A 56,182-nucleotide genomic window follows, 5' to 3' on the forward strand; every position below is an offset into this window, starting at 1 on the left:
ACGGGGAGCTACATGGAGCCGTGGCAGCCGACATTGGCATGCACGACGACTGCCGAGGGAACACTCATCGAGCAGTTGCCCCCTTCCGCTGAGGGTACAGGTTGCGAAGGAGTGCAGTATTGCTTCTGCCCGTCGCCGATGAAGGCTGACTGGCAGGAAGTCCCCAATCCTGATTCAGGCGATCATCGATACGCCTTCGCGTGCGAGTGCCCGGACGGCACGCATCCCGGCGCCATGATGCCGAGCGGGATCTCGTCATGTCTGTGTGACAACACGAACCAGCCCGCCAACCTGGGCTTTGCGCCGTTCGGCATGTGTCCGCCGCCGGCGTGCCCCACCGGACAGGTTCGCATCGGCGGCATCGGCGACTGCATCACGCCATGCGCCGATCCGAGCCAAGGCATGGCGTTCGATGGGAGCTGCTGCAATCCGGCCCAGATGACCTCCTGCGGGCAATGCTGCCCGCTGGACACCATCCCCGACCCGAAGAGCGGCACCTGCGTTCCGCGACCTGAGCCCCCGAAATGAGTCGACAGAGCATCATGGAATATTGTCGTCATACCTCGTTGGCTATCGCCGCCCGTGCGATGCGGCGCATCGTCATCGTGTCGAGCTTGGCACTCGCGCTCGTCAGCACGGCATCGGCTCAGGCCCCCCGGAGCATCTACGCGCCGGGCCAGGCGGTCGTCACCGGTTTCTCCGGCGGTCTGCGTCCGTTCGAGATCGAGCCCGGCCAGGACCCCGATCTGAACTCCTTCATTAATCCAGACGGACCGTCGCTGCGCGTCGTTGATCTCAGCCGCATGGGCGGGCCGCCGGAAGCACAGGTGGTCGGCGCTCCGAAACCGTTCACGGTGAGCGCGAAGTGGATCGGACAGGTGTTCGGTGTTGCGCTGGACGACCAGTCGCCCCCCAACATCTATGTCGCGGCGACATCGGCCTATGGGCTGCCCATCGTCGCACCCGGATCGGATGGCAAGCCGCAGCACATCAGATCCGGGAGGACCGGTGCAGTCTTCATGCCGGCACAATGGGGCCCCGGAGGAGGCCCTGGGTCGATCTGGAAGATCAACGGCCTTACCGGCGAGGTGAAGCTATTTGCGAACGTCCTCACTGAGGGAAAGGCGAACTCGGGCGCAGCGCTCGGCGCGCTCGCGTATGATTCTGCCACGAAGTCGCTGTTCGTCGCCGACCGCGAGACCGGCCTGATCCATCGCCTCGACCCGAACGGCGCGGATCTCGGCGTCTACGATCACGGCACCGCCGGCACGGCCGCCGTCGGGCTTGCGCCGATGCCCGCTGCTGGCGGGGCCGGCATTAATCTCGCGAGCCCACAGTTTGATAGCGCCCGCCCCGAGACCTGGGGCTATGCCGCGACGGCACGGCGCGTGTTCGGTCTCGCGATACGCGATCGTCGTCTCTATTACGCTGTCGCCGACGGACTGCGCATCTGGTCGGTCGGCCTCAAGCCGGATGGTTCGTTCGGCTCGGACATCAGGATCGAGGTCGCAGTGCCACCCGCGGCCGGCCCGACCGAAATCTCGCGCATCACCTTCGATGATGCAGGGCGGATGTATCTTGCCGAGCGGCCGGCGCCGACTGGCGCGCAGGATTTCGAGGCGCTGTCGGCGCCATCGATCGGTCGCGCGCTGCGCTATACCATGATCGGCGTCACCGAGGCCCAACAGCCGATCTGGCAGGCCGTGCCGGACGAATATGCGGTGGGCTTCCCCGAGACCTTCCGCAACGACAATGGCGGCGTCGCCATCGGCTACAGCTACGATGAGCGCGGCAACATCAATCCCCGCTCCTGCGGCGGCTTCGTCTGGATCACCGGAGAACAGTTGCGCTACACGACCGACCCCAAGCTCTCCGCAGAGCTTGGTCATACAGACATGCTCGCAATCGACGGCCTGCAGGGAAATCCAGCTTGGCGCATCCGTCGTGGCGATGCGCCGCCGCGGATGAGCTATTTCATCGATTATGCCGATGCGCCGCCCGATCTGTCGGCCCGGGGGCATCTGGGAGACATTGCTATCCTGCGGATCTGCGCGGAGCAGCCGGCGGAGCTGCTCCCGGGCCCGCTCCCGGCCGGCGTGCCGCTGCCACCGCCGAGTTTCCGCGCCTGTCAGACGCATGTGTGCGGTCCCCCGGGTTTCCCGGTCTGTCCGATCAATCAGGTGTGGAGCAAGGGCGCTTGCGCGTCGAACTGCGCGCCGCCTGAAATCCTCCTGGGCGGCAGGTGCTGTTCACCTGCCGACCTCGGACCCGGCGGTGCCTGTTCGAGCGGCTCGATTCCATCGACTGACATTGCCAAACCGATGTGCGGGGTCACCCAGACGGCGATCGGCCCCAAGCAGGAGTGTTGCAACAACGATCACATCTATTCCGGTCCGGGTGGCGTTCAGGCTTGCTGCCTGAGCGCTCTCGTGAATGGCGTTTGCGAGCCCTCCATTCCGAAAATCCCAAACGGAAAGTGCCCGGATTGCTGTTCGCCCGGCTATGTGAAGATCGCGGGCAAATGCTGCCTGAAAAGCCAGGCGACTTCGAAAGGGGTTTGCTGTCCGATCGGACAGACGCCGAGCGCCGACGGGACACAGTGCCAGCCAACGTTCAAGATTCCCAAGATCTCGCTTTGCTGTGCCGCAGGCTACGTCCCGACCGCGGCGGGCAAGTGCTGCGCGACCGCAAACCTGACGACGAGCGGCGAGTGCTGTCCGGCCGCCGTCAATCCGAAGGATCGCTCGCGATGTGTTGCGCCAGCCCAGAAGAAGTCCGTTCCGCAAGAGCCCTGCGCCGCGGGCAAAGTTCGCGACGACGAGGGCGTTTGCGTGGCGCGAAAACCCTCGCCTGTGCCTGTCGTGCCCGGGCCGTCACCGCGACGTCCCTCGATACCCAAGGTTCCAGACAAGCGCGCGCCGTCTAACACAGGCCCGATCACCTGCCCGCCCGGCATGGTTCCCGGGCCACTCGGCAAGCGCTGCTGGCCGGCCGCACGTGGTCGCATTGCGCCGCTTGCGCCTCGCTGGACTGCACCACCGCCGCTCGAGAGAGGTCGCTAGGAGCTTTGTGTGGTGCCGATGATGATGCAGTGCTCGCTTGTCGTGGTGAAGAACACGAGTGGAAGGAACTGAGGGATGATTGGAGTAACTGACATGCCGAAGCTCTCGCGCATTCGTATTCGTGCCATCACAGCAGTCACGCTCGTTGCCGCGGCGATCGCCGTACCCAGGACAGCCCAGGCTGAGTGGCAGCGCGCGGACATCGACCAGGCGATCCAGCAATATCTCGCCGCGCACCCGGAAGCCCTGGGGCCGGCAATCGAGAAATACCTGGCTGATCACCCGGAGGCGGTGCGCACTGCCCTGATGGCGCTGATTGCCAAGCGCAACGCTGTCGCCCAGACCGCGCCCGCGGCTGCGGCGGCCAGCGTCAAGCAGGCGATCAGTGACAACGCCAAGGCGCTGTACAACGCGCCGTTGCAGACGACACTCGGCGCCGCTGACGGCACCAGGACGGTGGTCGAATTTTACGACTTCAACTGCGGCTATTGCCGCAAGGCGCTCGGCGACACCCTTGCGCTGATCGCCGACGAACCGAACGTGCGCATCGTGCTCAAAGAGCTTCCGATTCTCGGGCCGGACTCCGTCGAAGCCGCGAAGGTCGCGATCGCGCTGCAGATGCATCATCCCAGTGCCGGGGAATCCCTGGAGTTTCATCGCCGCCTGCTGGCGAAGAAGGGAAGGGTCGATCGTGCCGCGGCGCTTGAGGTGGCCGCAGATCTCGGCTTCAACGCAGGCGAGATCGAGAAGGATGCGGCGAGCGTCGAGGTGAACGAGGCCCTGCAGCAGAACACGCGCCTTGCCTCGGCGCTCGGCATCAATGGCACGCCGGGTTATGTCGTCGGCGACAGCATAGTCCCCGGGGCGGTCGGGGCCGCAGGGCTGAAGGCACACCTCTCGGCTGTGAAGGAACCATAGCGCGCGAGCGACCGAGGCTTGGCACCAGCTCCGCCAAGTGCGTTCCGGTGACGTCCCCGCACAGGAACAGACGCACCTGACGCAATGCGTCGGTCATGGTGGCGACGCTGGTTGCGACATGGATGCGGCGGGCAACTGCTGGCGGTTGCCAGTGCCGCATCTGCGCATGGCCGAATTGACATTGCTCAATAGTCGCGTGAGCTATTCGAGCTACCTGATGTCATGGATGATTTTGCGCCAGGCACTCTCGAGCGTCGTCGCGCCTTGATCGCGCTCGTGAAGGATCTCGTCCACGAGCTTCATCCTCAGCGCGGCCGGTTCATGGAGGTCGAGCCTTCGAGTCGCATCGAGCGAGACCTCGGGATCGACAGCCTCGCGCGCACTGAATTGATCCTGCGCATCGAGCGGGCTTTCCACGTTCGCCTTCCGGCGCAGGCGGTCGGCGAGGCAGAAACCGTCGAGGATCTGGTCCGCGCGCTCGAACGGGCCGGCCCGACGCTGGACCGCCCGGTCTCAGTCGGGCGCCCGGTTTCGGCGCTTCCGGCCGTACCGGCCGCAAGCGAGGCGCGCACCTTGATCGAGGTGCTGGACTGGCACGCCACGCGACACGCCGACCGGCTGCATTTGACAGTATTGCAGGACGAGGCGACGACGCTCGGGACGCTCACCTATGGAGAACTTGCGGCGAAAGCCCGGCAGGTGGCCCGCGGTCTGATCGCGCGAGACATCACGGCAGGAGACCGGATTGGATTGATGCTCCCCACCAGCATCGATTTTTTCGTCGCCTTCTTCGGCATTCTCTACGCCGGCGCGATACCGGTCCCGATCTACCCGCCGATGCGCCTGTCGCAGGTTGAGGACCATCTACGGCGCCAGACCAGGATTTTGCGCAATGCCGGCACCCGGATGCTGATCACCATGCCGGAAGGACGGCGATTAGCCGGCCTGCTTCGCAGTCTGGTGCAAAGCCTGGTCAGCGTCGCCAGTGTCGCCGACATCGAAGCCTCCGCGGCGCCGGCGCCGCTACCCCATTTGAAGGATGCGAGTGCAACGGCCCTGATCCAGTATACGTCAGGCAGCACCGGTGACCCGAAAGGCGTGGTGCTCAGCCATGCGAAGCTGCTCGCCAACATCAGAGCGATGGGCACGGTGATGGAAGCCGGTTCCGCCGACGTCTTCGTCAGCTGGCTGCCGCTGTATCACGACATGGGGCTGATCGGCGCGTGGCTCGGCTGCATGCATTATGCAGCACCGCTCTACGTGATGTCGCCGTTGAGTTTTCTGATCCGACCGCAGAGCTGGCTGTGGGCGATGCATCGGTATCACGCAACGTTTTCAGCATCGCCCAATTTCGGTTTCGAGCTATGCCTTGCCAAGATCAGCGATGATGATCTCGAGGGACTCGATCTGGGCTCGCTGCGCATGGTCGCCAACGGCGCCGAACCGGTCAGCGTCCAGACTCTGCGCCAGTTTGCCGAGCGGTTCGGCCGTCACGGCTTTCCCGCAAAGGCGATGGCGCCGGTCTATGGCCTGGCCGAAAACTCCGTCGGCCTGGCTTTTCCGCCGCTCGGCCGCGGGCCGGTCATCGATCGCATCAATCGCGACGAACTGAGTATTCACGGCATCGCGAAGCCGGCACCGCCTGGCGATACAGCGGTCCTGGAGATTCCGGCGTGCGGCCAGCCGCTTCCCGGCCATGAAATCCGCGTGGTTGACGCGACCGGCCGCGAGCTGGGCGAACGGCGGGAAGGACGGATCGAGTTTCGCGGCCCATCGGCGACAAGCGGCTATTTCCGCAACGAGACGAAGACGCGCGAACTGTTCCATGGAGATTGGCTCGACACCGGCGACCGCGGCTACATGGTTGGGGGCGACATCTTCGTGACGGGACGAGTCAAGGACATCATCATACGAGCCGGCAGGCATCTCTATCCCCAAGAGATCGAGCAAGCAGTTGCCAATATCCCGGGCGTGCACAAAGGCGGCGTCGCGGTGTTCGGCGTACCCGATCGCGTCTCGGGGACGGAGCGCGTCGTCGTGCTGGTCGAAACCCGTGAGTCCGACCAACCTCGCCGCCTCGAGTTGCAGGCGCGCGCCCAGGAGGTTGTGACGGACGTCGCAGGCACGCCACCCGACGAGATCGTGTTGGCGCCGCCCCGCACAGTGCCGAAGACATCGAGCGGAAAGATTCGCCGCAGTGCGGCCCGGGAGCTATACCAAAGAGGCGATATCGATACGCACCAGGGCACACTTGGTTTGCAGTTGTTGCGTCTTGCCCTTGCCAGCGCGGCGACTCGGGCCGGTCGGCTTGGCCGACTGCTCTACGAGGACATCTATGCAGCATGGTGGTGGATCATGCTCGGCGGCGCCTTCGCTGCGGGATATCTTGCCGTGCTCATCCTTCCGACGCCGAGATCGCGCTGGTCGGCGCTCAGGCAGATCGGTCGCATTGCGCTCGCAGGGATGGGCGTTCCGCTTGCGATCAAGGGCCTGGAGAAAATCCCTGCGCAAGGGGCGGTACTCGTATTCAACCATTCCAGCTATATGGACGCCTTTGCTCTGGCTGCGACACTCCCCGGGGAGCCAGCGATCGTCGCAAAGCGTGAATTGGCCGAGCAGCTTGTCGCAGGACCAATCCTGCGCCGGCTCGATATTCCCTTCGTCGAACGTTACGACGTCTCGGGCAGCCTGACGGATGCCGCGCGACTGGGTGCGCTAGCCCGCGACCGGCGGCTTCTCGTCTTCTTTCCAGAAGGAACGTTCACCCGCAGGGCCGGGTTGTCCGGCTTCTATCTCGGCGCCTTCAAGACCGCGGCAGAAGCCGATCTTCCCGTTCTGCCGGGCATCATCGCCGGCACACGGACAATGTTGCGCAGCGATCAGTGGTTCCCGCGCTACAGCGCAGTCAGCATCGAGATCGGCGATCCGATCCAGCCCGGCGGCATCGATTTTCAATCCATCATTCGGCTGCGCGACCAAGTGCGACAATGGATGCTCGCTCGTTGCGGCGAGCCGGATCTGGAAGAACTCGTCAAGCCCGAGCCGATGTCCCCCGCAGCCTGAAGGAGAGAGCCATGAAGCTCGTTTCCAGCGCCTTTGCCGACGGAGCGGTCATTCCGCGGCACTTTACCTGTGACGGAGACAACGTTTCGCCTCCTCTACAGTGGTTCGGTGCGCCAGCGGGAACGCGGAGCTTCGTGCTGCTCTGCGACGATCCCGACGCGCCCGCCGGCACTTGGCACCACTGGGCGGCCTACGACATTCCGTTCACGAAGACGGAGCTTGCCGAGGATGCCACGAATGCGATCATCAAGGAAGCGGTCAACGATTTCCACAAGACCGGTTATGGCGGGCCCTGCCCTCCACATGGCCATGGGCCGCATCGTTATCATTTTCGGCTGCTCGCGCTTTCGACCGACCATGTCAGGGCCAAGGCAAACGCGTCCTGCCGGGATGTCGAGCGCGAGGCACGCAAATTTTCGCTCGCGGAAGCGGTTCTTGTCGGCCGCTATGAGAGATAGCGCTGCCAACCTGAGCGCACAGAAACATGACCCATTGTCAATCTGCGGCAAAGCGCGCGTGTCGGGCATCGGCAAGAAGCTCGCGAGACGCGCCCCCATTGATATGACTATGGTGGCGTGATCGCGGCCCTCGAACTGGATCTCCGGCTCGCTCGCCTGGTGTCATCGACAATGACCGTCAGCTCATATGCGCCTCCAAACGCGGGCACCGCACCTGCGTCGTCACTGCAAACCCAACAGGACTCCAATTGCGGCTGGATGAAACTTCGGGGACAGGTCACACGGTGCCAAACCGGCAGACCGCGGGGCTCATTGTTGACGCAGATCAACGAGCGTCCGCGCGCTCGGACCAAATTTTAGCTGGTACAGCGACGCGTCGGGCGCGTTCGCAATGAACCGGAGCCAATCATGACCACCACGGACGCGGCGAACTCCCGCGGCGGGAGTGAAGCTCAGACCGAGCAGCGGCAATGGGAACGAATCCGCAAGCGCCCGCAAGACTACGTCGGCGCAAACCTGATCGATTATGATCAGGCCAGGCGGACCTTCTCATGGGCCGATGCGCGAGCCTTGCTCGACGGGCTTCCCGGCGGCGGTCTCAACATCGCCCATGAGGCCATCGACCGCCATATGAAGGCCGGTCGCGGCGACAAGCTTGCGCTGCGCTGGATCGGCCGCGACGACAGCACTCGCGATTTCACCTATGCCGCGCTCGGCGCCCAGGTGAACCGCTTCGCCAACACCCTGGCCCGGCACGAGATAAGGAAGGGCGACCGGGTCTTCTCGCTGCTCGGGCGGGTGCCGGAACTCTACATCGCAGCCCTCGGCACGCTGAAGAATGGCGGCGTGTTTTCACCCTTGTTCTCGGCGTTCGGACCCGAGCCCATCAAGGCACGCATGACGATCGGCGGAGCCAAGGCGCTCATCACCACCGAAGCCTTCTATCGCCGCAAGATCGAGCCCTGGCGCAGGGAGCTCGCCAGCCTGGAAAGAGTGTTCCTGACTGAATGCTCGGCCACTTTGCCGCCCGATACGATCGACCTTGCTGCGGCGCTTGCGGAGGCCTCTGAAGCCTTCGAGACGGTGCGGACCCTCCCTGAGGATATGGCGCTGCTCCATTTCACCAGCGGCACGACCGGCACGCCCAAGGGAGCGGTGCATGTGCACGAGGCGGTCATCGCCCACAATGTGACCGGCAAGCTCGTGCTCGACTTTCATCCCGACGATATTTTCTGGTGCACCGCAGACCCGGGATGGGTCACCGGGACTTCTTACGGAATCATTTCGCCACTGACCAATGGCGTGACCATGGTCATCGACCAGGCCGAGTTCGACACCGAGCGCTGGTACCGCATTCTGCAGGATCAGAAAATCACGATCTGGTACACCGCGCCGACCGCAATCCGCATGTTGATGAAGGCCGGCGCCGAATTTGCCAAGAAGTTCGACCTGTCGACGCTGCGCCTGCTCGCCAGCGTCGGCGAGCCGCTCAATCCGGAAGCCGTGATGTGGGGTATGGAGGCTTTCGGTAAGCCGTTCCACGACAATTGGTGGCAGACCGAGACCGGCGGCATCATGATCACGAATTTTCTGTCGATGGACGTGAAGCCGGGGTCGATGGGCCGACCACTACCCGGCATCGAGGCCGGCATCGTCGAACGATTGGAAGGCGGCGGGCTGCGCGAGATTGCCAAGCCGATGGCCATGGGCGAATTGGCCTTGCATCCGGGCTGGCCGTCGATGATGCGGGGCTATCTGAACGAGGAGGCGCGCTACAAGAAGTGCTTTGCAGGCGGCTGGTATCTCACCGGTGACCTCGCGATGCGCGACAGCGATGGCTATTACTGGTTCGTCGGCCGCGCCGACGACGTCATCAAGAGCTCCGGCCATCTGATCGGACCTTTCGAGGTGGAGAGCACCCTGATGGAGCACAAGGCCGTTGCGGAAGCCGGCGTGATTGGCATCCCGGAGCCCACTGCCGGCGAGGTGGTCAAGGCCTATGTGGCGCTCAACCCGGGCTTTGCGCCGAGCGACGCGCTGCGAAAGGAGCTCCTCGGCCACGCGCGGCAGCGGCTCGGACCGGCGGTCGCGCCAAAGGACATCGCGTTCCGCCAGAACCTGCCGAAGACTCGCAGCGGCAAGATCATGCGGCGCCTCCTCAAGGCCCGCGAACTCGGTCTGCCCGAAGGCGACCTCTCCACTCTCGAAAGCGAGGAACGATGACGGTTGCAGCCACAAAGCCGCATTTGTCGCGCGAGCACATGCTGGGTCTGCTCAAGCACATGATCCGCATCCGCCGCTTCGAGGAGAAATGTGCCGAATTGTACACTCAGGAGAAGATCCGCGGCTTCATGCATCTCTACGACGGCGAGGAAGCGGTCGCTGTCGGAGTGATAACCGCGCTGGAAAAACGCGATCGGATCGTGGCGACATATCGCGAGCACGGGCAGGCCCTGGTGCGCGGCGTGCCGATGACAACCGTGATGGCCGAGATGTACGGCAAGCAGGAAGGCTGCAGCCGCGGACGTGGCGGCTCGATGCACTTGTTCAACGCCGCGACCAATTTCTATGGCGGCAATGCCATTGTCGGTGGCGGCCTGCCGTTGGCGATCGGCCTTGCGCTCGCCTCCCATATGCAGGGCGATGATCTCGTCACGGCATGCTTCTTCGGAGACGGCGCGGTGGCCGAAGGCGAATTCCACGAAAGCCTGAATCTGGCGGAGCTTTGGCAGTTGCCGGTGTTGTTCGTGTGCGAAAACAATCTCTACGCCATGGGAACCGCGCTCGCCCTTTCGGAATCCGAAACTGACATCCAGCGCAAGGCGGCATGCTACCGCATCACTTCGGAAGCCGTCGATGGCATGGATGTGGTGGCGGTCGAGGCGGCGGCCCGCCGCGCGGTCCAGGCGGTGCGCAAAACGCGCATGCCCTATTTTCTTGAATGCCGCACCTATCGGCTGCGCGCGCATTCAATGTTCGATCCCCAGCTCTACCGCGACAAGGCCGAGGTCGAGTCGTGGCGTCCACGGGAGCCGATTGTGCGTTTCCAGGGATGGCTCGAGGCCAATCACATGGTCCATCCGGACGAGGTGTCCCGCATGACGGCCGAGATCGATGCCGAAATCGCTGAAGCAGTCGTTTTTGCTGAGGCCGGGACATGGGAGCCGACCGAGCAACTGAGCCGCTTTGTTTATGCAGACAGAGCGGTCCCCACCGGGATGTGAGGTTTCATGCAGCAGGTGGCACCCAGGACCAATGCAATCGAGATGACCTATCGCGAGGCGGTGCGTGCAGCGCTTCGGGACGCGCTCAGCCGCGACAACCGCGTCTTTCTGATGGGTGAGGACGTCGGTCGCTATGGCGGCTGCTACGCGGTGAGTCACGGACTGCTCGCCGAATTCGGGCCGCAGCGGATTCGCGATACGCCGCTCTCGGAGTCAGGCTTTACCGGCGCCGGCATTGGCGCAGCAATGGCTGGCATGCGGCCGATCGTCGAGCTGATGACGGTCAATTTCAGCCTGCTCGCGCTCGATCAGATCCTCAACAATGCAGCGACAGTGCGCCACATGTCGGGCAATCAGTTCGGCGTGCCGCTTGTGATCCGCATGGCCACCGGTGCCGGCCGCCAGCTGGCAGCCCAACATTCCCACAGCCTTGAAGGCTGGTACGCACATATTCCCGGCATCAAGGTGCTCGCGCCGGCAACCTTGGAAGATGCCCGCGGCATGCTGTGGACCGCCCTACAGGAACCCGACCCGGTGCTGATCTTCGAGAACGTCATGCTCTACAACATGTCGGGCAAGCTCGCGTCCGGTGCCGGAGCCGTCAATATCGACAAGGCTGCCGTGCGCCGCCAGGGCCGCGATATTTCTCTCATCACCTATGGCGGGTCGCTCTGGAAGACGCTCGAGGCTGCGACCGCGCTCGCAACCGATGGCATCGATGCCGAGGTGATCGATCTGCGCAGTCTGCGGCCGCTCGACGACGCCACGATCATGACTTCGGTGGCCAAGACCCGGCGTGCCGTCATCGTCGACGAAGGCTGGCGTTCCGGGAGCCTGGCGGCAGAGATCGGCATGCGCATCGTCGAACAAGCCTTCTGGTCGCTCGACGCGCCGATCGGGCGGGTTTGCAGCGAGGAGGTGCCGATCCCCTACCCTCACCACCTCGAAAACGCGGCACTGCCACAGACAGCGAAGATCGTGACCGCCGCGAAAACGGCGCTCGGCCGGACGTGAGGCGGGCCGTGGCCGAATTCCTCATGCCCTCTCTCGGCGCCGATATGGAAGCCGGCACGCTGGTGGAATGGCTGGTGAAGCCGGGAGACCGGGTCAAACGCGGCGATATTGTTGCGGTGGTCGAGACACAGAAGGGCGCGATCGAGATCGAAACCTTCCTGGCCGGCGAAATCGAAAAATTCCTCGTCAATCTTCACAGCAAGGTGCCAGTCGGAACGCCGCTAGCATTGATCCGTACCGACGGTGAAGAAGGAGCCGCCGTCACAGCGCCGGTGCCACCGCCGTTACCTCTGCCAACCGCGTATCCCCCGATTGCGGTGCCCTCCCAACCACCGCCCACGCCGATCGGCGCGCCAATGCCGCCACCGCTTGCGGCTGCTGTCGTGGGACGGCTTCCCGCTTCGCCTGCCGCACGACGGCTCGCCGCAGAACGCGGCGTCGATCTCTCCACCATCACCGGCAGCGGACCGGGCGGAGCAATCGTCTACGTCGACGTGGAGCGACAGTCCGGCGCAACCCCGCCACCAACCGAAAAGAGGCGCGCGGGCGGGCTTGATCTCGCGGCGATGCGGACAGCCATCGCGGCCGCAATGGCCCGGTCGAAGCGGGAGATCCCACACTATTATCTTGAACATCAGATCGACGTCACGCCATGCGAACACTGGCTGGCCGACCAAAACGTGGCGCTTCCGCCCGACAGCCGCCTTTTGATCGGCGCGCTTGCGCTGAAGGCGGTCGCGCTGGCGATTCGTCGCTTTCCAGCCTTCAACGGCTTCTACCGCGACAACAAATTCGAGCCGTCAAAGGCGGTGCATGTCGGGGTTGCCATTGCGATCCGCGGCGGCGGCTTGGCGGCGCCGGCTCTGCATGACGCGGACCGACTGCCGCTCCACGACTTGATGAGCAGCTTACGCGACCTGGTGCAACGAACGCGCTCGGGGCGGATTCGCAGTTCGGAACTGTCAGATCCGACGATCACAGTATCCAGCCTAGGCGAGCGCGGAGTCGAAGCTCTCTATGCCATCATCTATCCACCCCAGGTCGCGATCGTTGGCTTTGGTAAGGTCGTTACGCGTCCCTGGATCATCGATGGCGTGATCGGCCCCCGTTCCGTGGTGACCATGACGCTGGCAGGTGATCATCGCGTGACCGATGGACACGCCGGCGCCTTGTTTCTGGCCGAGATCGGCAGACTTTTGCAGGAGCCTGAAAAGCTATGACCGAGATCGAGATTCGCAAAATCACGCAGGGTGAGCTCAGCGAAATCGTCAAACAGGAGCTTAACAACATCGCGCCAGAAGTCGATCTGGCAAACATTGATCCAGCAGCTGATTTGCGCGAGACCGTCGATATTGACTCGATAGACTTCCTGAACCTCGTGACCGCCCTGCATCACCGGACGGGCATCGATATTCCGGAGATCGACTATCCCAAACTCGTTACTCTCTCCGGAATGATCGCCTATCTCAGAGCCAAACTGGAATCGGCCAAGGAGTAAGTTGGTTGCGCCCGCGGGAATTGCGAGTTCTGAGCCTTGCCCGGCAACTTCAATCGCCGGCCGCTTTAATCAGGATGCAACGGGCGGCGGCGCGCGCCCCCCGGTCGGAGCGATGCTGGGCTCTGTCGCAAATTCTTCACAGACCATGCTACCAGCGTTCGAGCTGCTCCAACCGCGAGAAAAGCGGACATTGGTGCTGGGCAACCAGACTAAGGACGAGAAGTCCTGTTTCTGCTAGGCAGTCGGCACGCGATAGCGTGCCCACAGCAACGCGATTGCACAAGATCCGAGTCTCGCCAGTGATTTGTCGGCCCGGCTCGTCAGAATGATGGGAACGCGAGCACCGATCACAACGCCCGCAACGTCCGCGCCGGCGAGATATTCGAGTTGCTTTGCCAGCATGTTACCCGCCTCGATGTCGGGCACAACAAAGATATCGGCCCGTCCGGCAACCGGAGAGACGATGCCTTTGCTCGTCGCCGCCTCCCTGGAAACGGCATTATCGAAGGCGAGTGGCCCGTCGATGACGGCTCCAGTGATCTGACCGCGATCCGCCATCTTGCAGAGTGCCGCCGCATCGATCGTGGAGCGAATCTTCTCGGTAACAGTTTCGATTGCCGAGAGAATTGCGACGTGAGGCGACGGATTGCCAAGCGCATGCGCAAGGTCAACTGCGTTTTGCACAATATCCCTTTTGTCGGAGAGATTTGGATAGATGTTGATGGCTGCGTCGGTCACGAAAAGCGGCCGCGGATAGAGCGGGGTGTCGATGACAAATATGTGGCTCATCCTGCGCTCGGTCCGCAGCTTCTCCTCAGCCAGGATCGGCATCATGAATTCATCTGTATGCAGGCTGCCCTTCATCAGCGCTTCCACCCTGCGGTCGCGGGCGAGGGCGGCCGCCTGTACAGCGGCCGCATGGCTGTGCTCAGCCGGAACGAGTTCGTAAGGGGTCAAATCGAGCTTGGCCTGCTCGGCCGCCGCCCGTATCTTCGCCTCGGGCCCGACCATCACGGGCAGAATCAAGCCCGCTCGCGCTGCTTCGATGGCACCGCTGAGAGACAGGGCATCAACTGGATGGACGACGGCTGTGCGGAGGGGCTGCAGGCCTTCCGCTTGCTCAATGATCCTCTGATAGTGACGGCCCTTCGCTTCGGGGCGGACAGACGCGCCTCCTTGCTGGACTGTGATGGTTCCGCTGTCCATAGGATTCATCCGACATGACTCCGCTCGGAGATGCTTGTCATATCCAGCCCCATGGACAGACGGGTGCCATGAGGTAAATCAAGGTCTGACGACCAGGCAGGCGGCTTGAGAGAAACGTCAATCCAGCCGCGGAGGTTGCGAGGCTGGAGCGGATCGGCGATATCCAGCATTGCTTCAAACTGCCTTTCTGCGCAGGGCTGGTCATGACACGTCGCGTGCCTGCATCGTTGTTACTTGGCAGCGAATCGCAGAAGCTTGTCAGCCTTGCGCCCAGCGTCGTGATCGTTGTGCCGTCACGGACTGGCTGTTCACGTTCGGCTGAGGCAGGTCGCATGTGGCCGGAGACGAAAACGATCCATCTCGTCTCCAATCGGCGAACGGCGCTACGATCCCTTGCGCTCGTTTTCGGTCCCGATACCGGGCGCCGACTTCTCCGAGCCAGCCCCGAGATAATGTTCGAACCAGCGAGCAGCATGCTCAATAACCGCCTCCAGCGCTCCCGGCTCGGGAAACAGGTGGCTGGCACCCGGAATGATTTCCAAGGCCTTCAAACCCTGCAGCCGTGCCAACGCCTCCTTGTTGAGTTCGATCACGCCGACGTCCGCTCCTCCCACAACAAGGAGGGTGGGGGCCCGAACTTCATCAAGGAAGTCACCAGCAAGGTCCGGCCGGCCGCCCCGCGATACGACAGCCCTCACGCGGCGGGGAAATTTCGCGGCCGCAACGAGTGCAGCCGCAGCTCCAGTGCTGGCCCCAAACAGGCCCAAGGGAAGCCTTGCGAGAGACGGCTGTGCATCCAGCCAGCTGACAACGCCAGCGAGCCGGTCCGCTAGCAGCGAGATATCGAAGACGTTGGCCCGATCATCCTCTTCATCGTCGGTGAGAAGATCGAATAGAAGCGTCGCCATACCCCGGGTGTTCAATGCGTCTGCGACCGCCCGGTTTCGCGGACTCAACCGACTTGAACCACTCCCATGTACGAAGGCGACAATTGCATAGGCATCTCCCGGAACATGCAACACTCCTGCAAGACCAATCGGCGGGATCCGGATGTCGTGGGTGTCACTTCTTACCTGTGCCATCGATAAAGCGGCTCCTCGGTAGAGGCCGCAACCTTGTCCTCTCGATAGGCTTCGTTTCTTGACACAGATCAATGAGTGTCCGGTTCTCCGGTGACGATCTTACAATCACCAATTGTCACGGAGAGCGGAAAATGGCGCTCTTCGAGCGAGATTGGGTGTGATCTACGCGAAAGCTTCTATAGCGCGCGTCGGGTCGCTTGACTGGCTTTTCCGCGAATATAAGCAGACGAAGGCGTATCTTGAGAAGGTCTCGAAGCGGTCGTGGCCAAGCTATGAGCACAGCATGCAAGCCGTCTGCGATCTGCGAAACAAAAAAGGTGAGCGCATCGGATCGCTGCCGATCAAGAGTATCACCCCGCGCGCCGCGAATAGCGCGGGCGAAAGTGTCCTCTTTCGGCGCGGCGAAAAATTCGTCGGCCTATGCCGCAAGGCATGGCGCGTAGTTCACCGACTATACCCGGCCGAATTCGCCGTCGAGTGTGAACGTGAGGGGCAGACCAATTTCCTTCCGCATCCGTTGAACGATCTTCTGCATGCCGGAGAACGAGTAGGGCTTGCTGACAGTCTTGGCGCCTGCCGGCATGGCGGGATGACCGAACTTGAGGAAGCCGAACTTACGGAGGGACAGGGGCGCGCCCTGTCGGCACACTGCACAAAGGAAAGTTACGCCGGCTATGCCGAGCGCACAGCTCCGCGCATCCTTGCGGCCACACGCAAACGACGAGCTCACGTCTTGGCGAACACAACGCAAACGGAGTTTCAGAATGCGGTCTCTGGCGAGTTTCAGAACAACAAAATCGTGAAAATGTAAGATACTGACCGGGCAGCAGAAATCTGGCTGGGGCGGGAGGGATCGAACCTCCGAATGGCGGAATCAAAATCCGCTGCCTTACCGCTTGGCTACGCCCCATCAGGCTCGGCGGATCGGCGTAGCGTGGAGACGCACGGCGATTCCGGATCGGCGTCCGTGGTCTACAGAGCGCGCCCGCCCATTTCAACCGCCGGGCGGCAGGAATTTTACGGCGCGCCCAAGTGATCCGGGGCTGCCGCCAATTCGTCAATTTGGACAAGCTCTTATCCCGCCCGTCCCGAGCCGCCGCGGCGGCCTGCCGCAACGACTTGCGAAAAAGTTGAGACCCGGCCGGTTTCATGGGATGACGGCGGCCAAACCGGCAAATTTCGACCCCCGAGGACACGCCATGACCTATCGCGCCCCGCTCAACGACATGCTGCTCGCCCTCAACCACGGCGCCGGGCTGAAGGCGGCGGTCGAGGCCGGCCATTACGGCGATTTCGACCCCGACATCACCGCCGCCGTGCTCGAGGAGGCCGGCAAGTTCGCCACCGACGTGCTCGCCCCGCTCAACACGATCGGCGACAGGAACGGCGTCAAGCTCGCCGACAAGAAGGTGACGACCGCGCCGGGCTGGCCCGATGCCTACAAGCGCTGGACCGAGGCCGGCTGGAACGCGGTGTCCGGCCCCGAGGCGCATGGCGGCCAGGGCCTGCCGCTCGCCATCAACGCCGCCTGCACCGAGATCTGGAGCGCCTCGAACGTCGCCTTCGGCCTGTGCCCGCTGCTGACACTCTCCGCCATCGAGGCGCTCGACGCGCATGGCAGCGACGAGCTGAAGGACATCTATCTCGGCAAGCTGATCTCCGGTGAGTGGACCGGCACCATGCAGCTGACCGAGCCGCAGGCCGGCTCCGATGTCGGCGCCTTGCGCACCCGCGCCGAGCGCGCCGCCGACGGCACCTACCGCATCACCGGCTCGAAGATCTTCATCACCTATGGCGATCACGACATGACCGACAACATCGTGCATTTCGTGCTCGCGCGGCTGCCGGATGCGCCGGCCGGCACCAAGGGCATCTCGCTCTTCCTCATCCCCAAATTCCTCGTCAACGCCGACGGCTCGCTCGGCGCCCGCAACGACATCTATGCCAGCGGCATCGAGCACAAGCTCGGCATGCACGCCTCGCCGACCTGCACCATGACGATGGGCGACCATGGCGGCGCCATCGGCTATCTCGTCGGCGAAGAGAATGCCGGCATGCGCTGCATGTTCACGATGATGAACCAGGCGCGGCTCGGCGTCGGCCTCGAGGGCGTCGGCGTCGCCGATCGCGCCTATCAGCAGGCGCTGGCCTATGCGCAGGAGCGCAAACAGGGCCGCGCCGTCGGCAGCAAAGGCACCGGCTCCGATGCGATCATCGCCCATCCCGACGTCAAGCGCATGCTGATGCAGATGCGCTCGCTGACCGCCGCCTCGCGCTCGATCTGCTACGCCACCGCCGTCGCGCTCGATGTCGCCGTGCGCGCCAAGGATCCGGCCGTCCGTGCCGAGGCCGCCGCGCGCGGCGCGCTGCTGACGCCGATCGCGAAGGCCTTCTCCACCGACATCGGCAACGAGGTCGCCTATCTCGGCGTGCAGATCCATGGCGGCATGGGCTTCATCGAGGAGACCGGCGCCGCACAGCACTATCGCGACGCCCGCATCACCGCGATCTACGAGGGCACCAACGGCATCCAGGCGATCGACCTGGTGACGCGCAAGCTCGGCGCCAATGGCGGCGCCTCCGTCTTCAAGCTGCTCGACGAGCTCACCGAGATCGTCCGCCGCGTCGAGGCCTCGAACGATCCGGCCTTCGGCACCACCGGCGCCAAGCTGCGCGACGCGCTGGGCGCGCTCGACCGCTCCAGCCGCTGGCTGCTGGACAAGCTCGGCACCGCGCCGAACGACGCGCTCGCCGGCGCCACGCCTTACCTGCGCCTGTTCGGCTCCGCGCTCGGCGGCTGCATGCTCGCCAACGAGGCGCTGGCCGCGCGCAGCGAGAACGAGACCGACGGCGCCCGCCACGTCGCGCTGGCCCGCTTCTTCGCCGAGACGTTCGCGGTGCAGGCGCCGTCGCTGGAAAAGACCGTCACCGACGGCGCCGACGCCGTGCTCGCCGCGGAGGCCGTGCTGGTGGCGTGAGGACTCATTGCCGCAGCCACGCGCCGGGACTCGAGACATCGTTGTCCGGCGCAATCCTCTCCGCATCGTCATTCCGGGGCGCCCGCAGGGCGAGCCCGGAATGACAACTGAGTTTGTAGCACGCGCCTGCCCAACATTCCGTGATCGCGATCGCAGCGACGCGGCAATACCAATCCACACCTCAAGCAGCGCTCATGGTTGAACGACGCATGAGCATCCGCGTTCTCGCGACGCGCTGCGCGCCCGAGTGATGCCCTTGAGTCCCGCCCTCACCAAGTGGAGGGCGCGAGGAAGGCCGGACCTCGGCTGAGGCCCGTGGCCCGCCTGCAGAAAAAAAGCAGGCGGCAGTCACCACAGGTACAGCCGGACAGACCCGGCCTTCCCCGCGCGATGGTTTTAACGGGCTATAGCGCGCTCTTCCTGGTGCACCGGGCTTTCTGGCCACCATGTCGCGACAATGCGCTCTCGCGCATCGCGCTGGATACTAGCATCGGAGTATCAGAACCACACGCCTTCACCGTCCGCGAGCAGCCGTTCGTCCGTGCCAACGGCACTGCGCCCACCCGCGTCCACCGCATCCCGCTGCCAACGTCCGTGACGACCGCGAACCGTCCCCTACCGTGCAACGGGATGCGCGGACCATAATGCTGATTTGGGTGAGACGAAAAGCAATTTATGTTTTTCAGAATCCATTGACAGAAGTTTTCGGATTACCATGATTTGCCCGTCGGGCGCGGCCAACCAGCCGCAGCCCACCAGCAGCCCTCGATCGCACCTCGGGCCATCAATTCAATCACAGACTGAAGACGCGGCGGAGAGTTGCATCCCTTACCCCCGCCAGTCTGGTGCGGGACACGGGGCCAATGCGAAGGATGCGGATTCAGGACGCGAGAGGGAGGCGGTCATGGAGATACACGGACTGTTGAAGCGGCGGGCGACCGCCGGCGGATCGATCGCCAGCCTGCTCGCATCGACGGGCCGGCCGGCCGCGCAGGCAAAGTCCGAATTCGTTGCCGCCGCCGGGACTGACCTGCTGGTGCTGGAGCCGAACAGTCCACAATTCGTCGGGCTCACACAGGGCTTCAATCGGCGCTGGCTGGCGCCGAACTGCGCGGTGATCTTCGTCCCGCTGACCGAGCAAGGCGCACAGGTCGCGCTCGCCAAGGCGGTCGGCTTCGGTCCCGGCCATGTCCAGGTGAGCGGTGGAGGCCACTGCTACGAGGACTTCGTTTTCACCGAGCAGACGCTGGCCCTCATCGACGTCAGCCTGCTCGACGAGATCGGTTTTGACGCGCAACAGGGTGTCTACTACGCCCAGAGCGGCGGCACCAACTGGGACCTCTACCGCCGGCTCCATTGGCACTTCGGCCTCACTCTGCCGGCTGGATCCTGCGACTCCGTCGGCCTCGGCGGGCACATGTGCGGCGGCGGCAATTTCGGCCTGATCGCGCGCCCTGATCGCGCGCTATGAGTTCGCCACGCTGACCCAGACCAAGGCGGAGTGGGATCCGCTCGACTAGTTTTAGAACTGCCAATCGATCGTTGCCACGTGATGGCGAGCGCGCGGACGACTCGCCGCAGGACCGCAACCTGCGGCTCTATGCTTCTGGGACAGATTATGTCACCCGATTGGGCTTGGCATCCGTTGGCTTGTTGTCAGATTGAAATTTCAACCGCGACACTATCTCGGACCCATTCGGTCATTCCCGACTTCAATCTCTTTGCCTGCCAATCGTGAAACGCCTTACTCGCGTACAACTTGTCGACGGCATCGCCGTACGCTTTGAAGGTCTGGAAGCCTACCGCGAGAACCAAATTCCCAACCTCGCCCACTGAGGGAGACCATAGCTTTACGTTGCCGCCGAAGGTCCGCCAGAGGGCAGCAATTTCTGCTGTCATGTTGATAAGCTCCGCGAGGTCGCTGCCGGGTTGCGGCTTGACTATGTATTGAGCAACTACTGCCATCGTCGTCCCCCCTCATCGCGCGGCTGCATAACTGATATTATATTCGGCATCTGCCCTCTCCTTGTTGTTCATCCTCTCATCGGCAACTACAGCGTGCTTCAATATCGATACGCGCAGCTTGAGGCAGATCAATCCGGTGTCTATCCGGTTGCGATGGATGCAACTCGTCTGTGCCAACGATATGATCGGGCCTGACACTACGCATTACGGCGACGGTGCAATTACTTAGCTATGAGATCTGGTCGAGGTACCGCCATGCGGGGCGCATCCCCCAACCTCCCCCAGCGCTCTCGGCACCTCGTCAGCGGCGAAGGCGACCCAGCACGCTGGCGACAGCCGGCTCGCATCGATGGTCCTGACGCGTGCAGGATTTGCGTCGCATGCAGCCGGCTGTCGCGCGACTCACCTTCGCCGCCCTTGACTTCCGTCGTCGATCCCTCCAGTTCTACCTGGCCTGGTTCCGGCGCGACCACGGTCACGCAGTTCGCCCCCATTTGGCGAAGGCTTTGGGAAGGCTCTAAATAGTTCGCTGTTTTTCATCAAAGTCATTCGGAGAATGAATATGAGATCCGTCGTTGCCGCGCTGTTCGGCGCTGCCCTGATGCTGTCGTCTGCGCCGGCGTCGGCGGTCGTCCTCGATTTGTCGACCATGAGCTGCAAGCAGTTCGCTGAAAGCGGCGACAACGGCATCCAGATGGTGCTGATCTGGCTCGACGGCTGGTACAAGGGCGACCAGGACGAGGCCATCTTCGACACCGAGGTGTTCGTCGAAAACGCCAAGAAGTTCGGCAAATATTGCGCCGAGCATCCGACGGTGAGCATTGTGACCGCCGCGGAGAAGATCCTCGGCAAGTAGCCGCACTACGCGTCGTCGCGCTCCCGCGCATGCGTCAGGACACCATGGCCTTGATCAGCGCGGTGTCGGCGAACTCAAGGAATTCGACGATCTTCCCGTCGCGGATCCGGAACAGGTCGAGGATGTCGGTTTCGCGTGTCATCTTCGTCGGCTGGCTGCGGACGACGGCGCGGGAATGCACCACCACGCGGTCCTGATCCACCAGCTCGGCGAGGACTTGGCGCTGCACGAATTCGAAAGTATCGATGAGCCTGGCTACGCCCTGCCGGATGTCACAATGACCGCGCATGCAGCCGACCATCGCCGTGGTGGTGTTGTCGCCTGCCAGCGTGAACACGGCATCTGGATGAAATTCGGCCATCAGATCATCCAGTGCGCCGGCATCGCGGGCCTTGTAGGCGCGCCTGACCCGTTCGAGAAGTTCATCACGATTTGCCATCGCTCCCTCCCATCGTTCGGACGAGACCTTAGCGACTGACATCTCTACTTTCAATTGAGTTCTTCGATCGACTCGCTCTCGACAACCGTGCTCCCGTACCTCAGAGCTGAAGCGCGGCCATAGCATCGATGGCGCCTGCGCGGGAGGCGACAACGCTGCCGACGTCATCATGTGTCGAGGGCAGCGTCGCGACACATTCGGACGCAACTCGTCGCGCCAGCTCCGCGCTGCCGCTGCGTTGAAGAAGCGAGCCGCGCGGCTTGCGCGGCACGGTCCCTCTTCACGCGAGACTCCCATGTCGATCAGCTCCGTCACGACGCCCATCACCTCGGTCCCGACCACAACCGCCACCTCCTCCACCTCGACGACTTCAACATCATCGGCCACGAGCTCATCCAGCAGTACGTCGGAGAGCTCCTCCGGCAACGGCGGCTCGTCGTCAGGCAAGACCGTGGTCAGCGAGGTCTCGATCACCTTGGACGGGATCACGACGACGACGATCACCTATTCCGACGGCTCGACCGAGGTGACCAAGACCTCTGCGGCCTCGAACGAGAGCGGCAACAACGCGCAGACTTACAATGCGCAGGGCGCGACCAATGGCGCGGCCGGCAGCACGGCTGCGTCGAGCCAAAGCGTGACGGCCTGAGACTGGCCCGCATTGCCTGCCCGTCCTGCGCACCGGGCCGAGCGACGACGCGGCGCCCAGAAAACGCGGCGGCTTTCGAACGCATCGGTTCCGAACGAGGAACTTTGCCAGCGTCGCAGAGGCGCGCGGCGACCGCTCGTCGCGTCGCACTGACGCCATGAAGCAACACTCCGCGCGCGATGTCGTGCGCGGCCCATTGTTAATTTGCCCTCGCCCGCCGAGTCACGCCTGTTAGCAGGCAGCTGCGACAATGGGGAGGATGTCGATGTTGCGGGGTGTGATCGGCGCGGGGATTCTGATCCTGGCGATGGGGTCCGAGGTGCAGGCGGCCAACGAGGCCGGTCCTGAGACCCGGATGTCCTGTTCGGAAGTCCGCTACTACGTCGAGAAATATACCGCCGAGGTCGCCGAGATGTATGCGCGCAGCCGCGGCGCCACCGAGGCCCAGATCAGCCGCGCACGGCGATGCCTGACGCCCATCCACTTCCGCCGGGCGGAGCGGTGGCGGAGCTACACGGAGTAGATCGAGATACGGATCGCGCGACAACGCGCAGCGCGATGGCCGGGATAAGCCCGGCCATGACGCCTTGGCAGACGTGTAGGGCGGGTTAGCCGAAGGCGTAGCCCGCGATGTTGGGAAAGTGGCGGATCACGCTTCGCTGATCCGCCCTACACACGATGCTCACGCCTGCTCGATCGCCGCCGGCATCTTGGCGACCGACATCAGCGAGCGGGCGACCTGGTTGAGGAGCTGATCGGCGTTCTCCTCCTCGGCCAGCGACTTCGACAGCAGCGCGACGACGGCGCTGTGGCGGAGCTGCTGGGCGAGATTGCGCGCGGTGGTGTAGCCGGACATCTCGTAGTGTTCGACACGCTGCGCGGCGCCGATCAGCGCCAGATCGGCGGCGGCATCCTCCTTGTCCTCGCCTTGCGCGATGATCTCCTGGCCTTCCTCGACCAGGCCCATCATGCCCTTGCAGGGTTTTGCCCGCGGCGTCTTGCCGAGCAGCTCGAAGCATTCGTTGATGCGCTCGATCTGCGCCTCGGTCTCGGCCAGATGCTGCTCGAACAGTTCACGGAGCTGATCGAAGCGCGCGGCCTCCGCCATCTTCGGCAGCGCCTTGGTGAGCTGCTTCTCGGCGTGGAGGATGTCGCGCAGCTCCTCGATCAGGAGATCGCCGAGGCCGGCCTCGTCGGCCGGCGGCGAGCTCTCGGTGACGATCGCATTGGCCGCGCCGTTCTCGGCCTGGATCGCCGGCGATTCCGTGAACACCCAGTCGCCGCCCTCGTTCCAGGGACCGCGGGTGTCGATCTCGCCGTGGTCGCCGGTGCCGGTGGAATCGTTGAAGAACTGATCGACCAGGCCCGGCGTCGGCGCGATGCGGCCGATGCTGAAGGCCGGCTTGTTCATGCTCTCCAACGCCAGCGCGAACGCCTTCATGTGGGTGATCTCGCGCGTCATCAGGAACTGCAGCGCGTCCTTCGTGCCGGCATCGTCGGTGAAATTGATCAGCCGCTCATAGACGATCTTGGCGCGGGCTTCGGCGGCGATGTTGCTGCGCAGGTCGACGTCGAGCTCGCCGGTGATCTTGAGATAGTCCGCGGTCCAGGCGCTGCCCTGCGAGTTGAACAGGTTGACGCCGCCACCGCCGGCGATCGCGATCAGCGGATCGGCCTCGGCCGCCTCGCGGTCGAACTTGGCGGGCTTGAGATGCATGCGGGCCAGCGTGCCGACGACCTCGAGATGGCTCAGCTCCTCGGTGCCGATGTCCATCAACAGGTCCTTGCGATCGGGGTCCTCGCAATTGAGGCCCTGGATCGAGTACTGCATGGCGGCGGCGAGCTCGCCATTGGCGCCGCCGAACTGCTCCAGCAGCATGTTGCCGAAGCGCGGATCGGGCTCGTCGACACGGACGGTGAACATCAGCTTCTTGACGTGGTGATACATGGAAGGCCTCGGACGTTTGCGGGGACGGCAAGCAAGGTCCGAACGGCCGGGCATCACGGTTGTTCCTTACCTCCGACTGATGGCCTTGCGCGTTCCTGCCGGCCGCGCGGCCCCGGCAGGCCGGCCACGGCACGAAGGGTCAGGGGCGACGCCGCGTCAAACCAGCTCCCCCGCCGGCCAGGTCCATATGCACGCCGGAACGCACTTCACACCTGGGTTGCCGGCGTCATCGGCGCTTCGCGCGTTCGTGCCAGGGATCCGCAAGAGGAACCTGCCGGGGGTCAGCGCATGCGCCGCCGGGCGCGGGCTACTGCGCGACATCCTGTTGGCAGCTGAACGATGGCCTCTTGCTAAGGTTTTCCCTGCTCGCCTAAGCTGTTCCGCTGGAGAGTGACATGTTGATGCGAACACCGGCCAGGGAGAAGCCAGGTCTCGGCGAGCGAGTCCGCCGGGTCATCGAGCGACTCCGCGACCACGCATCGTCGTTTACGCTATCATCGCCCGCGAATGGGGCGACAGTGCGGAAGCCCTCCTACGTCGTCGAAGAGGAGCCTGACGACAGCAACATGGATGTCGCGCTGGCGGCGCTGATCGACCAGATCGAACGTCCCGCGCGGACGCCGCCGCCGCGATTTCCAGGTCTGGCACGCATCACCTCATCGCGTCAGGCGCCGCACATCCCGGTCTACGAGCGGCCGCCTTATTTCGACGTCGCGCCACGCCCCGTCGAGGTCGAGCCGCGGCGGATGCCCTATGATGAGCCAGCCGAGCGGATCGTGCCGGAGGACGAGCTGTCGGAGCTGCGCAAGGATCTGATGAGCGCGATCTCGGCGCGACTCGGATCGCCGGAGGATCATCTGGCGACGATCAGGAACCTGCTGAGGTCGGTGAAGTAGGATGTGGGGCCGCAGCAACATCGGCAAGACGGTCGAGGAGCTGACCGATCATCTGCGGCTGGTCGATCACGTGCGCGCGCTGCAGGACGGCCAGAAGGAGATCGCCGAGGCGATCCGGGCGGTGAACCAGCGCCTGACCTCGATCGAGGCCGAGTTCAGGGTGCTCAAGGCCGAGACCCAGCGTGACGCACTGCGCGAGGTGCAGCACGCCGTGCAGGGCGTTCAGGGCTCGGTCCATGACGAACTGACGCGCATGGCGACGCGGCTGGTGGTGCTGGAGCAGGCCTTGCGGCGCGAGGCCGTCCGCCAGCAGGCTCCAGCCGCTGCCTCGCGCGCAGCGCCCGTCCCCCGGTCCGACGGCGCCAAATAGGCGGCAGAGGCGGATCGATCGCGTGCGGCCGGTCGCGCCACGACGGGGCAGCCCGACGCCCGCGGGCCCTGCGGCGCGCCCAAACGCCGCGAGGCGCGTTGAGACATTGTTAACCCGGCGGCGCGAGCCTCGCGGCGGACCTCACGCACGAGGCCAAAGGCGACGACAGTCCCGTCGCAGGGTGCGGACGTCAGCACCGGATCCGCAGCCCGCATCGGCCTCACATCCGAGCGAGGCGAGCCATGCCCATCAATGCCATCGGCTCCGTCACCACGACGTCAGCAGCCCCGGCGGCGACCGCCCTGGCGCGAACGGGATCGCGCTCCGCGGTCAGCACGGCCGGCGTCCCGACGGCGAGCAGGATCGTGATCAGCAAGGTCTCGATCACGGTCGCCGGCGAGATCATCACCACGACCACCTATTCGGACGGCACAACCGGGGTGACGGTCTCCACAGCGCCGCCGAGCACGGGGCTGCAGACCTACACCGCCCGGGGAACGCTCAGCGGCGGCCGCATCGCCGCGTGAGACGGTGCGCTTGGCGTCGCCGTCGGCCCTCAGCGCAGCCTGGCCGCGCGGCTCGCGATGTCGATGACAACGCTGCCGGTCTTGGCGTAACCCTGCGGCACCGAGCCCTCGCCCGCCGCGGGCTCGCGCATGTCTTCCGCATCCTTCGGCTTCGGAAAGCCTTTGCCACAGGCTGTCTCGATCGTCTCGCGGTCGGCGTAGCTCACGTCCGCAACGACCGTTCCGGGGCTCGGCCCGGCCGCGAGCTTCGACAGATCGAAATATTTGAGCTGCTCCGAACAGGTAACGATGTTGGTCAGGTAGGCTCCCGTCGTGTCCTCGGCCTGCAGCAGAAAATCATAGGACATCTCGATGGGCCCGCCGCTGGCATTGGCGAAGCCGACGCGCGCCACGCCCGTCTCGACCACCCCCTGCCCCATATGCCCGGTCAGGCAGACGAGCACGTCCTGCGCTTCGTTCCTGGTGGTGGAGATGACGCATTCATCCACCTGCATGCCCGGCTGGAAGCCGCGAAATTTGTAGGCGCCGCCGACCTGCTCGAACACGACCGCGCCGCCGAAATCGGTCGCGTGCGGCTCGCAGCCACTGCCATAGCTCACGAGCAGCAGCGGATTGCTGGAGGCCAGGAAACGTCCCTGCTGCCGCTCCGGCTTCAGGGTGACGTCACAGCGGCGCCCCTCGGAGTCGGGATAGGATCTGGCGCGCTTGCAGGTGGTGCCCGCGATCGCGCCGGGCGCGCAGAACAGCGACAGCAGCGCGCGGTCGGTGGCGGCAGCCTCAGCGATCCCCGGGAAGACCTGACAGAGCAGCGGAAGCGACAGCAGTACTGAAAAGAGCTTGGTCATCGAATTGCCTTGCAAAACATCGCAGTTCTGCGCGGGACGATAGCGGACGCCGATACTGTTGCAAACCAGTCGTAAACCACGGCGAGACTCATGGCGAACGCTCGCCTCCGGTCACGCCCGCATTCCCTTCGCGACCAATGACCGCTTCAGCCCTTGGCGCGACCAGCGGATGATGTAGGCTGCGGTGAGATGCAGGACTGGACAAATGGCCGGCGGCAACGCAGCGGCCGGCGCACACGCATGAGGAGCCCATGACCGACCATCTGATCGTCACCGACGAGGGCGAGACGCGGACGATCAAGCTCCGGCGTCCGGAGAAGAAGAACGCGATCACCCAGGCCATGTATCTCGGCATGAGCGATGCGATCGACACCGCGCAGAACAACCCGCTGGTGCGATGCATCATCATCACCGGCGGCTCCGGCGTGTTCACGGCCGGCAATGATCTGGAGGATTTCCTGCATGCCGGCAATGCCGGCAGCGACGCCGCGCGCACGTCGGCGGCGACCAAGTTCCTGTATTCGCTGGCGCATAACGTCAAGCCGATCATCGCCGCGGTCGACGGCGTCGCGATCGGCATCGGCACGACGATGCTGTTCCATTGCGACTACGTGCTGGCGTCGACCACGGCGACGTTCTCGACGCCCTTCATCCATCTCGGCCTGGTGCCGGAGGGCGCCTCGAGCCTGCTGATGCCGCAGACCATGGGCTATCAGCGCGCGTTCGCGATGCTGGTCATGGGGCGCACCATGACCGCGGAGGATGCGCAGATCGCGGGCTTCGTCAATACGGTGGTGGCGCCGGGCCATACCGAGGTCGAGGCGCACAAGGTGGCGCGCGACATCTGCCGGCTGCCGGCCGAGGCGGTCGCGATCGGGCGCAGGCTGATCCGCACCGCGCCGGACGAGCTGACCCGCCGCATCGACCAGGAGGCCTATCTGTTCGCCGAGCGCATGACCTCCGAGGAGGCGGTCGGCGCGTTCAAGGCGTTCCTGTCGCGCAAGAAGAAGAAATGAGCGGAGCCGCGGCGGGCGCGCATGGCGCAGTTTGATGTCATCGTGATCGGCTGCGGCGCCGTCGGCAGCGCCGCATTGCTGCATCTCGCCAAGGCGGGCAAGCGCGTGCTCGGCATCGACCGCTTCCAGCCGCCGCACAAATTCGGCTCGACCCATGGGGAGACCCGCATCACCCGCGCGGCGATCGGCGAAGGCGTCGACTACACGCCGCTGGCGCAGCGCTCGCACGTGCTGTGGCGGGAGCTGGAGCGCGAGACCGGCGCACGGCTGTTCGAACAATGCGGCTGCCTGTTCATCCCGAGCCAGGATGGCGGCGAGGTCCACGGCGTCAGCAGCGCGCAGTTCTTCGCCAACATCGAAACCGCGGCGCGGCTGCACGGCGTCGACGGCGAGACGCTGTCGTCAGAGCAGTTGCGCGCCGCCTTTCCGGCGTTTGCCACCGCGGCGAACGACCGCGCCTTCCTCGATCGCGAGGGCGGCTATCTCATGGTCGAGGACTGCGTGCGCGCCGAGCTTGCGGTGGCCGCGCGCCATGGCGCGGAGCTCGTGACCGGCCGGCGCGTGGCGGCGTTTCGCCGTGCCGCGGGCGCCCTCGTCGTGACCCTGGACGACGGCGCGACGGCCTCGGCGGACACATTGATCGTCACCACCGGGCCGTGGATCACCGAGCTGATCGCGCCGCTGCGCCGCCGCGTCAATGTCACCCGCCAGGTGCTGTACTGGTTCGAGGTGCTGTCCCATCCGGAGCGCTTCGGTCCGGATGCGCCGGTCTTCATCTGGGACGTCACCGGCCGCGACCGCGCGGCCTCCGACATCTACGGCTTTCCGTGGCTGGGCTCGCCTGACAATGGCGTCAAGATCGCCAACGAAGTGCTGACCGGCGAGACCGATCCGGACGACGTCGCGCGCGAGGTCACGCCGGACGAAATCGCCGCGACCTATGAGACCTATGTCCGCCCCTTCGTGCCGGATCTCGGCCCGCGCTGCCTGCGCAGCGAGGTCTGCCTCTATACCAACGCGCCGGGCGGCCGCTTTATCATCGACCGCGATCCCGGCGATGCGGACGTGATCTACGCCTCGGCCTGCTCCGGCCATGGCTTCAAGCATTCGCCGGCGGTCGGCGAGGCGCTCGCCGCGATGGCCCGGGGCGAGACACCGAGGGTCGATCTCTCCGGCTTCACGCTGGACCGGCTGGCCGCCGCCGATCCGGCCTGACTACTTGCCGGACTGCAGCGCCGCCGTCTGCTTGGCCAGCCCCTCGTTGAACTGCGTCTCCAGCTTGTCGAGATAGGCGTTGAACTCGCCCGGCTTGACGAACGGGTTGGCCGCGCCTTCCGCGATCTTCGCCCGCTTGCCGGCCATGTCGTACATCTCCGGATGGGGCGCCAGCAGGATGTCGGGATGCGCCGTCTTGGCCCAGGCGAAGGTCTTCTTGTAGTCGTCGACGATGCCCGGATAGGTGGGACGGCCGACCAGCCGGTTCAACGCCACGGTGGCGCTGCAGAAGAAGATCAGGCTGCGGGTGGCGTCGCCGTCCTTCACGTCGGTCGTCCAGCTGGTGCAGCCCGGCGAATGGCCCGGCGTCTCGTGCGCCGTCAACGTCACGCCGCCGAGCGTGACGGTGTCGCCCTCGCGCACGGCGCGGTCGACCTTGACCGGCGGGAAGCCGAGATAGCGCTCCTCCTCGCGGCCCGGATAGAAGCCGCCTTCGAGCAGCGGCACGTCCTTGGCGCCCGCCACCATCTGCGCCCCGGTCTCCTGCTTGATCTGCGCCAGCCCGCCGGTGTGGTCGATATGGGCGTGGGTGTTGAGGATGTATTTGATGTCGGCGACCTTGAAGCCGAGCTTGCCGATGCTGGCCTCGATCTGCGCGGTCGATTCCGGCATCACGGTATCGATCAGGATATGGCCCTGCGGTGTCGTGATCAGGTAGGAGGCCAGCCCGTTGGTGCCGACGTAGTAGACGTCGTCGATCACCTTGAACGGCTCGGTCGGCTTATTCCACGCCGCGACCATCTGCTTCATCAGGTCCGGCAGCGATTGCGCTGCAGCGGAGCCGGCGGCCAGCGACAATGTCGCCGCAAGCAGCATCATTCTTTTCATTCCGGCCTCCCGATGTATTGTCGTTATGAAATCTTTTTATGTCATTGCGACCGCGGCGGGGCAATCGCGCTTCCGCCGTCGGACCTGCACCACACGTGACCCTGCCATGAGCCGTCTGTCCCGCTTTGCGCTTGCCTGCCTGCTGACCGGCGCCGCCGTTGCAAGCATCGCCGGCCCGCCCGCCTCGGCCGAGGACGAGCCGGTGGCGTTGCGCATCCTCGCCATCAACGACTTCCACGGCAATCTGAAGCCGCCCTCCTCCGGCATCCGCGTCGCCGATCCCGCCGACCCGACCAAGACCACCGTGGTTCCAGCCGGCGGCGCCGAGCACATGGCGAGCCTCGTCAAGCTGCTCGCCGACGGCCAGCCCAACACGATCTTCGTCGCCGCCGGCGACCTGATCGGTGCGAGCCCGTTTTTGTCCGCGATGTTCCACGACGAGCCGACCATCGAATCGATGTCGCAGATGGGGCTCGCGCTGTCGGCGGTCGGCAACCACGAGTTCGACGAGGGCAAGGCCGAACTGCTGCGGATGCAGAATGGCGGCTGTCATCCGACCGACGGCTGCCGCGGGCCGCAGCCGTTCACCGGCGCCAAGTTCCATTATCTCGCCGCGTCGACGTTCCTCGCCGGCACCGACAAGACGGTGTTTCCGCCCTACGAGATCCGCACCTTCGAGGACATCCCGGTCGCCTTCATCGGGCTGACGTTGAAGGGGACCGCGGGCATCATCTCGCCGGCGAGCGCGGCCGGCCTCGACTTCCGCAACGAGGCCGAGAGCGTCAACGCGCTGATCCCGGAATTGAAGGCCAAGGGCGTGCAGGCGATCGTCGTGCTGATCCACGAGGGCGGCTGGCCGTCCGGCGGCATGAACGAATGTCCCGGGCTGTCGGGGCCGATCGTCGACATCGTCAAGGACCTCGACAGCGCGGTCGACATCGTGATCTCCGGCCACACCCACCAGGCCTATGTCTGCACCATCGACAAGCGGCTCGTCACCTCGGGCGACAAGTTCGGCACGCTGGTGACCGCGATCGACGTCAAGCTCGACCGCACCACGCGCGACGTGATCAGCGCGACCGCCACCAACATCGTCGTCGACACCACACTGCCGAAGGATCCGGCACAGACCGCGCTGATCGACGCCTATGAGAAGCTCGCCGCGCCCTACGCCAACCGGCCCGCCGGCGTGCTCAGCGCAACGCTGTCGCGGATGCCCGATGCGTCCGGCGAGAGCGTGCTGGGCGACGTCGTCGCCGATGCCCAGCTCGCGGCGACGCGGGCGGCCGACAAGGGCGCCGCGGTGATCGCGATGACCAATCCCGGCGGCATCCGCACCGATCTCGTCCGCCGCGACGACGGCGCCGTGACCTATGCCGACGTGTTCGCGAGCCAGCCGTTTCGCAACCAGCTGATGACGGTCACCCTGACCGGCGCCGAGATCAAGGCCGCGCTGGAGCAGCAATGGCTCGACCCGGCGCGGCCGCGCATCCTGCAGGTCTCCAGCGGCTTCTCCTATGCCTTCGATGCCAAACAATCTGCCGGCGCCCGGATCGATGCCGCCAGCATGATGCTCGACGGCAAGGCCATCGATCCCACCGCATCCTACCGGGTCACCATCAACAACTACCTCGCGCTCGGCGGCGACGGCTTCACCGCGTTCAAGAGCGGCCGCGATCCGATCACCGGCCCCTATGACGACGAGGCGCTGTTCACCTATCTCAAGGCCAACAACCCGCTGGCCCCGCCGCCGCGCGGCCGCATCGTCAACAAGGCCTCGTGACGCCCCGCACGCCTGGCGGAAAGCCGGTCATATCGCCCGCGGGGCTCTTTCCGAGGCTGCGTTCAGCGCATAGATTGGGCACTCCCGCAACGCGCGAGTGGCAGAGCCCTGATGTCGACGCTGTATCTCTCTCATGAAGCCTGCCTCGATCACGCCACGCCGTCCGGCCACCCCGAGCGCGCCGACCGCCTGCGCGCGGTCGAGGAGGCCCTGACCGAGGAGCGCTTCGCCCTGCTCGATCGCGACGAGGCCCCGGAGGCGGACATCGAGCTCGCCCTGCTCTGCCACAACGAGCACTACGTCACCGAGCTGCGCCATATGGCCCCGACCTCGGGGATCATCTATCTCGACGGCGATACCTCGATGTCGCCGGGCACCTGGGAAGCGGTGATGCGCGGCGTCGGCGGCGCGGTCGCGGCGACCGAGTCGGTGATGTCCGGCCGCCACCGCAACGCCTTCGTCGCGGTGCGCCCGCCCGGGCACCATGCCGAGATCGCCAAGCCGATGGGCTTCTGCTTCTTCGACAATGTCGCGATCGCCGCGCGCTACGCCCAGCGCACCTTCGGCATCGCGCGCGCCGCCATCGTCGATTTCGACGTCCACCATGGCAACGGCACCCAGGACATCTTCTGGGCCGACAAGAGCGTGATGTACTGCTCGACCCACCAGATGCCGCTGTTCCCGGGCACCGGCGCCCGCGGCGAGCGCGGCGAGCACGACACCATCGTCAACGCGCCGCTGGCCTCCGAGGACGGCAGCCTCGAGTTCCGCTCCGCCTTCGAGAACCTGATCCTGCCGCAGCTCACCAAGTTCAGCCCGGAGCTCGTGATCATCTCGGCCGGCTTCGACGCCCACTATCGCGATCCGCTGGCGTCGCTCAACCTGCGGGCCGAGGATTTCGGCTGGGTCACCCGCAAGCTGATGGATCTGGCTGACAAGACCGCCGGCGGCCGCGTCGTCTCGGTCCTGGAGGGCGGCTATGACCTTCAGGGGCTTAAGGAATCCGTCGCGGCCCACGTCGCGGCGCTGACCGGGGCGTAATCCCCAGGTTCCGGCCGATCCACCCCGGCAGGGCCTGACAGGGCCGCGAGCGGGGTGTAAAAGCACGGCCCCGGAGTTGAGTGAGCTGCAGGGAACCCGCATGGCGGACAACACCGTAACCGACGTCAAGAAGCTGTCGTTCGAGCGCGCGATCGAGGAGCTGGAAACGATCGTGAAGCGGCTCGAGGACGGCAAGGTGCCGCTCGAGGAGTCGGTGACGATCTATGAGCGCGGCGAGGCGCTGAAGCGGCGCTGCGAGGAACTGCTGCGCCAGGCCGAGGCCCGGGTCGAGAAGATCACGACCGACGCCAGCGGCCATGCGGCGGGAACCGTACCGCTCGACGTGCAATAGCGGCTAGCGGCGGGCCTCTCCGGGCAACAGTCCGGATTTATTTCGCTGCCGTCCGGCGCGACTTTCACGCGCGGTCGGAGCGCCTCTCAATCGTGCAATTCGGCCGCACATCGGAGCAGCTGCATTGTCGACGGGCTTGGCCGCCAAGTGCCCCCTGGCGAAGTCTCTGCCCCGCGTTCACCGATCGAGAGCCGCCGCTACGTGCTTCGTTTACCATGCGACACGATTGGATCCTGGCAGTTCGACCATGGCGTCCCCGATCCCATGATCGCGCCGGTCCACGGCTGCAAGCGTCCGGGCCCGATCATGACAACGTGCTGCGCTCATAGGCCTTCCGCGTCCGCTTCGTGACGGCCCACGAAAGGCCGCACGCCGGCGACTTCTTCATGATCGTCCGCGGACCGATCCCCTTACGCGAACGCATGGCTCACCGCGCCGCGGCGCGCGCAATCGCCGCATCGGCGGATTCTGTGCCGCGGGAAAAAGCCTGGACCGAGCTCGCGTCCCCGGTCTATTGCGGAGCGCTGGCTGCCGTCGATTTGAGCAGCGCACTGGAACCTCCGGCACGCCGCCGCGGTTGAGACGTGGCGCAAAGGTACCGTTTGCGGGCTTGCCAACGCCCGCCGGGTTGGCTTTAAGACGCACTTTGGTGTAAAGCTTCTCGCAACTGCGGGTTTTTGGAAGTGTCCATCCTCTCCAGAGAGAGGAATCTAAGCGCTTGCAAGAGCTAGCAAAACTCACTTGGCTGAACGACTTGGCGATCTTGGGCGACTAACGAGGACGGCAAGGCCACCAAGAGTGACTTACATCACATAGATCGATCCCAAACCCGGCTAGTCTTCGGACTGCGGCTTCGATCCGCGCGGATGTGACCTTCAAGACCTCAGGTTTCGCCGCCCGTTACGATGAACCTCTCAGATGTCGGCCCTTGAACCCGACCTGCAAAATTGGAATGTCACCGTGACCACATTTAGTAAGACGCCGCTTCTCGACACCATCAAGACCCCGGAAGATCTGCGCCGGCTGAAGGTCGAGCAGGTCCGGCAGGTCGCCGACGAATTGCGCCAGGAGACCATCGACGCGGTCTCGGTGACCGGCGGCCATTTCGGCGCGGGTCTCGGCGTGGTCGAGCTGACCACGGCCATCCATTACGTATTCGACACCCCGCGCGACCGCCTGATCTGGGACGTCGGCCACCAGGCCTATCCGCACAAGATCCTGACCGGACGCCGCGACCGCATCCGCACCTTGCGCACCGGCGGCGGCCTGTCCGGGTTCACCAAGCGCGCCGAGAGCGACTACGATCCGTTTGGCGCTGCGCACTCGTCGACCTCGATTTCCGCCGGCCTCGGCATGGCCGTGGCGCGCGACCTGTCGGGCGGCAAGAACAACGTGATCGCCGTGATCGGCGACGGTGCGATGTCCGCCGGCATGGCCTATGAGGCGATGAACAATGCCGGCGCGATGAACTCCCGCCTTATCGTGATCCTCAACGACAACGACATGTCGATCGCGCCGCCGGTCGGCGCGATGTCGGCCTATCTGTCCCGCCTCTACTCGGGCAAGACCTACCGTACCCTGCGCGATGCCGCCAAGCAGCTCGGCCAGCATCTGCCCAAGGTGATTGCCAACCGCGCCAGCCGCGTCGAGGAATATTCGCGCGGCTTCATGATGGACGGCGGCACGTTGTTCGAGGAGCTCGGCTTCTACTACGTCGGCCCGATCGACGGCCACAACCTCGACCATCTACTCCCCGTGCTGAAGAACGTCCGCGACATGGAGACCGGCCCGATCCTGGTCCACGTCGTGACCCAGAAGGGCAAGGGCTACTCGCCCGCGGAAGCGGCAGCCGACAAATATCACGCGGTCGCCAAGTTCGACATCGCCACCGGCACCCAGGCCAAGGCCAAGCCGAACGCGCCGGCCTATCAGAACGTGTTCGGCCAGAGCCTGGTCAAGGAAGCCGAGAAGGACGACAAGATCGTCGGCATCACGGCCGCGATGCCCTCGGGCACCGGCATCGACATCTTCGCCAAGGCGTTCCCGAAGCGCACCTTCGACGTCGGCATCGCCGAGCAGCATGCGGTGACCTTCGCCGCCGGCCTCGCGGCGGAAGGCTACAAGCCGTTCTGCGCGATCTACTCGACCTTCCTGCAGCGCGGCTACGACCAGATCGTCCACGACGTCTGCATCCAGAGCCTGCCGGTGCGCTTCGCGATCGACCGCGCCGGCCTGGTCGGCGCCGACGGCGCCACCCATGCCGGCTCGTTCGACAACGCCTATCTCGGCTGCCTGCCGAACATGGTGATCATGGCGGCCTCCGACGAGGCCGAGCTGGTACACATGGTGGCGACCCAGGTCGCGATCAACGACCGGCCGAGCTCGGTGCGCTATCCGCGCGGCGAAGGCCGCGGCGTGGAAATGCCCGAGGTGGGCGTTCCCTTGCCGATCGGCAAGGGCCGCATGATCCGCCAGGGCAAGCAGGTCGCTCTGCTCTCGTTCGGCACCCGGTTGGCCGAGTGCGAGAAGGCGGCCGACGAGCTCGCCGCCCATGGCCTGTCCGCCTCGATCGCCGATGCGCGCTTCATGAAGCCGCTCGACGAGGAGCTGGTGATGAAGCTCGCCCGCGAGCACGACATCCTGATCACGATCGAGGAAGGCTCGATCGGCGGCTTCGGCTCGCACGTGATGCAGTATCTGTCCGACCAGGGCATGCTGGACGGCGGCCTGAAGATGCGTTCGATGGTGCTGCCCGACGAGTTCCAGGACCACGACACGCCGGCGGCGATGTACGCCCGCGCCGGGCTGGACGCCAAGGGCATCGTCCGCAAGGTGTTCGAGGCGCTCGGCAAGGACTACGCGACCGAGTCGGTCAAGCTCGCCTGAGGGCGGGCTTGCGTCCCGCAGTGGTGAGCCATGAAGATCTATCTGGCAGGTCCCGACGTGTTCCTGCCGGATGCCATTGAAATCGGCCGGCGGAAGGCCGCGATCTGCGACCGCCACGGCCTGATCGGCCTTTACCCCCTCGACAACAGCATCGACCTCGCCTCCTCCGACGCCTCGCGCCAGATCTTCCATGGCAACGAGGCGATGATGGACGACGCCGATGCCATCATCGCCAATCTCACGCCGTTCCGCGGCCCCGGCGCCGATGCCGGCACGGTCTATGAGTTCGGCTACATGGCCGGATCCGGCAAGCTGTGCCTCGGCTACTGCAACGACCCGGCCATCTACGCCGATCGAGCCCGGCGCTTCACGGCGGTGACGGAGCAGGACGGCCGCCTGGTCGATGGCGAAGGCCTGACGGTCGAGGATTTCGGCCTGCCCGACAATCTCATGATGATCCACGCGCTCGAGCTGCGCGGCCATCCACTGGTGCTGCCGCGCGAGCGGCCGGCGAATGTCTGGAACGATCTCTCGGCGTTCGAGCTGTGCGTGAAGCTAGCGGCGGAGCGGCTGGCCACGGTCTCGTAGGGTGGGCAAAGCGGCGCCGCCAGGTGCAGCGTGCCCACCGTCCATCCACGCTCTGCAATCGAGATGGTGGGCACGGCGCGTCAATTGCGATACGAGCTTGCGGAAACACCGGTGCACGCGCCTTTGCCCACCCTACGAGTCTCGCGTGGTGGCACGATCGATGACACGAACTCCCATGTCGTCCCTGCGAAAGCCGGGACCCATAACCACAGGACGGTGTGTTGGGCAGACACGTAGTTGCCATCTTCCTACAAACTACGTCCTGTGGTTATGGGTCCCGGGTCGGCGCACCGACGCGCGATGCGCGCCAGTGCTTGCCCGGGACGACACCGGAATGGTTGCGCGACCTCCACAACTCATGACCACTCCACAACTCATGACCATTCATCAAACCGCCCATGACCCCTGCCCGCAAACGCGCTGACATCCTCCTCGTCGAACGCGGCCTGTTCGAGAGCCGCGCGCGGGCGCAGGCGGCGATCGAGGCGGGGCTCGTGTTCGCCAACGACAAGCAGGTCGGCAAAGCCTCGGAGAGCATTCCCGCCGACGCCGTCCTGCAGGCCGAGCCGGCGCATCCCTGGGTGTCGCGTGGCGGCGTCAAGCTGGCGGCGGCGCTGGAGCATTACGGCATCGAGGTCGAGGACCATGTCTGCCTCGATGTCGGCGCCTCCACCGGCGGCTTCACCGAGGTGCTGCTGGCGAATGGCGCGGCGCTCGTGTTCGCGGTCGACGTCGGCCGCGACCAGTTGCACCCGTCATTGCGCAATCACCCGAAGATCATCTCGATGGAGCAGACCGACATCCGCAGCTACGACGGCAAGCGGCTGGCGCAGCGCCCCGACATCGTCGTGATCGACTGCAGCTTCATCTCGCTCAAGGCGGTGCTGCCGGCCGCGCTATCGCTCGCCGCCTCGCCGATGAGCCTGCTGGCGCTGATCAAGCCGCAATTCGAGGCGCAGGGAAAGCACGGCAAGGGCGGCATCATCAAGGATGCAGCCGTCCATCAAGCCGTGTGCGATGACATCGCCGCCTTCGCCGCCTCGCTCGGCTGCAGCGACATCGCGATCTTTCCGTCATCGATCAAGGGCGGCGACGGCAACGCCGAATTCTTCCTGGGAGCGCGCCGCCATGGTTGAACGTCTCGTCATCGACCAGGTCGGCCATCGCGGCGATGGCGTGTCGCTGTCATCGGGCGAGGCGCTGTACGTGCCCTACACGCTGGCCGGCGAGACCGTGGAGACGGCCGTCGTGCCCGGCCATCCCGATCGCCGCAAGCTGCTCGCGGTGGAGACGGCGAGTCCCGAGCGGATCGCGCCGTTCTGCGCGCATTTCGGCGTGTGCGGCGGCTGCGCCATCCAGCACTGGATGCCCGGGCCCTATCAGCAATGGAAGCGCAACATCATCGTCGAGACGCTACGGGCCGCCAAGGTCGACTGCGACGTGGCCGATCTGATCGATGCCCACGGCGCCGGCCGGCGCCGCGCCACCTTCCACGCCCGGATGGGCACGCACGACGTTCTCAGGGTCGGATTCTCGGCCGCGAACAGCCACGATATCGTGCCGATCGACCGCTGCCCGATCCTCGATCCTGCTCTGGACGGTGCGCTGGAAGCCGCATGGGCCCTGGCTGAGGCGCTGAAGCCGACCGGCAAGCCGCTCGACATCCAGGCGACCGCGACCAGCAACGGCCTCGACATCGACATCCGCGGCTCCGGCCCGCTGCCGCCGCCGCGCATCGCGGCCCTGTCCCGCCTCGCCGAACAGCACCGACTGGCGCGGCTGACGCGCCACGGCGAGCTGGTGCTGATGCGCAATGCGCCAGTTGTCACGATGGGCACGGCGCAGGTGACGCTGCCGCCCGGCTCGTTTCTGCAGGCCACCGTGCAAGGCGAGGAGACGCTGGCGCAGCTCGTGATGGAGCGGACCGGCAAGGCCAAGCACGTCGCCGACCTGTTCTGCGGCGTCGGCCCGTTCGCGCTGCGGCTCGCCACGCGGGCGCGCGTCACCGCCATGGACAATGATGCCGGCGCGATCGCGGCGCTGCAGAAGGCGGCCGGGACGCCCGGCCTCAAGCCGATCAAGGCCGAGGCGCGCGACCTGTTCCGCCGCCCGCTGATGCCGCCGGAATTGCGCGACATCGATGCCGTCGTGTTCGACCCGCCGCGCCAGGGCGCGCAGGCCCAGGCCAGGCAGCTCGCGGCCAGCAAGGCGCCGGTGATCGTCGCGGTGTCCTGCAACGTCACCACCTTCGCCCGCGACGTCCGCATGCTGATCGACGGCGGCTACAAGCTCGAGACGGTCGTCCCCGTCGACCAGTTCCGCCACACGCCGCATGTGGAGTTGGTGGCGCGGCTGGTGCGGTGAGGCGGTGATGCGGGATGCCTATTAGTTGAGCGCAGAGCTTGCTCGGCACGAACGGTGCGCACCCTCTCCCCGTTCTTACGGGGGCGCGACGAGCTTCGCTCGCGCTGAGAGGGTTGGGGTGAGAGGCAGCCGCACGGGAAGTGTCAGCAGGGGCAAACGCACCGGGTGTGTGCGTGGATAGACCTGTCCCCCTCACCCGGATTGCATCTTCGATGCAATCCGACCTCTCCCCGCAAGCGGGGCGAGGTGCACTGCCGCCGCTGCGAGATCCCGGCCACTCAAGAAACACGAGAGGTCAAGCAGCGGCGCTGCCGTGTCTATGACTGCTACCGCACCACGCTGACCTTCACCGGGGCGACGCCGGTGTGGATCATGCCGAGCGCCTGGGCGGCGGAGTAGGACACATCCACCACCCGGCCCTGCACGAACGGTCCACGGTCGTTGACACGCACCACCACCGAGCGGCCGGTCTTGACGTTGGTGACCTGCAAACGGGTGCCGAACGGCAGGCTGCGATGGGCGGCCGTCAGCTCGGAGGGATCGAAGCGTTCGCCGCTCGCGGTCTTGCGGCCTTCCGAGTAGTAGCTGGCGAGGCCCGACGAGGTGGCGTGGGCTGGAGGCGGGCTGAGCTCGGCCTGCTGGACGCGCACCACCGACTCCGGCGCCGTCTCCGCACGCTGCACCTGCGGCCGGAATTCGGCGGCAGCTTGCTTCGTCGGCGCCGCCCAGCGCGCCTGCCGGACCGCCGACGATTGCGCGCAGGCGGCGAGCGAAGCCGCCGCCGCACACAGCAGCGCTGGCCTCAGAAGTTGGGATGCGAGCCCTGCACCCGGGCCATGGACGACTGACGAGGGACCTGCTGTCCGGTCGATGATACGCATATTCTGTGCGCCTCCGCCTCAACCCGCTCATGGTCGCGGCCCAATCGCGGCGGCACAGTGGCAAAGAGAATTTTGGCGCCATGCAACCCCTGGTTTTTCAGATCGTGTGTGGCTGTGAGGTCACAGATTCGCCGGATCGGCAACAGGACGGGGTTTTTCCACACGAGATCGGGATACCAATCCTTGCACCCGACACGCGTCCGATGGGTGCGCAGTGCACGCCTCCGACCAGGACAGGCGGTGTGAAGCGCTGCGCGCCGGTCGATGGCGGATCAGGGGCGCCGGTGTGGCGCAGCCCGGGTCACCGGCCCCAGCGATCCTGCCAGATCTTCTCGCCGATCGTGCAGGACACGCGCGGCTCCTTGTCGGCGTCATCGGCGACCGGCACGATGCGCGGCGGCGGTGCCCGTCCGGCGACCTCCATCAGCAGCTTGGTGCGGATGGCCTCCTTGAACTCCTCGCGGCTCTTGATCGTGACCACGAACGAGCCGTGGCCGCCGGTGACGCAATCCTTGTAGTAGAGATCGAGGTTCTCGATATCCATGGTCGAGTAGGACGGCTCCTTGACCATGATCGGCAGGCCGTTGATCGTGATGCCCTTGTTGACGGCCTCGTCGCGCGCGATCGTCACCGGCGAGGGACCGTTGTTGTTGGGCCCGTCGCCGGAGATGTCGATGACGCGGCGCAGCCCGCGATAGGGGTTCTCATCGAACAACGGCATGGCGAAGTAGATCGCGCCCGAGATCGAGGTGCGCGACGCCCGGCGGATTGGCGTCTTCATGATCTCGGCGGCGACGGCGTCGGCACTTTCCGGTCCGTCGATCAGGCGCCATGGAATGATGATCTTCTGGTCGCTCGAGGCCGCCCATTCGAAATAGGTCACGGCGATGCGGCCGTGCACGCCGTTCTTCAGCGCCTGCAGGAACTCGCGCGAGCTGAGCGCCTGGGCGTAGCCTTCGCGCTGGATCGCCAGCTCGTCCAGATCCATCGAGTAGGACACGTCGACGGCGAGAATGAGCTCAACGTCGACAGAGGCTTCCTTCTCGCTCAGTTGCTGCGCCGGCTGGGTCCTCGGCGCGGCCACGACGCTGGCGACGTCGCCGCCAGCCAAGGCGCCCGCCAGACACGCCACCCCGATCGAGATCCACCAGCGCATGAGCTGCCCTCCAATCGCGTCTGATGATGGTGACATGCAATCCGCAGAGCGCAAAGCGGGAACGCACACATCCATTCACATTCCGGTTAGTCCCCTGGATTGCCCGGATGTCAGGCAGCCGCGTGCGCCCATCGCGCAAGGCATGCAGCCCGTGGTTTCCCGGAGCGTTCGAAGCCTGTATCGTGGCGTGACTGCCGCATCAGGAACACAGGCGCGCCCTTCAAATGAACGATGCCGTCACCAAGCCCAAGACGAAGGTACGCACCAAGACCGAGCGTCCGCGGCTCTACAAGGTGATCCTCGTCAACGACGATTTCACGCCGCGCGATTTCGTGGTGATGATCCTGAAGGCGGAATTCCGCATGACCGAGGACCAGGCCTACAAGGTCATGATCACGGCCCATAAGCTCGGCGTCTGCGTGGTGGCGGTGTTCACCAAGGACGTCGCCGAGACCAAGGCGACGCGCGCGACCGATGCCGGCCGCGCCAAGGGATATCCGCTGCTGTTCACCACCGAGCCGGAGACCTGAGCCGGCGAACTAATTCCCTTCCTCGCGCAGCCCGAACACGCGTTGCGCGGTCGCGAGGCCAGCGATCGGAAATTCGCCGAGATCGGTCCAGAGATCGGTCAGCGGCTCGGGACAGGCGCCGGCAAAGGCCTCGGACGCGACCACCGTGCGCTTCAGCTGCGCGGCCATCTTCTCCAGCCTTGCGGCGAGATTGACGGCGGGGCCGATGCAGGTGAAGTCGAGCCGGTTGCCGCCGCCGATATTGCCATAGAGCAACCGTCCGACATGCAGCGCCACGCCGAAACGAAACCGCTCCCCGATGTCGCCGACCGCATATTCCAGCGCGTCGACGCGGGCGCGCGACGCCCGCGCCGCCGTGAGCACGCGGCCGCAGACCTCGCTCGGATCGCCGCCCTGCGCGCGAATGGGGAACACCGCGAGCAGGCCGTCGCCCATGAACTTGAGCACCTCGCCGCCCTGCTCGCGGATCGGATCCACCTGGCAGTCGAAGTACTGGTTGAGGATGTCGACGACGTTCTCGGCCGGCAGCCGGTCCGACAGCGGCGTGAAGCCGCGCAGATCCGACAACCAGATCGCCGCATCGAGCGTATCGGTGTGGCCGCGGCGGATCTGGCCGCCGAGGATGCGCTCGCCGGCGCTGTTGCCGACATAGGTGTCGAGCAGCATCGAGGCGGTCCGGCGCAGCGTGACGATCTCGGTGTAGCGTGCGAGCGCAGGCATCAGCGACCGGATCGCGTTCAGCTGCGCGTCGGTGAAGCCTCTTGGAGATTTGGTGGTCCAGCTCGAGGCATGGACCGCGCGATCGATGAAGGTCATCGGCAAGGCGAGATAGTCGGTCACGCCCTCGGCACGCAGATCCATCAGGATCGGAAAACGCTCCGCCTGCGGATGGCGAGGATCGGCCCCGAACTCCCTGCCATGCTCGAACACGAGCGCGAGCGGACTGTCCGTGTAGGCCGGGGTGCTCTCGAAACCGAAATCGACCGTGCCCATCTCGACCTCGGCGCCCTGGCGCCAGATGAAGCTGCGGCCGGCGATATCGGGATGAAGGGTGCGGACGAACACGCCGACGCGCCACAACGGGATGCCGAGCCCGACCAGGCGCTCGCAGCATTCGGACATCATCTGGCTCGGCGTCGCCGCGGAGCGCGCACCATCGACCAGCCAGTCCTTGATGTCCCGCAGCTTGGAAGTGTCCATGGGCTGAGATTAAGCGACGGACGTGACAACAGTAAACAGGTACTCCGTGCGCGACCAACCGACCTGGCCGCGATGGCGCAGCAGATGATCGGCGAGCACGCAGGCCATCATCGCCTCGCCCACCGGGCCCGTGCGGATTGCCGACGCAGGGGTCGTGATGGCCCTTGGTGAGGCTCTTCGTGACAGCTCATGGAGACAGCGAGACGCACGCGGCGTGGCGGCAATTTTAGCCATTTGCGAGGAAGGCCGTTCAGCTCCGCGCGGTATCCTGACACGATGAGAGAGACCCTCCGCAGCGTATCATCCACCATTGTTCCTCAGACCTCGTTCGGACCGTTGCGGCTACTGCCGGCGCTGCCATGGCTCATCCTCGCCGCGGCAATGCGGGTGATCGCGTTTGCCGGCGGACCGGCCAGCCTGCCCGCTCTGGTCGTGGCCGCGGTCGCCGTGCTGCACGCCTTCATCGTCACGGCGCAGCGCTGTATCGAGGCAAGCGGCGGCCAGACGAACCTCGGCGAGCTGAGCGTCACCGACCAGCTTCGATTGTCCCTGGCCGTGCTATGGCGGATCGCCTTGCTGATGATCGCGGCTGCGCTAGCCCTGGTGTTCACGCCCTATGCGGGACAGAGCCCCCATCTGATGGCCGGACTGGATGGCATGGCCTTCGACCAGTTCACGCATCTCGGCCGGTTCTGGAGCGCATTCATCGCAGCGCTGGTGCTGCTGATGATCCTGCAGGCCGAGCGCAACAATGGCCGGACCGCGTTCTTCCCCGCACTCGGTGAGTTCGCTCGGCGCGGGCTATGGCTCGGGACCGCCGTGCTGGTGCTGGGCCTGGTCAACATCGGACTGGGCTACGGCCAGAATGCCGTCCGTAGCCTGATCTGGACGTTCGGGCAGACCGAGGCCAGTCAGTTCGCCAAGAACCTGGTGTTCTTCGTGTTCATCTTCTCGTTCGCGATGCTGCGGCTGTGGGTCACGCTCTCGATCGTGACCTTCGGGCTGAAGGCGTCGTATGTGTACGGCGAGAACGACTAACCTACCCCACCTGGCCGCGATGGCGCAGCAGGTGATCGGCGAGCACGCAAGCCATCATCGCCTCGCCGACGGGAACCGCGCGGATGCCGACGCAGGGGTCGTGACGGCCCTTGGTCAGGATCTCGGTCTCCTGGCCTGAGCGGTCGACGGTCTGGCGCGGGGTGAGGATCGACGAGGTCGGCTTGACCGCGAAGCGCAGCACGATCGGCTGTCCCGTGGCGATGCCGCCGAGAATGCCCCCGGCATTGTTGGAGAGGAAGCGCGTGCCGTCATTGGCCGAGCGCATCTCGTCGGCATTCTCCTCGCCGGTCAGCTCGGCCGCACCGAAGCCGGCGCCGATCTCGACCCCCTTCACGGCGTTGATGCTCATCATCGCCGCGGCGAGATCGGCATCGAGCTTGCCGTAGAGCGGCGCGCCAAGTCCCGCCGGCACGCCCTCGGCGACGATCTCGAGCACGGCGCCGATCGACGAGCCGGACTTCCTGATGCCGTCGAGATAGTCCTCGAAGAACGCCGCCTTGTCCTTGTCGGGGCAGAAGAAGGGATTGCGCGCGACCTCGTCCCAGTCCCAGTTGCCGCGGTCGATCTTGTGCGGCCCCATCTGCACCAGCGCGCCGCGCACCTTCACGTCGGGCAGGACCTTGCGCGCGATCGCGCCGGCCGCAACGCGCGTCGCGGTCTCGCGCGCCGAGGACCGGCCGCCGCCGCGATAGTCGCGCAGGCCGTATTTGGCCTCGTAGGTGAAGTCGGCATGGCCGGGACGAAACTTGTCCTTGATCTCGGAATAGTCCTTGGAGCGCTGGTCGGTGTTCTCGATCAGGAGCGCGATCGGTGTGCCCGTGGTGACCTGCGCTCCGGTGTCGGGATCGGCCATCACACCGGACAGGATCTTCACCTGATCCGGCTCCTGGCGCTGGGTGGTGAAGCGCGACTGGCCGGGACGGCGGCGGTCGAGATCACGCTGGATCTCCTCCGCTTGCAGCGGGATCCGCGGCGGACAGCCGTCGACCACGCAGCCGATGGCCACGCCATGGCTCTCGCCGAAGGTGGTGACGCGGAACATGTGGCCGAAGGTGTTGAAGGACATGAGCTGATCACCCAATCGGAAAAACCGTCATTCCGGGACGGTCCGAAGGACCAGACCCGGACTCTCGAGATTCCGGTTTCGCCTCTCACGACGCGCCCCGGAATGACGGGGACAAACTAACTGTACTTCTCGAAGCCGTTCTCGCCGAACACATAGACCGCGCCCTGCTGGATCGGCAGGTCGACGGCGCCGTGCGGCGTCTCGAAGCCCAGCGCGACCATCAGCGCCCGCGCCGTGCCGCCATGGGCGACCGCCACGATATCGCCAGACAGCCCATCGTACCAGTCGCGCACGCGGCGCTCGACGTCGGCATAGGTCTCGCCGCCCTCGGGCGCCAGCGACCATTTGTCGGTCAGCCGCCGGGCATAGAAGGCGGGATCGGCCGCCTGCATTTCCGGCAGCGTCGCCCCTTCCCATTTGCCGTAGCCGATCTCGCGCAGCCGGGCATCGAGCGCATAGCCCTCGGCTGGCAGCCCCAGGGTCTCACGCACCAGCTCCATGGTCGCGCGGGCGCGGCTGAGCGGGCTCGCGACGTAGGGCAGGCGCGCCGCATCATGGCCGTTGCGCGCAGCGAGCTCGGCCAGGAGGTTGCCGGCCTGCACCGCCTGCACCCGCCCGAGCGCGTTCAGCGGAATGTCCTGCGTGCCCTGCAGCCGGCCGAGCGCATTCCATTCCGTCTCGCCGTGGCGGATGTAGTAGATCGTGGGCCGTGGCATTGCGTGTTGACGTTAGTCCTTGGCGCCGACGGAATTGCTGAGCGAGATGTCGGGCGCCTCGGGCCGCTTCATGCCGACGACATGATAGCCGGAATCGACGTGATGCACCTCGCCGGTGACACCACGCGACAGGTCGGACAAGAGATACAGCGCGCTGTCGCCGACCTCGTCGATGGTCACAGTCCGGCGCAGCGGCGCGTTGTATTCGTTCCACTTCAGGATATAGCGGAAGTCGCCGATGCCCGACGCGGCCAGCGTCTTGATCGGGCCGGCCGAGATCGCGTTGACGCGGATGCTCTTCTCGCCGAGATCGGCGGCGAGATAGCGCACGCTGGCTTCCAGCGCGGCCTTGGCGACGCCCATCACATTGTAGTGCGGCATCCACTTCTCTGCACCATAATAGGTCAGGGTGATGATCGAGCCGCCGTCGGTCATCAGCTTCTCGGCGCGCTGCGCGATCGCGGTCAGCGAGTAGCAGCTGATCAGCATGCTCTTGGAGAAATTGTCCTGCGTGGTCTCGATGTAGCGGCCGTCGAGCTGGTCCTTGTCGGAGAAGGCGATGGCGTGCACGACGAAATCGATCTTGCCCCACTTCTCCTTGAGCACGTCGAACACGGCATCGATGGTCGATGGATCGGTGACGTCGCAATGGCCGAGCACGAGGCCGCCGAGCTCAGCCGCCAGCGGCTCGACCCGCTTCTTCAGCGCGTCGCCCTGGTAGGTCAACGCGATCTCCGCGCCGGCCGCGCGCGCGGCCTTGGCAATGCCCCAGGCGATCGAGCGGTTGTTGGCCACGCCGAGGACCACCCCGCGCTTGCCCTGCATCAAACCTGAAATCTGCGCCATGCGGCTTCCCATCGAACTGATTATGAGAGCATAATCCGGAAAAGTGGAAACCGGTTTTCCGAAAGATCATGCTCAAACAAGGAGATGAGCATCATGCGTTTCCGTGGAAGCGCATCATGCTCTGAGGACTGGACGTACACCACCGGTCTGGCCCGGTACAGCCCCATTCCGCCCGCTCTGTGGCAAACGCCCAGCCAGCTTGCCCGGCTGGAATAGGCCTGAGATCGCGGGGTTATGATCTTTGCAAGGCGCCGGCTGCGGCCTGCGCCCTTGTCATCGCAGCGAACAGCCGCAGGGCAGTCCATGAACGCGTTCCGCCAGAGCGTCGAGACCATGATTCCGGCACTGCGCCGTTATGCCCGGGCGTTGGCGCGCGACATGGACGCGGCCGACGAGCTGGTCCAGGACACGCTGGTGCGGGCGCTGCGCTCGGAACGGCTGTTCCTGGGCGGCGACATCAGGAGCTGGCTGTACACGATCCTGACCAATCTGAACAAGAACCGCCGGCGCTCCCTGGCACGGCGACCTCACTTCATGCCGCTCCAGGACGACAATGCCGACGCCAGCGGCACTGAGGCCGAGGGCCGGGACATCGAGCGCGCGCTGGCGACCCTGGTGGAGGAGCAGCGCGCGGCGCTTCTCCTCGTCGTGCTCGAAGGCATGAGCTACCGCGAGGTCGCCGACATCCAGGGTGTCCCGATCGGCACCGTGATGTCCCGCCTCGCCCGCGCCCGCGCCCATGTCCGTGCCGTGCTCGAGGGCGAGCGGCCGGCGCTGCGGAGGGTGAAATGACCACTGCACAAAAGCCGCCCTGCCATGTTCGGCTGCCCAAGCCTGCAGCTACCGCGCATCGCCGCAGCCGCTCGATTGCAACGAGATCCCGATGATGACCGAGCCGACCATTCCCGTCACCGAAGACGAGCTGCACGCCTACGTCGACAACGAGCTGCCGGCCGAGCGCCGCAGCGACGTCGAGCGCTGGCTGGCCGCGCATCCGGCGGACGCCGAGCGCGTGCAATTCTGGCGCAGCATGGCTGAGGCGCTCCATGCCCGCTACGATTCCATCGTCAACGAGCCGGTGCCGCCGCGGCTCGACCTCGACGGTCTGGAGCGCCGGCCGCGGCGCTGGGTCGTCGCAGCCATGGCGGCAAGCGTGGCGGCCTTCGCGGCCGGCGGCGCGGTCGGCTGGGTCGCGCGTGGCGCTGCGTCCTCGCCGTCGCCGCTGCAGGCCCTCGCCGGCGAGGCGCTCGATGCGCACCGACTCTACGTCGTGGAGGTGCGCCATCCGGTCGAGGTCCCCGGCGACGAGAAGGCCCATCTGCAGCAATGGCTGACGCGGCGCTGCGGCCGCACCGTGCAGGCGCCGGAGCTGGAAACCACCGGACTGAAGCTCGTCGGCGGCCGGCTGCTGCCGGGGCCGACCGGTCCGGCGTCCTTCCTGATGTACGAGAGCACCTCCGGCGAGCGCTTCACGGTGTATGCGACCAAGGTCGGGATCGAGGCGGCCGAGATGCGCTATACGGCGCAGGGCAACACCGCTGCACTGTCCTGGGCGGAGCGCGGCGTCAGCTACGTCGTCAGTGGCAGCAGCGACCGGACGCGTCTCACCCAGGTCGCGCGCCTTGTTTATGACCAGTCCGAACGGGCGGGCGGCTAGCGGCGGACCATTGCCCGATTTCGCGAGGTACCGGCCTCGGCGCGATTACGGCCGTGATCAGAAGCGTTTGCAGGATGGCCGCAAACGCTGCGCGAAACGGTACTGATCCCCGCCTCGCCCGGGCGGGAGACTCGCCAAGGTCGGCGCCGCAATTCGGTCACCGGAAATCTGGAATCAGGTCACCGGCACGTCTCAATATAGCGCCAAATGTTCACGAAAAAATGAGGAGTGTTCGATCCGCCGATCGACACGGAAGCGGCCTCGATCGGGGTTTTGTACCGCGCTGGTCCCCCTTTCGAGGCCGCACTTTTTCTCTCAGCTTTCCAGCTCGCCCCCTCAACTTTAAGCCGAGTGGCCTACAACGCGCAACCTCAGGAGAGGTTGCTGCGCGGATTGTAGGGATGGCGGTCGCGCCATTTGGTCATCAGGGCTTCGAGCTCGGCATCGTTGCCGTCGGGCAGCACGATCCGGGTGGTGACGAACAGATCGCCGACCGAGCCATCGCTCTTGGGCAGGCCCTTGCCCTTGAGCCGGAAGGTGCGGCCGCTGGAGGTGTTCTTCGGGATCGACAGCTCGACCGCGCTGCCGAGCGTCGGCGCCCTCACCTTGGCGCCCAGGACCGCCTCGTAAAGCGTGATCGGCAGATCGAGCCTGAGGTCGCTGCCCTCGACCTTGAAGAACGGATGCGGCGCGATCTGGATCGTGATCAGGAGATCACCTGGCCGGTGTCCGGGCGCGCTCTCGCCCTGCCCCTTCAGCCTGATCTGCTGGCCGGCGGTGACGCCAGCGGGGACCTTGACGTTGAGCTCCTTGCCCGACGGCAGCCGAACGCGCTTCTCGCCGCCCTTCACGGACTCCTCGAGCGAGACCGACATCGCAACCTTCAGATCGAGGTCGAGGCCGACTCCGCCGGTGTCGAACTCGAACGAACCGCCGCCGCCGCCACGTGCACCGCGCGGGCCAGCGCCGCCGAACATGCTGTTCAGGATGTCCTCGAATCCGCCACCGCCAAAGCCGCCACCCGGCCCGCCGCCGCTGCGGAAGGTATAATTCTCGAATCCGCCCCCCGGCCCGCCGCGGCCGGCGCCGCCGCCAGGGAAGCCCTGGAAGCGCGGCTTGCCTTCGGCGTCGATCTCGCCGCGATCGAACTGCTTGCGCTTCTCCTCGTCGCCCAGGATCTCGTTGGCCGAATTGATCTCGGCAAACCGCGCCGATGCCTTCGGATCATCCTTGTTGCTGTCGGGGTGGTGCTTCTTGGCGAGCTTGCGATAGGCGCTCTTGATGGCCGCAGCGCTGGCGCTTCGCGGCACCCCCAAGACCTCATAGGGGTCGCGCATCCGTCACGTCTCCTTACAGAAAGTCAGATACTAACCTATGGGCTCCCCGCCCGCTTTGCATTTCATCTGGGGAGTCCGTTGTATTTTTGCAACGGGTTCCTGATGGTCCCGGCTAGCTTTGCTGCCAGGGTTTGAGCGTCTGGATGTCCCAGCGCCCACGCTCGATACGGCACGCCGAGCCCTGCAGCCAGCGCTCCGTCTTGCCGTTGACGTAGCTCGCGAGGAAATCGCGGCACGTGCGGCCGTTGTCGGCCGTGTAGGACTTGGCGATCGGCGTCACCGAGCCGCGAGCGCCGGTCTGCGGATTCTGCCAGGGCTGGCTGGAATCCTTGCTCCCCCTGGTCAGCACGTCCGACGCGGCGTTGCGGGCAAAAGCGAGATCGGCTTCGGTCGGCTCGCGCTCGGGCGGCGGGCTGACCGCGCCGGTGATCTCCGCATCGTCCATCTTGGCAAAGGCCGTTTCAGGGCGAGACAGGCTGCAGCCGCCGCCGGACAGGCCGATTAGAATGAGTGTCAAAGCGGTGCCGGCATGACCGATCGCGGATAGGCCAAGTCGGACCGATGCCCTATATAGGACCGGACCCGGATGGACTTGCGCGCGCTTGGCCGCGGGTGAACGCAAAACTCGGACTCCCCAAAGACATGACCGACCCCACGAGCATCAAACACCAGACAATCTTAACATCCGGTACATCGGCCGATTTTACCCAGGCCGGCGAGCCGTTTGCGCTGTTTGCCGACTGGTTTGCGGAGGCCAGCAAGAGCGAGCCCAACGATCCGAATGCGATGGCGCTGGCGACGGTCGACGATAGCGGGTTGCCCGACGTGCGCATGGTGCTGATGAAGGGCTATGACCAGGACGGCTTCGTCTTCTACAGCCACAAGGCCAGCCAGAAGGGCCGTGAGCTCGCCGCCAATCCGAAGGCCGCGCTGCTGTTTCACTGGAAGTCGCTGCGCCGCCAGGTCCGCATCCGCGGCCTCGTGACGCCGGTGAGCGACGAGGAGGCCGACGCCTATTTCGCGACCCGGCCGAAGCAGGCGCAGCTCGGCGCCTGGGCCAGCAAGCAGTCGCAGCCGCTGGAGAGCCGGTTCGCGTTCGAGCAGGCGATCGCCAAGGTCGCCACGCAATACATCATCGGCGAGGTGCCGCGGCCGCCGGGATGGAGCGGCTGGCGCATCGCGCCCATCAGCATGGAGTTCTGGCACGACCGGCCGTTCCGCCTGCACGACCGCATCGAATTCCGCCGCGACGCCGCCGACCAGCCGTGGACCAAGGTGCGGATGTATCCGTGAGACATCGCCGAGCGCGCTAGCGCCCGGCTGCCGGCGTCTGATGCCTTGTCGGACGAATCGCCCGCGCGTGCGTGAATCGAGCGCCGCACCTGCAACCATTGTGGTAAGTTGATCCGTCCGGGATCGTGAGAGACCCAGTTCATGCCGACTCCTTCGAACCAGCCGCGGCGCACGATGCTGCTGACCGGCGCCAGCCGCGGCATCGGTCATGCCACCGTCATCCGATTCTCCTCCGCCGGCTGGCGCGTCATCACCTGCTCGCGGCATCCCTTCCCCGAGGAATGTCCGTGGGGCGCAGGTCCCGAAGACCACATCCAGGTCGACCTTGCCGATCCCGAGGACACGCTGCGGGCGATCGAGGAGGTCAAACAGCGCATGGACAGTGGCGAGCTGCATGCGCTGGTGAACAACGCCGCGATCTCGCCGAAGGGCGCCGGCGGCGCCCGGCTCGGCACCGTCGACACCGACCTCGACACCTGGAATCACGTCTTCCGCGTCAACTTCTTCGCGCCGATCATGATGGCGCGCGGCCTGATCAAGGAGCTGAAGGCGGCCAAGGGCTCCGTCGTCAACGTCACCTCGATCGCCGGCTCGCGCGTGCATCCCTTCGCCGGCGCGGCCTACGCGACCTCCAAGGCGGCGCTGGCGGCCCTGACCCGCGAGATGGCGTCGGATTTCGGCCGGGTCGGCGTCCGCGTCAACTCGATCGCGCCGGGCGAGATCGATACCTCGATCCTGTCGCCCGGCACCGAGAAGATCGTGCAGGAGCAGATCCCGATGCAGCGCCTCGGCACGCCCGACGAGGTCGCCAAGATCATCTACGTGCTGTGCACCGAGACCAGCTCCTACGTGAACGGCGCCGAGATCCATATCAACGGCGGCCAGCACGTCTGAGACCGTCGCCGCGGAGGGGCCTGCCCGTCTCCGGTTTGGTTCACGGCGGATTGCCGCGCGCGGCAAGTTCCAGATGGCCGTGCGAAGCGGCGATTAACACCGTTTCCGAAGATCGATTCGGCCGCCACAAACAAAACAGCGCTCCCGGAGGGAGCGCTGTTCAAGGGATGACATCGGCTGCTGAATTTCCGATCGTGGACTTTCGGGCGGCATTGCCGGGATACCGCTCGGCCGAGAACAGTCGTTCAGCCTTCGCACACCAGGCCACGAAGGATCTGCGCGGCGCGCCAGCGCAGGCGGTCGGACTCGACGTTGAGGGCGCTGGAGCAATCATCCTCGCGCTCGTCGTCATCGAGCTCGGCGCCGCAATAGCGGCAGGTGCGCGGCGACAGCGCATGGGCCACGACGATGTCGGCGCGGCTGCGTTGATAGTTGGCCAGCTCGATCACGTTGTTCGATGCCGTTATGCGTTTCTCAACCATTGCCGCCTCTTGGATAAGGCGCGATGAACGCGCCCTCGAGCTCTGCCTTGCATGCCACGCGCCGAGGCGCTCGTAGTCGGTCATGCTCACGAGCAGATTTATCGCAGAGAAGTTTCGATCAAACGTTCAGGGTTCCCGTCAAATTTTACCTGAGGAATTGGGGCGGCTTTGCAGCGGCGTTGCGGCTGGCCTAACAAGTATTTCTGTTATGCGTTGCACGTTGCCGCTTGTGACACTTGCAGTGCATAGCGACTATCAGTCGGCGGCACGCGACCAACGAACATGTCGCCCACGCAGCTAACAACGGGGCACGAATGAGGCGCTGCGGATGGCGCTTTGCCGCAGCCTTCGCGCGGGCGAGCGGCCTGGGGCGGCCGGCGATTCCAGCTCGGCTGCGCTACAGCCACTTCTTCAATTTGAAGATGTAGTACGGCACGATCGCACAGATCAGCATCAGCACCAACGCCATCGGATAGCCGTGCACCCATTCGAGCTCCGGCATCATCTTGAAGTTCATGCCGTAGATCGATGCGATCAAGGTCGGCGGCATCAGGACCACCGCCATCACCGAGAACAGCTTGATGATGTTGTTCTGCTCGAGGTTGACGACGCCGAGCATCGCATCCAGCACGAAGGTGATCTTGCTCGCGAGGTAGGACGCGTGGTCGGTCAGCGAGGCGACGTCGCGCTGCATGGTCTTGAGCTGCTCGCGCATGTCCTTCGACCACTTCACGCCTTCGACCACCGCAGACAGGAAGGTGACGAGGCGGCCGATCGACACCAGGCTCTCACGCACCTTCGAGGTCAGGTCGCCCTTGCGCCCGATCGCGATCAGGATCTGCGAATATTGCTTGGCGTGTCCGTGACGCTCATTGTTCGGCTCGAAGATCTCGTGGCTGACCTGATCGATATCAGCCCCGACCTTCTCGAGAATGTCGGCGCAGCGGTCGATCACGGCGTCGAGCAGCTCCATCAGCACCATCTCGCCGGTGATCCCGGGCGCACAGTTGCGGGCGAGCTTGGCCTCCACCACCGCGAACGGGCGCGGCTGGTCGTAACGCACCGTCACCAGGCGGTGGCCCGCCAGGATGAAGGTGACTGCCGTGGTCCTCGGCATATCGGAGTCCGAGTGACACATCAGCGTGGCCGTCATGTAGCGGGCCCCGTTCTCGATGTAGAGACGGCTCGAGATCTCGATCTCCTGCATGTCCTCGCGGGTCGGCACCGCGATCCCGGCCAGCTTTTCCACGGCCCGGTCCTCGGCGCTGCTCGGGTTCACGAGGTCGACCCAGACCGCATTGTCGGGCAGAGCCGCGGGATCGGTGATCGCCAGCTTCTTCAGCGCGGCTTCGGACGGAACGAACACCGAGAACATGGACAAAACTCCGAATCGCGAAACGTGAATTTTCGGGGACGTAGCGGCGGGATGCTGCCGCCTTGTGACGCAGCTTGCGAGCCCGGTCCATGGGCTTTCTCGCGAAGGCCATGGTCTCAAGGGCAACGCCCCGGCGGAGAGACGATCGTGCCATTCGGAGCACAGCTGTGGATGACTGCCCGCATTTTTGCGGCAAAAAAGCAACAATCGCGGCGCTGCAGCGTGACCTGTGCGTGTATCGGCTGGAATTGAGAACGATTTTGACGATAATGGGACATGTGGAATCGCGCTGCAGTGGCGCGGCCGTACCATTGCAACGTCAGCTGTCAATTGGAATTGGTGACATGTCGCTGAAGGTGAAACTCGGACTCCTGGCCGCCGGCCTGATGCTGTCGGGCTGCATGCAGGCCACGACGTACGAGGCGACCAACACGCAGGCCTTCAAGCCGAAGGACAAGGAGCTTCTCGCGAAGATCCGCTACACCAACACGCCGGTGGCCGAGCCCTATCGGCGCGCGATCGTCGAGTATCACCGCAAGGAAGCCCCGGGCTCGATCGTCGTCGATTCCGACAGCCACTACCTCTATTACGTCCTCGATGGCGGCAAGGCGATTCGCTACGGCATCACCGTCGGCGAAGAGGCGATGGCGTGGTCGGGCATCGCGAAGGTCGGCGCCATGACCGAATGGCCGGCTTGGCATCCGACCAAGGGCGAGATCGAGCGCCTGGGCGTTCCGACCTTCGTCGCGCCGGGTCCCGACAATCCGATGGGCTCACGCGCGATGTACCTCTATGCCAACGGCAAGGACACGCTGTTCCGCATCCACGGCACCAACCAGCCGGAATATATCGGCGCCTCGATCTCCTCGGGCTGCATTCGCCTGACGAACGAAGATGCGATCGACCTCTATAACCGGGTGAAGGTCGGCACCATCGTCGTGGTGCTGGATCCGAAGAAGGGTGATTCGCCCTACAAGCCGCAGATGGCGCTGCAGGGCGGCGGCACCTTCGCTGCGATGCAGTGAGCCCCGGCTGAAGCCGGTACGATATTCAAAAGCCGAGAAGCGCGTTTAGCGGCCTTTCCAAGGCGCCGGTCACCCGGCGCCTTTTTGTTTGGGGCTAGAACAATCCGCGGAACGGATCCCAGCCAGGCCGGCCGTGATGGCGCTTCCGTGGAGCCGGCTTCGATGGCGAAGCCCGTTCCCCACTTGAGCTGTTCAGGGCGCGCTGGTCCCGCCCGGCTGTATTCCGTGCCTTGTCGGACGCTACGGTCGGCGCGCGCGTCTCTGCGGCGACGCGTCCGGACTTTTGCTGTTCAGGCGCAGACTTCGACGCGGTCTGCCGATTGCGGACCGTTCCGGCGGGCTTTGCGGCCGGAGGCTGCGCTTCCGTATCGGCCCGTCCGGATCGGTCGTCAGCAGAAGGGCTCTGCGCGGTGGCCGGCGGCTCGGCCTTCTCGTCGGTACCGGCGCGACCGCTGCTGTTGTGTTCGGCGTCGGTGCTCGCGGTCTTCCGGACATTTTCGGTGCCAGCCTGCGCGGTCTCGCGTGACGGCGCGTCGTCGGGCCTGGCGGCGGGCATCAGGGGCGCGACCTTCGGCAGCGGGTCGAGCACGTCCCATTGGCAGATGCGGTAGTTGTTGCGGCGTTCGATCAGGTCGAGATGAATGTGGTCCTCGTGGTACCAATCCGAATCGGGGCCGAGCACCGTGGAGAAATGGGTGCAGACCGCGTGCAGCACGGACTCGCGCAAATCGCGCGGCTGATTTCGGTCGGTGAGATCGATCATGCGGCCGTCGGCCAGCTTGAAGCCGTGGACGTCCAGCGCATTGGCACGGCCGTGCTCCGATAGCTGCGCGCCGCTGACATTGTTGCGGCCGCGGCACTGATAGGAATCGAAATTGTCGAGCGCAGTGACCGCGCTGCCGAGCCGTTCGGCCAGCGGCGCCACATCGTTGCGCACCCAGTTGACGACCGCGGTCGCCATCGGACAACGCATGGTCGCCGCGGGCGTCAGCGCCACCCTGCGCTTGTCAGGCAGCACCACCGCCTCCAGCCGCACCAGGTCCTCGCCGCCGCAGCCGCCGGGCCCCTTGATCGGCGGAATCGACGGCGCGATCGCGACCTCTTCGGTCAGGGCCAGCCTGCAGGCCGAAGGCGGCGGCGGGGCTTGGGCATCCACCTTTGCACCGGCGCTGGCCGCGTCGCGCGGAGCGGCATCCTCCCCCTTGGCCGCCTCCCGCGCCGGCGCATCGGCAGGCCGTGGCTGCGGAAGCGGCACCTTGGCAACACCGTCGGCCAGCTTCGCTGCGGGCTCGGCGGCCGTGGGCGGGCTGCGGTGCGCCGATTTCGCGGCCGCCGCCGGCGCCGCCATGAGCCAGCTCAATGCGATCGCCACGGCCACAGCGCTAACCATCACGCCCGGCGCGACGTCGTGGCCATCACAAGCCCATTTGCGTCGGGTGCGGCGCGCGCTAAAATTGACCAAAGAGACCAAAAGACCCTCGCTGCAAGCGAATACCGGAGGAACGACCTGATGCTTGGTTTGATGCAAGACTGG

At 65.3% G+C, this 56,182-nt stretch carries 53 protein-coding genes, 1 tRNA gene and 2 pseudogenes (2 of these 56 cut by a window edge); 36 read left to right on the top strand and 20 right to left on the bottom strand.

Annotated elements, in window-relative coordinates; translation table 11 throughout:
* From ACQR1D_RS25915 to ACQR1D_RS25960, 10 genes are all read left to right on the top strand, one after another.
* Positions 1-528, top strand: partial view of a hypothetical protein gene (locus ACQR1D_RS25915; RefSeq protein WP_316218424.1) — the 3' end only. 642 nt of this gene lie to the left of the window's left edge; only the last 528 of its 1,170 coding nucleotides appear in the window; its start codon lies beyond the left edge, outside the window; the stop codon is at positions 526-528.
* Between the two features lie 38 nt (positions 529-566).
* On the top strand, positions 567-3,062 hold the full coding sequence (locus ACQR1D_RS25920; RefSeq protein WP_434894155.1) for a hypothetical protein: 2,496 nt from the start codon (positions 567-569) through the stop codon (positions 3,060-3,062).
* A 93-nt stretch (positions 3,063-3,155) separates the two neighbouring features.
* Positions 3,156-3,980 (top strand): DsbA family protein, encoded by an 825-nt coding sequence (locus ACQR1D_RS25925; RefSeq protein WP_315802378.1) that lies wholly within the window; start codon positions 3,156-3,158, stop codon positions 3,978-3,980.
* Positions 3,981-4,202: 222 nt separating this feature from the next.
* On the top strand, positions 4,203-7,043 hold the full coding sequence (locus ACQR1D_RS25930) for an AMP-binding protein (protein WP_434894156.1): 2,841 nt from the start codon (positions 4,203-4,205) through the stop codon (positions 7,041-7,043).
* An 11-nt stretch (positions 7,044-7,054) separates the two neighbouring features.
* On the top strand, positions 7,055-7,501 hold the full coding sequence (locus tag ACQR1D_RS25935) for a YbhB/YbcL family Raf kinase inhibitor-like protein (RefSeq protein ID WP_434894157.1): 447 nt from the start codon (positions 7,055-7,057) through the stop codon (positions 7,499-7,501).
* A gap of 408 nt (positions 7,502-7,909) precedes the next feature.
* Positions 7,910-9,724 (top strand): acetate--CoA ligase, encoded by a 1,815-nt coding sequence (gene acsA, locus ACQR1D_RS25940; RefSeq protein WP_434894158.1) that lies wholly within the window; start codon positions 7,910-7,912, stop codon positions 9,722-9,724.
* Positions 9,721-10,725 (top strand): pyruvate dehydrogenase (acetyl-transferring) E1 component subunit alpha, encoded by a 1,005-nt coding sequence (gene pdhA, locus ACQR1D_RS25945; protein WP_315802374.1) that lies wholly within the window; start codon positions 9,721-9,723, stop codon positions 10,723-10,725. The genes acsA and pdhA overlap by 4 nt, the downstream gene beginning before the upstream one ends.
* A gap of 6 nt (positions 10,726-10,731) precedes the next feature.
* Entirely contained in the window at positions 10,732-11,739 is a 1,008-nt protein-coding gene (locus tag ACQR1D_RS25950) for an alpha-ketoacid dehydrogenase subunit beta (RefSeq protein WP_315802373.1), read from the top strand.
* An 8-nt stretch (positions 11,740-11,747) separates the two neighbouring features.
* Entirely contained in the window at positions 11,748-12,959 is a 1,212-nt protein-coding gene (locus tag ACQR1D_RS25955) for a dihydrolipoamide acetyltransferase family protein (RefSeq protein ID WP_434894159.1), read from the top strand.
* Positions 12,956-13,237, top strand: a complete 282-nt coding sequence (locus tag ACQR1D_RS25960; protein ID WP_315802371.1) for an acyl carrier protein — start codon at positions 12,956-12,958, stop codon at positions 13,235-13,237. The genes ACQR1D_RS25955 and ACQR1D_RS25960 overlap by 4 nt, the downstream gene beginning before the upstream one ends.
* A gap of 234 nt (positions 13,238-13,471) precedes the next feature.
* On the opposite strand, the gene ACQR1D_RS25965 is transcribed toward ACQR1D_RS25960, so the two are convergent.
* A complete protein-coding gene (locus ACQR1D_RS25965) occupies positions 13,472-14,443 on the bottom strand; it encodes a bifunctional enoyl-CoA hydratase/phosphate acetyltransferase (protein WP_315802370.1) in 972 nt (323 codons plus the stop codon).
* Positions 14,444-14,826: 383 nt separating this feature from the next.
* Positions 14,827-15,351: a dienelactone hydrolase family protein gene (locus tag ACQR1D_RS25970; protein ID WP_434839793.1), complete on the bottom strand. Its 525-nt coding sequence runs from the start codon at positions 15,349-15,351 to the stop codon at positions 14,827-14,829.
* Between the two features lie 325 nt (positions 15,352-15,676).
* On the opposite strand from ACQR1D_RS25970, the gene ACQR1D_RS25975 reads away from it, so the two are divergent.
* Positions 15,677-16,336 (top strand): hypothetical protein, encoded by a 660-nt coding sequence (locus ACQR1D_RS25975; protein ID WP_434839794.1) that lies wholly within the window; start codon positions 15,677-15,679, stop codon positions 16,334-16,336.
* 24 nt (positions 16,337-16,360) lie between these two features.
* Here the strand turns inward: ACQR1D_RS25975 and ACQR1D_RS25980 are convergent.
* Positions 16,361-16,435: transfer RNA gene (locus ACQR1D_RS25980), tRNA-Gln, on the bottom strand.
* Between the two features lie 289 nt (positions 16,436-16,724).
* On the opposite strand from ACQR1D_RS25980, the gene ACQR1D_RS25985 reads away from it, so the two are divergent.
* Both ACQR1D_RS25985 and ACQR1D_RS25990 read left to right on the top strand, forming a co-directional pair.
* Positions 16,725-18,503, top strand: coding sequence for an acyl-CoA dehydrogenase (locus ACQR1D_RS25985; RefSeq protein ID WP_315802338.1), 1,779 nt, complete (start codon positions 16,725-16,727; stop codon positions 18,501-18,503).
* A 904-nt stretch (positions 18,504-19,407) separates the two neighbouring features.
* Complete coding sequence (locus tag ACQR1D_RS25990; protein WP_434839795.1) at positions 19,408-19,974, top strand: hypothetical protein; 567 nt, start codon at positions 19,408-19,410, stop codon at positions 19,972-19,974.
* A 185-nt stretch (positions 19,975-20,159) separates the two neighbouring features.
* On the opposite strand, the gene ACQR1D_RS25995 is transcribed toward ACQR1D_RS25990, so the two are convergent.
* The gene (locus ACQR1D_RS25995; protein WP_434839796.1) at positions 20,160-20,468 is read right to left on the bottom strand and encodes a hypothetical protein; all 309 of its coding nucleotides are present in this window, start codon (positions 20,466-20,468) and stop codon (positions 20,160-20,162) included.
* A gap of 562 nt (positions 20,469-21,030) precedes the next feature.
* Here ACQR1D_RS25995 and ACQR1D_RS26000 point away from each other — a divergent pair.
* Positions 21,031-21,324, top strand: a complete 294-nt coding sequence (locus ACQR1D_RS26000; RefSeq protein ID WP_434839797.1) for an HdeA/HdeB family chaperone — start codon at positions 21,031-21,033, stop codon at positions 21,322-21,324.
* 34 nt (positions 21,325-21,358) lie between these two features.
* Here ACQR1D_RS26000 and ACQR1D_RS26005 read toward each other — a convergent pair whose 3' ends face one another.
* Positions 21,359-22,267 carry a nuclear transport factor 2 family protein gene (locus tag ACQR1D_RS26005; RefSeq protein ID WP_434839798.1) on the bottom strand — a complete coding sequence of 303 codons (909 nt, stop codon included), beginning with the start codon at positions 22,265-22,267 and terminating at the stop codon, positions 21,359-21,361.
* Here ACQR1D_RS26005 and ACQR1D_RS26010 point away from each other — a divergent pair.
* Together ACQR1D_RS26010 and ACQR1D_RS26015 are read left to right on the top strand one after the other, a co-directional pair.
* On the top strand, positions 22,239-22,412 hold the full coding sequence (locus ACQR1D_RS26010) for a hypothetical protein (protein ID WP_434839799.1): 174 nt from the start codon (positions 22,239-22,241) through the stop codon (positions 22,410-22,412). The two genes, ACQR1D_RS26005 and ACQR1D_RS26010, sit on opposite strands and share 29 nt — an antisense overlap.
* A 265-nt stretch (positions 22,413-22,677) precedes the next feature.
* Positions 22,678-22,935, top strand: a complete 258-nt coding sequence (locus ACQR1D_RS26015) for a hypothetical protein (RefSeq protein ID WP_434839800.1) — start codon at positions 22,678-22,680, stop codon at positions 22,933-22,935.
* A 159-nt stretch (positions 22,936-23,094) separates the two neighbouring features.
* Here ACQR1D_RS26015 and ACQR1D_RS26020 read toward each other — a convergent pair whose 3' ends face one another.
* The gene (locus ACQR1D_RS26020) at positions 23,095-24,360 is read right to left on the bottom strand and encodes a DUF892 family protein (protein ID WP_315802333.1); all 1,266 of its coding nucleotides are present in this window, start codon (positions 24,358-24,360) and stop codon (positions 23,095-23,097) included.
* A gap of 518 nt (positions 24,361-24,878) precedes the next feature.
* Between ACQR1D_RS26020 and ACQR1D_RS26025 the strand changes: the two genes are divergently transcribed.
* The 3 genes from ACQR1D_RS26025 (at position 24,879) to ACQR1D_RS26035 (ending at position 26,153) form a co-directional block, all read left to right on the top strand.
* Positions 24,879-25,256, top strand: a complete 378-nt coding sequence (locus tag ACQR1D_RS26025) for a hypothetical protein (RefSeq protein ID WP_315802332.1) — start codon at positions 24,879-24,881, stop codon at positions 25,254-25,256.
* Between the two features lies 1 nt (position 25,257).
* Entirely contained in the window at positions 25,258-25,626 is a 369-nt protein-coding gene (locus ACQR1D_RS26030; protein WP_315802331.1) for a hypothetical protein, read from the top strand.
* Between the two features lie 242 nt (positions 25,627-25,868).
* Positions 25,869-26,153, top strand: a complete 285-nt coding sequence (locus ACQR1D_RS26035; RefSeq protein ID WP_315802330.1) for a hypothetical protein — start codon at positions 25,869-25,871, stop codon at positions 26,151-26,153.
* Positions 26,154-26,182: 29 nt separating this feature from the next.
* On the opposite strand, the gene ACQR1D_RS26040 is transcribed toward ACQR1D_RS26035, so the two are convergent.
* Positions 26,183-26,998: a hypothetical protein gene (locus ACQR1D_RS26040; protein WP_316218411.1), complete on the bottom strand. Its 816-nt coding sequence runs from the start codon at positions 26,996-26,998 to the stop codon at positions 26,183-26,185.
* A 251-nt stretch (positions 26,999-27,249) separates the two neighbouring features.
* Here ACQR1D_RS26040 and ACQR1D_RS26045 point away from each other — a divergent pair, with 251 nt between their 5' ends.
* Together ACQR1D_RS26045 and solA are read left to right on the top strand one after the other, a co-directional pair.
* Positions 27,250-28,014 (top strand): crotonase/enoyl-CoA hydratase family protein, encoded by a 765-nt coding sequence (locus ACQR1D_RS26045; protein ID WP_315802328.1) that lies wholly within the window; start codon positions 27,250-27,252, stop codon positions 28,012-28,014.
* A gap of 21 nt (positions 28,015-28,035) precedes the next feature.
* Positions 28,036-29,229, top strand: coding sequence for an N-methyl-L-tryptophan oxidase (gene solA, locus ACQR1D_RS26050; protein ID WP_315802327.1), 1,194 nt, complete (start codon positions 28,036-28,038; stop codon positions 29,227-29,229).
* Here solA and bla read toward each other — a convergent pair whose 3' ends face one another.
* Positions 29,230-30,117, bottom strand: a complete 888-nt coding sequence (gene bla / locus ACQR1D_RS26055) for a subclass B3 metallo-beta-lactamase (RefSeq protein ID WP_434839801.1) — start codon at positions 30,115-30,117, stop codon at positions 29,230-29,232.
* A 106-nt stretch (positions 30,118-30,223) separates the two neighbouring features.
* On the opposite strand from bla, the gene ACQR1D_RS26060 reads away from it, so the two are divergent.
* The 7 genes from ACQR1D_RS26060 (at position 30,224) to ACQR1D_RS26090 (ending at position 39,131) form a co-directional block, all read left to right on the top strand.
* Positions 30,224-31,900 carry a bifunctional metallophosphatase/5'-nucleotidase gene (locus tag ACQR1D_RS26060; RefSeq protein WP_434839802.1) on the top strand — a complete coding sequence of 559 codons (1,677 nt, stop codon included), beginning with the start codon at positions 30,224-30,226 and terminating at the stop codon, positions 31,898-31,900.
* 111 nt (positions 31,901-32,011) lie between these two features.
* Complete coding sequence (locus ACQR1D_RS26065; protein WP_315802324.1) at positions 32,012-32,941, top strand: histone deacetylase family protein; 930 nt, start codon at positions 32,012-32,014, stop codon at positions 32,939-32,941.
* Between the two features lie 100 nt (positions 32,942-33,041).
* Complete coding sequence (locus ACQR1D_RS26070; protein ID WP_315802323.1) at positions 33,042-33,293, top strand: exodeoxyribonuclease VII small subunit; 252 nt, start codon at positions 33,042-33,044, stop codon at positions 33,291-33,293.
* Positions 33,294-34,253: 960 nt separating this feature from the next.
* Positions 34,254-36,179 (top strand): 1-deoxy-D-xylulose-5-phosphate synthase, encoded by a 1,926-nt coding sequence (gene dxs / locus ACQR1D_RS26075; RefSeq protein WP_315802322.1) that lies wholly within the window; start codon positions 34,254-34,256, stop codon positions 36,177-36,179.
* Between the two features lie 30 nt (positions 36,180-36,209).
* Complete coding sequence (locus ACQR1D_RS26080; protein ID WP_315802321.1) at positions 36,210-36,767, top strand: nucleoside 2-deoxyribosyltransferase; 558 nt, start codon at positions 36,210-36,212, stop codon at positions 36,765-36,767.
* Positions 36,768-37,165: 398 nt separating this feature from the next.
* Complete coding sequence (locus ACQR1D_RS26085; RefSeq protein WP_316178366.1) at positions 37,166-37,903, top strand: TlyA family RNA methyltransferase; 738 nt, start codon at positions 37,166-37,168, stop codon at positions 37,901-37,903.
* Positions 37,896-39,131, top strand: a complete 1,236-nt coding sequence (locus tag ACQR1D_RS26090) for a class I SAM-dependent RNA methyltransferase (protein ID WP_315802319.1) — start codon at positions 37,896-37,898, stop codon at positions 39,129-39,131. The genes ACQR1D_RS26085 and ACQR1D_RS26090 overlap by 8 nt, the downstream gene beginning before the upstream one ends.
* 326 nt (positions 39,132-39,457) lie before the next feature.
* On the opposite strand, the gene ACQR1D_RS26095 is transcribed toward ACQR1D_RS26090, so the two are convergent.
* Together ACQR1D_RS26095 and ACQR1D_RS26100 are read right to left on the bottom strand one after the other, a co-directional pair.
* The gene (locus ACQR1D_RS26095) at positions 39,458-40,012 is read right to left on the bottom strand and encodes a septal ring lytic transglycosylase RlpA family protein (RefSeq protein WP_315802318.1); all 555 of its coding nucleotides are present in this window, start codon (positions 40,010-40,012) and stop codon (positions 39,458-39,460) included.
* A 301-nt stretch (positions 40,013-40,313) separates the two neighbouring features.
* On the bottom strand, positions 40,314-41,168 hold the full coding sequence (locus tag ACQR1D_RS26100) for a DUF1194 domain-containing protein (protein ID WP_315802317.1): 855 nt from the start codon (positions 41,166-41,168) through the stop codon (positions 40,314-40,316).
* A gap of 224 nt (positions 41,169-41,392) precedes the next feature.
* Here ACQR1D_RS26100 and clpS point away from each other — a divergent pair, with 224 nt between their 5' ends.
* Positions 41,393-41,698, top strand: a complete 306-nt coding sequence (gene clpS / locus ACQR1D_RS26105; protein ID WP_035654766.1) for an ATP-dependent Clp protease adapter ClpS — start codon at positions 41,393-41,395, stop codon at positions 41,696-41,698.
* 9 nt (positions 41,699-41,707) lie between these two features.
* Here the strand turns inward: clpS and ACQR1D_RS26110 are convergent, their stop codons facing one another.
* The gene (locus ACQR1D_RS26110) at positions 41,708-42,898 is read right to left on the bottom strand and encodes an adenylate/guanylate cyclase domain-containing protein (RefSeq protein WP_315802316.1); all 1,191 of its coding nucleotides are present in this window, start codon (positions 42,896-42,898) and stop codon (positions 41,708-41,710) included.
* A 9-nt stretch (positions 42,899-42,907) separates the two neighbouring features.
* Positions 42,908-43,079 (bottom strand): annotated as a pseudogene (locus tag ACQR1D_RS26115) (chorismate synthase); the annotation flags it as partial.
* 95 nt (positions 43,080-43,174) lie between these two features.
* Here ACQR1D_RS26115 and ACQR1D_RS26120 point away from each other — a divergent pair.
* Positions 43,175-43,936 (top strand): hypothetical protein, encoded by a 762-nt coding sequence (locus ACQR1D_RS26120; RefSeq protein WP_316178361.1) that lies wholly within the window; start codon positions 43,175-43,177, stop codon positions 43,934-43,936.
* 1 nt (position 43,937) lies between these two features.
* Here ACQR1D_RS26120 and aroC read toward each other — a convergent pair whose 3' ends face one another.
* The 3 genes from aroC to fabI all read right to left on the bottom strand — a co-directional run bounded on the left by aroC (position 43,938) and on the right by fabI (position 46,585).
* On the bottom strand, positions 43,938-45,023 hold the full coding sequence (gene aroC / locus ACQR1D_RS26125) for a chorismate synthase (protein WP_316178359.1): 1,086 nt from the start codon (positions 45,021-45,023) through the stop codon (positions 43,938-43,940).
* A 116-nt stretch (positions 45,024-45,139) separates the two neighbouring features.
* Entirely contained in the window at positions 45,140-45,739 is a 600-nt protein-coding gene (locus tag ACQR1D_RS26130) for a histidine phosphatase family protein (RefSeq protein ID WP_315802313.1), read from the bottom strand.
* Between the two features lie 12 nt (positions 45,740-45,751).
* A complete protein-coding gene (gene fabI, locus ACQR1D_RS26135) occupies positions 45,752-46,585 on the bottom strand; it encodes an enoyl-ACP reductase FabI (RefSeq protein WP_315802312.1) in 834 nt (277 codons plus the stop codon).
* Positions 46,586-46,888: 303 nt separating this feature from the next.
* Between fabI and ACQR1D_RS26140 the strand changes: the two genes are divergently transcribed.
* Positions 46,889-47,377, top strand: coding sequence for a sigma-70 family RNA polymerase sigma factor (locus tag ACQR1D_RS26140; RefSeq protein ID WP_315802311.1), 489 nt, complete (start codon positions 46,889-46,891; stop codon positions 47,375-47,377).
* 91 nt (positions 47,378-47,468) lie between these two features.
* Positions 47,469-48,242 carry an anti-sigma factor family protein gene (locus tag ACQR1D_RS26145; protein WP_434839803.1) on the top strand — a complete coding sequence of 258 codons (774 nt, stop codon included), beginning with the start codon at positions 47,469-47,471 and terminating at the stop codon, positions 48,240-48,242.
* A gap of 371 nt (positions 48,243-48,613) precedes the next feature.
* Here ACQR1D_RS26145 and ACQR1D_RS26150 read toward each other — a convergent pair whose 3' ends face one another.
* Positions 48,614-49,579 carry a DnaJ C-terminal domain-containing protein gene (locus ACQR1D_RS26150; RefSeq protein WP_316238312.1) on the bottom strand — a complete coding sequence of 322 codons (966 nt, stop codon included), beginning with the start codon at positions 49,577-49,579 and terminating at the stop codon, positions 48,614-48,616.
* A gap of 112 nt (positions 49,580-49,691) precedes the next feature.
* Entirely contained in the window at positions 49,692-50,096 is a 405-nt protein-coding gene (locus ACQR1D_RS26155; RefSeq protein ID WP_315802308.1) for an RT0821/Lpp0805 family surface protein, read from the bottom strand.
* Positions 50,097-50,221: 125 nt separating this feature from the next.
* Here ACQR1D_RS26155 and pdxH point away from each other — a divergent pair, with 125 nt between their 5' ends.
* Positions 50,222-50,872, top strand: a complete 651-nt coding sequence (gene pdxH, locus ACQR1D_RS26160; protein WP_316238311.1) for a pyridoxamine 5'-phosphate oxidase — start codon at positions 50,222-50,224, stop codon at positions 50,870-50,872.
* A gap of 141 nt (positions 50,873-51,013) precedes the next feature.
* A complete protein-coding gene (locus ACQR1D_RS26165; protein ID WP_315802306.1) occupies positions 51,014-51,766 on the top strand; it encodes an SDR family NAD(P)-dependent oxidoreductase in 753 nt (250 codons plus the stop codon).
* A 245-nt stretch (positions 51,767-52,011) separates the two neighbouring features.
* On the opposite strand, the gene ACQR1D_RS26170 is transcribed toward ACQR1D_RS26165, so the two are convergent.
* On the bottom strand, positions 52,012-52,332 hold the full coding sequence (locus tag ACQR1D_RS26170; RefSeq protein ID WP_409997915.1) for a hypothetical protein: 321 nt from the start codon (positions 52,330-52,332) through the stop codon (positions 52,012-52,014).
* A 313-nt stretch (positions 52,333-52,645) separates the two neighbouring features.
* On the bottom strand, positions 52,646-53,623 hold the full coding sequence (locus tag ACQR1D_RS26175) for a magnesium transporter CorA family protein (protein WP_315802305.1): 978 nt from the start codon (positions 53,621-53,623) through the stop codon (positions 52,646-52,648).
* Positions 53,624-53,967: 344 nt separating this feature from the next.
* On the opposite strand from ACQR1D_RS26175, the gene ACQR1D_RS26180 reads away from it, so the two are divergent.
* Positions 53,968-54,648: a L,D-transpeptidase gene (locus ACQR1D_RS26180; protein WP_315802304.1), complete on the top strand. Its 681-nt coding sequence runs from the start codon at positions 53,968-53,970 to the stop codon at positions 54,646-54,648.
* A 307-nt stretch (positions 54,649-54,955) separates the two neighbouring features.
* On the opposite strand, the pseudogene ACQR1D_RS26185 reads toward ACQR1D_RS26180, so the two are convergent.
* Positions 54,956-56,038: pseudogene (locus ACQR1D_RS26185) on the bottom strand (extensin family protein); the annotation flags it as partial.
* A 120-nt stretch (positions 56,039-56,158) separates the two neighbouring features.
* On the opposite strand from ACQR1D_RS26185, the gene ACQR1D_RS26190 reads away from it, so the two are divergent.
* Positions 56,159-56,182, top strand: partial view of a fatty-acid--CoA ligase gene (locus ACQR1D_RS26190; protein WP_434839804.1) — the beginning only. The gene runs 1,605 nt beyond the window's last position; the window shows 24 of its 1,629 coding nt (coding positions 1-24); it begins with the start codon at positions 56,159-56,161; its stop codon lies off the right edge, out of view.

The sequence above is a fragment of the Bradyrhizobium sp. HKCCYLRH2047 genome (assembly GCF_051168175.1).
GTDB lineage: Bacteria > Pseudomonadota > Alphaproteobacteria > Rhizobiales > Xanthobacteraceae > Bradyrhizobium.

Bases quoted from the DNA above. Each gene is read 5' to 3' on its own strand.
- ACQR1D_RS26180 (WP_315802304.1), top strand. From the start codon at position 53,968: ATGTCGCTGAAGGTGAAACTCGGACTCCTGGCCGCCGGCCTGATGCTG.
- clpS (WP_035654766.1), top strand. From the start codon at position 41,393: ATGAACGATGCCGTCACCAAGCCCAAGACGAAGGTACGCACCAAGACC.
- ACQR1D_RS26085 (WP_316178366.1), top strand. From the start codon at position 37,166: ATGACCCCTGCCCGCAAACGCGCTGACATCCTCCTCGTCGAACGCGGC.
- ACQR1D_RS26035 (WP_315802330.1), top strand. From the start codon at position 25,869: ATGCCCATCAATGCCATCGGCTCCGTCACCACGACGTCAGCAGCCCCG.
- ACQR1D_RS26060 (WP_434839802.1), top strand. From the start codon at position 30,224: ATGAGCCGTCTGTCCCGCTTTGCGCTTGCCTGCCTGCTGACCGGCGCC.
- ACQR1D_RS26000 (WP_434839797.1), top strand. From the start codon at position 21,031: ATGAGATCCGTCGTTGCCGCGCTGTTCGGCGCTGCCCTGATGCTGTCG.
- ACQR1D_RS26095 (WP_315802318.1), bottom strand. From the start codon at position 40,012: ATGCGTATCATCGACCGGACAGCAGGTCCCTCGTCAGTCGTCCATGGC.
- ACQR1D_RS26120 (WP_316178361.1), top strand. From the start codon at position 43,175: ATGAGAGAGACCCTCCGCAGCGTATCATCCACCATTGTTCCTCAGACC.
- ACQR1D_RS26040 (WP_316218411.1), bottom strand. From the start codon at position 26,998: ATGACCAAGCTCTTTTCAGTACTGCTGTCGCTTCCGCTGCTCTGTCAG.
- ACQR1D_RS25925 (WP_315802378.1), top strand. From the start codon at position 3,156: ATGCCGAAGCTCTCGCGCATTCGTATTCGTGCCATCACAGCAGTCACG.
- ACQR1D_RS26150 (WP_316238312.1), bottom strand. From the start codon at position 49,579: ATGCGCGACCCCTATGAGGTCTTGGGGGTGCCGCGAAGCGCCAGCGCT.
- ACQR1D_RS26080 (WP_315802321.1), top strand. From the start codon at position 36,210: ATGAAGATCTATCTGGCAGGTCCCGACGTGTTCCTGCCGGATGCCATT.
- ACQR1D_RS26170 (WP_409997915.1), bottom strand. From the start codon at position 52,332: ATGACCGACTACGAGCGCCTCGGCGCGTGGCATGCAAGGCAGAGCTCG.
- ACQR1D_RS25970 (WP_434839793.1), bottom strand. From the start codon at position 15,351: ATGGCGACGCTTCTATTCGATCTTCTCACCGACGATGAAGAGGATGAT.
- ACQR1D_RS26030 (WP_315802331.1), top strand. From the start codon at position 25,258: ATGTGGGGCCGCAGCAACATCGGCAAGACGGTCGAGGAGCTGACCGAT.
- ACQR1D_RS26090 (WP_315802319.1), top strand. From the start codon at position 37,896: ATGGTTGAACGTCTCGTCATCGACCAGGTCGGCCATCGCGGCGATGGC.
- ACQR1D_RS26145 (WP_434839803.1), top strand. From the start codon at position 47,469: ATGATGACCGAGCCGACCATTCCCGTCACCGAAGACGAGCTGCACGCC.
- ACQR1D_RS26015 (WP_434839800.1), top strand. From the start codon at position 22,678: ATGTTGCGGGGTGTGATCGGCGCGGGGATTCTGATCCTGGCGATGGGG.
- fabI (WP_315802312.1), bottom strand. From the start codon at position 46,585: ATGGCGCAGATTTCAGGTTTGATGCAGGGCAAGCGCGGGGTGGTCCTC.
- aroC (WP_316178359.1), bottom strand. From the start codon at position 45,023: ATGTCCTTCAACACCTTCGGCCACATGTTCCGCGTCACCACCTTCGGC.
- ACQR1D_RS26100 (WP_315802317.1), bottom strand. From the start codon at position 41,168: ATGCGCTGGTGGATCTCGATCGGGGTGGCGTGTCTGGCGGGCGCCTTG.
- ACQR1D_RS26110 (WP_315802316.1), bottom strand. From the start codon at position 42,898: ATGGACACTTCCAAGCTGCGGGACATCAAGGACTGGCTGGTCGATGGT.
- ACQR1D_RS26130 (WP_315802313.1), bottom strand. From the start codon at position 45,739: ATGCCACGGCCCACGATCTACTACATCCGCCACGGCGAGACGGAATGG.
- ACQR1D_RS26165 (WP_315802306.1), top strand. From the start codon at position 51,014: ATGCCGACTCCTTCGAACCAGCCGCGGCGCACGATGCTGCTGACCGGC.
- ACQR1D_RS26065 (WP_315802324.1), top strand. From the start codon at position 32,012: ATGTCGACGCTGTATCTCTCTCATGAAGCCTGCCTCGATCACGCCACG.
- ACQR1D_RS25960 (WP_315802371.1), top strand. From the start codon at position 12,956: ATGACCGAGATCGAGATTCGCAAAATCACGCAGGGTGAGCTCAGCGAA.
- ACQR1D_RS25950 (WP_315802373.1), top strand. From the start codon at position 10,732: ATGCAGCAGGTGGCACCCAGGACCAATGCAATCGAGATGACCTATCGC.
- pdhA (WP_315802374.1), top strand. From the start codon at position 9,721: ATGACGGTTGCAGCCACAAAGCCGCATTTGTCGCGCGAGCACATGCTG.
- ACQR1D_RS26070 (WP_315802323.1), top strand. From the start codon at position 33,042: ATGGCGGACAACACCGTAACCGACGTCAAGAAGCTGTCGTTCGAGCGC.
- ACQR1D_RS26175 (WP_315802305.1), bottom strand. From the start codon at position 53,623: ATGTTCTCGGTGTTCGTTCCGTCCGAAGCCGCGCTGAAGAAGCTGGCG.
- pdxH (WP_316238311.1), top strand. From the start codon at position 50,222: ATGACCGACCCCACGAGCATCAAACACCAGACAATCTTAACATCCGGT.
- ACQR1D_RS25935 (WP_434894157.1), top strand. From the start codon at position 7,055: ATGAAGCTCGTTTCCAGCGCCTTTGCCGACGGAGCGGTCATTCCGCGG.
- ACQR1D_RS26140 (WP_315802311.1), top strand. From the start codon at position 46,889: ATGAACGCGTTCCGCCAGAGCGTCGAGACCATGATTCCGGCACTGCGC.
- solA (WP_315802327.1), top strand. From the start codon at position 28,036: ATGGCGCAGTTTGATGTCATCGTGATCGGCTGCGGCGCCGTCGGCAGC.
- ACQR1D_RS25995 (WP_434839796.1), bottom strand. From the start codon at position 20,468: ATGGCAGTAGTTGCTCAATACATAGTCAAGCCGCAACCCGGCAGCGAC.
- acsA (WP_434894158.1), top strand. From the start codon at position 7,910: ATGACCACCACGGACGCGGCGAACTCCCGCGGCGGGAGTGAAGCTCAG.
- ACQR1D_RS25965 (WP_315802370.1), bottom strand. From the start codon at position 14,443: ATGGACAGCGGAACCATCACAGTCCAGCAAGGAGGCGCGTCTGTCCGC.
- ACQR1D_RS25930 (WP_434894156.1), top strand. From the start codon at position 4,203: ATGGATGATTTTGCGCCAGGCACTCTCGAGCGTCGTCGCGCCTTGATC.
- ACQR1D_RS25985 (WP_315802338.1), top strand. From the start codon at position 16,725: ATGACCTATCGCGCCCCGCTCAACGACATGCTGCTCGCCCTCAACCAC.
- bla (WP_434839801.1), bottom strand. From the start codon at position 30,117: ATGAAAAGAATGATGCTGCTTGCGGCGACATTGTCGCTGGCCGCCGGC.
- ACQR1D_RS26020 (WP_315802333.1), bottom strand. From the start codon at position 24,360: ATGTATCACCACGTCAAGAAGCTGATGTTCACCGTCCGTGTCGACGAG.
- ACQR1D_RS25990 (WP_434839795.1), top strand. From the start codon at position 19,408: ATGGAGATACACGGACTGTTGAAGCGGCGGGCGACCGCCGGCGGATCG.
- ACQR1D_RS26045 (WP_315802328.1), top strand. From the start codon at position 27,250: ATGACCGACCATCTGATCGTCACCGACGAGGGCGAGACGCGGACGATC.